Annotated in this window: 44 protein-coding genes and 1 tRNA gene (1 of these 45 running past the window's edge); 33 read left to right on the forward strand and 12 right to left on the reverse strand. The window is 54.3% G+C overall.

The window, feature by feature from the left end; genetic code table 11:
* Window positions 1-32 precede the first annotated feature (32 nt).
* Window positions 33-11,459: a beta strand repeat-containing protein gene (locus G506_RS0109295; protein ID WP_205619494.1), complete on the forward strand. Its 11,427-nt coding sequence runs from the start codon at window positions 33-35 to the stop codon at window positions 11,457-11,459.
* Between the two features lie 139 nt (window positions 11,460-11,598).
* On the forward strand, window positions 11,599-12,096 hold the full coding sequence (locus tag G506_RS0109300) for an META domain-containing protein (protein ID WP_156904859.1): 498 nt from the start codon (window positions 11,599-11,601) through the stop codon (window positions 12,094-12,096).
* A 104-nt stretch (window positions 12,097-12,200) separates the two neighbouring features.
* Here G506_RS0109300 and G506_RS0109305 read toward each other — a convergent pair whose 3' ends face one another.
* Window positions 12,201-12,734, reverse strand: coding sequence for a DUF2062 domain-containing protein (locus G506_RS0109305; RefSeq protein ID WP_028116630.1), 534 nt, complete (start codon window positions 12,732-12,734; stop codon window positions 12,201-12,203).
* A 17-nt stretch (window positions 12,735-12,751) separates the two neighbouring features.
* Here G506_RS0109305 and G506_RS0109310 point away from each other — a divergent pair, with 17 nt between their 5' ends.
* From G506_RS0109310 to G506_RS0109335, 6 genes are all read left to right on the forward strand, one after another.
* Window positions 12,752-14,995 (forward strand): DNA internalization-related competence protein ComEC/Rec2, encoded by a 2,244-nt coding sequence (locus G506_RS0109310; protein ID WP_028116631.1) that lies wholly within the window; start codon window positions 12,752-12,754, stop codon window positions 14,993-14,995.
* A gap of 72 nt (window positions 14,996-15,067) precedes the next feature.
* Window positions 15,068-16,816 carry a lipid A export permease/ATP-binding protein MsbA gene (gene msbA / locus G506_RS0109315; RefSeq protein WP_028116632.1) on the forward strand — a complete coding sequence of 583 codons (1,749 nt, stop codon included), beginning with the start codon at window positions 15,068-15,070 and terminating at the stop codon, window positions 16,814-16,816.
* 2 nt (window positions 16,817-16,818) lie between these two features.
* A complete protein-coding gene (gene lpxK / locus G506_RS0109320; protein ID WP_028116633.1) occupies window positions 16,819-17,805 on the forward strand; it encodes a tetraacyldisaccharide 4'-kinase in 987 nt (328 codons plus the stop codon).
* Window positions 17,795-17,977 (forward strand): Trm112 family protein, encoded by a 183-nt coding sequence (locus G506_RS0109325; protein WP_028116634.1) that lies wholly within the window; start codon window positions 17,795-17,797, stop codon window positions 17,975-17,977. Before lpxK ends, G506_RS0109325 begins: the two co-directional genes overlap by 11 nt.
* Window positions 17,974-18,717: a 3-deoxy-manno-octulosonate cytidylyltransferase gene (kdsB, locus tag G506_RS0109330; protein WP_028116635.1), complete on the forward strand. Its 744-nt coding sequence runs from the start codon at window positions 17,974-17,976 to the stop codon at window positions 18,715-18,717. The genes G506_RS0109325 and kdsB overlap by 4 nt, the downstream gene beginning before the upstream one ends.
* 316 nt (window positions 18,718-19,033) lie before the next feature.
* Window positions 19,034-19,927, forward strand: a complete 894-nt coding sequence (locus tag G506_RS0109335) for a LysR family transcriptional regulator (RefSeq protein ID WP_028116636.1) — start codon at window positions 19,034-19,036, stop codon at window positions 19,925-19,927.
* Here the strand turns inward: G506_RS0109335 and G506_RS0109340 are convergent.
* Window positions 19,921-20,418 (reverse strand): nuclear transport factor 2 family protein, encoded by a 498-nt coding sequence (locus G506_RS0109340; protein ID WP_028116637.1) that lies wholly within the window; start codon window positions 20,416-20,418, stop codon window positions 19,921-19,923. The genes G506_RS0109335 and G506_RS0109340 overlap by 7 nt on opposite strands.
* A gap of 516 nt (window positions 20,419-20,934) precedes the next feature.
* Between G506_RS0109340 and G506_RS0109345 the strand changes: the two genes are divergently transcribed.
* Window positions 20,935-22,461 carry a DUF3360 family protein gene (locus G506_RS0109345; protein ID WP_028116638.1) on the forward strand — a complete coding sequence of 509 codons (1,527 nt, stop codon included), beginning with the start codon at window positions 20,935-20,937 and terminating at the stop codon, window positions 22,459-22,461.
* 73 nt (window positions 22,462-22,534) lie between these two features.
* Here G506_RS0109345 and focA read toward each other — a convergent pair whose 3' ends face one another.
* Window positions 22,535-23,986, reverse strand: a complete 1,452-nt coding sequence (focA, locus tag G506_RS0109350; protein ID WP_028116639.1) for a formate transporter FocA — start codon at window positions 23,984-23,986, stop codon at window positions 22,535-22,537.
* A 128-nt stretch (window positions 23,987-24,114) separates the two neighbouring features.
* Here focA and G506_RS0109355 point away from each other — a divergent pair, with 128 nt between their 5' ends.
* On the forward strand, window positions 24,115-25,086 hold the full coding sequence (locus G506_RS0109355) for a LysR substrate-binding domain-containing protein (RefSeq protein ID WP_084631285.1): 972 nt from the start codon (window positions 24,115-24,117) through the stop codon (window positions 25,084-25,086).
* A gap of 86 nt (window positions 25,087-25,172) precedes the next feature.
* Here G506_RS0109355 and G506_RS0109360 read toward each other — a convergent pair whose 3' ends face one another.
* The gene (locus G506_RS0109360) at window positions 25,173-25,799 is read right to left on the reverse strand and encodes a CBS domain-containing protein (protein ID WP_169628092.1); all 627 of its coding nucleotides are present in this window, start codon (window positions 25,797-25,799) and stop codon (window positions 25,173-25,175) included.
* A gap of 122 nt (window positions 25,800-25,921) precedes the next feature.
* Between G506_RS0109360 and G506_RS0109365 the strand changes: the two genes are divergently transcribed.
* Window positions 25,922-26,830 carry a LysR substrate-binding domain-containing protein gene (locus G506_RS0109365; protein ID WP_028116642.1) on the forward strand — a complete coding sequence of 303 codons (909 nt, stop codon included), beginning with the start codon at window positions 25,922-25,924 and terminating at the stop codon, window positions 26,828-26,830.
* A gap of 289 nt (window positions 26,831-27,119) precedes the next feature.
* Here the strand turns inward: G506_RS0109365 and punC are convergent, their stop codons facing one another.
* A complete protein-coding gene (punC, locus tag G506_RS19355) occupies window positions 27,120-28,286 on the reverse strand; it encodes a purine nucleoside transporter PunC (protein ID WP_051202028.1) in 1,167 nt (388 codons plus the stop codon).
* 161 nt (window positions 28,287-28,447) lie between these two features.
* On the opposite strand from punC, the gene punR reads away from it, so the two are divergent.
* The 7 genes from punR to G506_RS0109410 all read left to right on the forward strand — a co-directional run bounded on the left by punR (window position 28,448) and on the right by G506_RS0109410 (window position 35,528).
* Window positions 28,448-29,380: a DNA-binding transcriptional activator PunR gene (punR, locus tag G506_RS19360; protein ID WP_051202029.1), complete on the forward strand. Its 933-nt coding sequence runs from the start codon at window positions 28,448-28,450 to the stop codon at window positions 29,378-29,380.
* A 316-nt stretch (window positions 29,381-29,696) separates the two neighbouring features.
* Window positions 29,697-30,116: a D-ribose pyranase gene (gene rbsD, locus G506_RS0109385; RefSeq protein WP_028116643.1), complete on the forward strand. Its 420-nt coding sequence runs from the start codon at window positions 29,697-29,699 to the stop codon at window positions 30,114-30,116.
* Window positions 30,116-31,609, forward strand: a complete 1,494-nt coding sequence (gene rbsA / locus G506_RS0109390; protein ID WP_205619495.1) for a ribose ABC transporter ATP-binding protein RbsA — start codon at window positions 30,116-30,118, stop codon at window positions 31,607-31,609. Before rbsD ends, rbsA begins: the two co-directional genes overlap by 1 nt.
* A 41-nt stretch (window positions 31,610-31,650) precedes the next feature.
* Entirely contained in the window at window positions 31,651-32,619 is a 969-nt protein-coding gene (gene rbsC, locus G506_RS0109395) for a ribose ABC transporter permease (RefSeq protein ID WP_028116645.1), read from the forward strand.
* A gap of 10 nt (window positions 32,620-32,629) precedes the next feature.
* Window positions 32,630-33,514: a ribose ABC transporter substrate-binding protein RbsB gene (rbsB, locus tag G506_RS0109400; protein ID WP_028116646.1), complete on the forward strand. Its 885-nt coding sequence runs from the start codon at window positions 32,630-32,632 to the stop codon at window positions 33,512-33,514.
* A 46-nt stretch (window positions 33,515-33,560) separates the two neighbouring features.
* On the forward strand, window positions 33,561-34,478 hold the full coding sequence (gene rbsK, locus G506_RS0109405) for a ribokinase (RefSeq protein WP_028116647.1): 918 nt from the start codon (window positions 33,561-33,563) through the stop codon (window positions 34,476-34,478).
* Window positions 34,479-34,520: 42 nt separating this feature from the next.
* Window positions 34,521-35,528 carry a substrate-binding domain-containing protein gene (locus G506_RS0109410; RefSeq protein ID WP_028116648.1) on the forward strand — a complete coding sequence of 336 codons (1,008 nt, stop codon included), beginning with the start codon at window positions 34,521-34,523 and terminating at the stop codon, window positions 35,526-35,528.
* 75 nt (window positions 35,529-35,603) lie between these two features.
* Here G506_RS0109410 and G506_RS19365 read toward each other — a convergent pair whose 3' ends face one another.
* Complete coding sequence (locus G506_RS19365) at window positions 35,604-36,248, reverse strand: hypothetical protein (RefSeq protein WP_051202030.1); 645 nt, start codon at window positions 36,246-36,248, stop codon at window positions 35,604-35,606.
* Between the two features lie 151 nt (window positions 36,249-36,399).
* On the reverse strand, window positions 36,400-38,064 hold the full coding sequence (locus G506_RS0109420) for an enoyl-CoA hydratase-related protein (RefSeq protein WP_028116649.1): 1,665 nt from the start codon (window positions 38,062-38,064) through the stop codon (window positions 36,400-36,402).
* A gap of 278 nt (window positions 38,065-38,342) precedes the next feature.
* Between G506_RS0109420 and efpL the strand changes: the two genes are divergently transcribed.
* Window positions 38,343-38,909, forward strand: coding sequence for an elongation factor P-like protein EfpL (efpL, locus tag G506_RS0109430; RefSeq protein WP_028116651.1), 567 nt, complete (start codon window positions 38,343-38,345; stop codon window positions 38,907-38,909).
* Window positions 38,910-39,146: 237 nt separating this feature from the next.
* Here efpL and G506_RS0109435 read toward each other — a convergent pair whose 3' ends face one another.
* Window positions 39,147-40,013, reverse strand: coding sequence for a helix-turn-helix transcriptional regulator (locus G506_RS0109435; protein WP_051202031.1), 867 nt, complete (start codon window positions 40,011-40,013; stop codon window positions 39,147-39,149).
* 111 nt (window positions 40,014-40,124) lie between these two features.
* Between G506_RS0109435 and G506_RS0109440 the strand changes: the two genes are divergently transcribed.
* Genes G506_RS0109440 through G506_RS19375 form a run of 6 tightly spaced genes read left to right on the forward strand, consistent with a single transcriptional unit; the run spans window position 40,125 to window position 44,348 of the window.
* Window positions 40,125-41,150 carry a hypothetical protein gene (locus tag G506_RS0109440; RefSeq protein ID WP_028116653.1) on the forward strand — a complete coding sequence of 342 codons (1,026 nt, stop codon included), beginning with the start codon at window positions 40,125-40,127 and terminating at the stop codon, window positions 41,148-41,150.
* A 9-nt stretch (window positions 41,151-41,159) separates the two neighbouring features.
* A complete protein-coding gene (locus tag G506_RS19370) occupies window positions 41,160-42,497 on the forward strand; it encodes an ADP-ribosylglycohydrolase family protein (RefSeq protein WP_084631289.1) in 1,338 nt (445 codons plus the stop codon).
* Window positions 42,497-43,000: a hypothetical protein gene (locus G506_RS0109450; protein WP_028116654.1), complete on the forward strand. Its 504-nt coding sequence runs from the start codon at window positions 42,497-42,499 to the stop codon at window positions 42,998-43,000. Before G506_RS19370 ends, G506_RS0109450 begins: the two co-directional genes overlap by 1 nt.
* 2 nt (window positions 43,001-43,002) lie before the next feature.
* Window positions 43,003-43,611 carry a hypothetical protein gene (locus G506_RS0109455; protein ID WP_028116655.1) on the forward strand — a complete coding sequence of 203 codons (609 nt, stop codon included), beginning with the start codon at window positions 43,003-43,005 and terminating at the stop codon, window positions 43,609-43,611.
* 39 nt (window positions 43,612-43,650) lie between these two features.
* Entirely contained in the window at window positions 43,651-43,869 is a 219-nt protein-coding gene (locus tag G506_RS21315) for an SDR family NAD(P)-dependent oxidoreductase (protein WP_205619496.1), read from the forward strand.
* Complete coding sequence (locus G506_RS19375; RefSeq protein ID WP_276197526.1) at window positions 43,809-44,348, forward strand: SDR family NAD(P)-dependent oxidoreductase; 540 nt, start codon at window positions 43,809-43,811, stop codon at window positions 44,346-44,348. Before G506_RS21315 ends, G506_RS19375 begins: the two co-directional genes overlap by 61 nt.
* A gap of 58 nt (window positions 44,349-44,406) precedes the next feature.
* Here the strand turns inward: G506_RS19375 and G506_RS0109465 are convergent, their stop codons facing one another.
* Entirely contained in the window at window positions 44,407-47,208 is a 2,802-nt protein-coding gene (locus tag G506_RS0109465; protein WP_028116656.1) for a M16 family metallopeptidase, read from the reverse strand.
* Between the two features lie 240 nt (window positions 47,209-47,448).
* On the opposite strand from G506_RS0109465, the gene G506_RS0109470 reads away from it, so the two are divergent.
* From G506_RS0109470 to dmeF, 7 genes are all read left to right on the forward strand, one after another.
* Window positions 47,449-49,908 (forward strand): TonB-dependent receptor plug domain-containing protein, encoded by a 2,460-nt coding sequence (locus tag G506_RS0109470; protein ID WP_169628093.1) that lies wholly within the window; start codon window positions 47,449-47,451, stop codon window positions 49,906-49,908.
* Between the two features lie 188 nt (window positions 49,909-50,096).
* Window positions 50,097-51,137, forward strand: a complete 1,041-nt coding sequence (locus G506_RS19380; protein WP_051202032.1) for a putative transporter — start codon at window positions 50,097-50,099, stop codon at window positions 51,135-51,137.
* A gap of 6 nt (window positions 51,138-51,143) precedes the next feature.
* Window positions 51,144-51,788: a MotA/TolQ/ExbB proton channel family protein gene (locus G506_RS19385; RefSeq protein WP_051202033.1), complete on the forward strand. Its 645-nt coding sequence runs from the start codon at window positions 51,144-51,146 to the stop codon at window positions 51,786-51,788.
* Entirely contained in the window at window positions 51,785-52,210 is a 426-nt protein-coding gene (locus tag G506_RS0109485; protein WP_028116658.1) for an ExbD/TolR family protein, read from the forward strand. Before G506_RS19385 ends, G506_RS0109485 begins: the two co-directional genes overlap by 4 nt.
* Window position 52,211: 1 nt before the next feature.
* A complete protein-coding gene (locus G506_RS20440; protein ID WP_051202034.1) occupies window positions 52,212-53,006 on the forward strand; it encodes an energy transducer TonB family protein in 795 nt (264 codons plus the stop codon).
* A gap of 131 nt (window positions 53,007-53,137) precedes the next feature.
* The gene (locus G506_RS0109495) at window positions 53,138-53,656 is read left to right on the forward strand and encodes a GNAT family N-acetyltransferase (protein ID WP_028116659.1); all 519 of its coding nucleotides are present in this window, start codon (window positions 53,138-53,140) and stop codon (window positions 53,654-53,656) included.
* A 140-nt stretch (window positions 53,657-53,796) separates the two neighbouring features.
* Entirely contained in the window at window positions 53,797-54,750 is a 954-nt protein-coding gene (gene dmeF, locus G506_RS0109500) for a CDF family Co(II)/Ni(II) efflux transporter DmeF (RefSeq protein WP_028116660.1), read from the forward strand.
* A gap of 114 nt (window positions 54,751-54,864) precedes the next feature.
* On the opposite strand, the gene G506_RS0109505 is transcribed toward dmeF, so the two are convergent.
* The 3 genes from G506_RS0109505 to G506_RS0109515 form a co-directional block, all read right to left on the reverse strand.
* The gene (locus tag G506_RS0109505) at window positions 54,865-55,803 is read right to left on the reverse strand and encodes a nuclease-related domain-containing protein (protein ID WP_028116661.1); all 939 of its coding nucleotides are present in this window, start codon (window positions 55,801-55,803) and stop codon (window positions 54,865-54,867) included.
* A 21-nt stretch (window positions 55,804-55,824) separates the two neighbouring features.
* Window positions 55,825-55,900 (reverse strand) — tRNA-Arg (locus G506_RS0109510).
* A gap of 78 nt (window positions 55,901-55,978) precedes the next feature.
* A complete protein-coding gene (locus tag G506_RS0109515; protein WP_028116662.1) occupies window positions 55,979-57,112 on the reverse strand; it encodes a flagellar assembly protein T N-terminal domain-containing protein in 1,134 nt (377 codons plus the stop codon).
* Between the two features lie 179 nt (window positions 57,113-57,291).
* Here G506_RS0109515 and G506_RS0109520 point away from each other — a divergent pair, with 179 nt between their 5' ends.
* A protein-coding gene (locus G506_RS0109520; RefSeq protein WP_028116663.1) for a FlgO family outer membrane protein crosses the window boundary here: on the forward strand, window positions 57,292-57,671 show its 5' portion. It continues 238 nt past the right edge of the window; the window shows 380 of its 618 coding nt (coding positions 1-380); its start codon is at window positions 57,292-57,294; the stop codon falls past the right edge of the window.

The following is a 57,671-nucleotide window of genomic DNA, read 5'->3' on the forward strand; positions in this document are numbered from 1 at the left end:
ACGGCGTGCAGCTGGCGCAACAACCGCAGGTATTGGGTGGAGAGTTTGACGGCTACATCGAGGTTGCTGTTGATAACGGCACTCTGTATGTCAAACCGACCGGTGAGTACATCTTCGTTGCCGATGACAACCTCGACCACGGCGATCCGGAGAGTAACATCGTTTTTGATGTGCCCTTTACCGTCGAGGATTTTGACGGCGATCCTGCTGATGCCAACCTCAATCTGACCATCGTTGATGGCGCTGCACCAACCGCCGCGACCGTCAGCGTGGATGTCTCGGACGATGGCAGTAGCGACCAGGTTAATCTAGTGGTGGAGCGCGGCTCCGATCAGTTAGATCCCGCCAGTTTTGGTTTTGATACCGATGCCATCACCAGCGCGATTGCGGCGTTGAATCTGACCTCCACTGGCGTTGCGGTCGATGGCAGTAACTTGTCGGTGACCAATGGGGTTCTGACCGTATTTGATGCCAATAACAATCCGGTTCTAAGCGTCACTTTGGGCAGCCCCACGGACAACAACGGTGATTTGAGTTTCCCCGTTACCGTTAACCCCCTGGCACCACTCGACCATCTTGGCGCAGGCAACGATGCCAGCCTTAGCCTGCCAATCTTCATCAAGGGTAAAGACAGCGATAACGATCCGGTTTCCGGCCAAGTGACGGTCAATGTCGCCGACACCACCCCAACCGCCGCTGGCGTCAGTAATCAAGTCACCGAAGCGGAGGGCGGCGCGCAAGTGAGTGGCAACTTGCTCGATAACACCCAGTTCGGCGCCGATGGCGCTGCGGCGACTGGTGGTGTCACCGTGGTTAACGGTGTGGATCTATCGACTCAAACCGCCATTAGTGGCGGCGCGTTTGATGGCTATATCGAGGTTGCTGTTGATAACGGCACTCTGTATGTCAAACCAACCGGCGAGTACATCTTCGTTGCCGATGACAACCTCGACCACGGCGATCCGGAGAGTAACATCGTTTTTGATGTGCCCTTTACCGTTGAAGACTTTGATGGCGACCCTTCAGATGCCAACCTCAATCTGATCATCGTTGATGGCGCCGCGGCAACCGCTGCCACCGTCAGCGTGGATGTCTCGGACGATGGCAGTAGCGACCAAGTTAATCTAGTGGTGGAGCGCGGCTCCGATCAGTTAGATCCCGCCAGCTTTGGTTTTGATACCGATACCATCAGCAGTGCGATTGCGGCGCTCAATCTGACCTCCGGCGGGGTTGCAGTCGATGGCAGTAACTTCACTTTGCAGGGCAGCACCCTGACCATTCTTGATGGTCACGATAACCCAGTGCTGGAGGTGATACTCGGCTTGCCAACCGAAACCAATGGCGATTTGAGCTTCCCGGTTACCGTTAATCCACTGGCACCGCTCGACCATCTTGGCGCAGGCAACGATGCCAGCCTTAGCTTGCCAATCTTCATTAAGGGCAAAGACAGCGATAACGATCCGGTATCGGGGCAAGTGACCGTCAATGTTGCCGATACCAGCCCAACCGCCGCTGGCGTTAGCAATCAAGTCACTGAAGTGGAGGGTGGTGCACAGGTTGCGGGCAACTTGCTTGATAACACCCAGTTCGGCGCCGATGGCGCTGCGGCGGCTGGTGGTGTCAGCGTGGTTAACGGTGTGGATCTATCGACTCAAACCGCCATTAGTGGCGGTGCGTTTGATGGTTATATCGAGGTTGCTGTTGATAACGGCACTCTGTACGTCAAACCAACCGGCGAGTACATCTTCGTTGCCGATGACAACCTCGACCATGGCGCTGGCACGGTTCAAGATCCGGAAGCCGACATCGTCTTTGATGTGCCGTTCACCGTTGAAGACTTTGATGGCGATCCCTCTAATGCCAACCTCAATCTGACCATCGTTGATGGCGCTGCACCAACCGCTGCTACCGTCAGCGTGGATGTCTCGGACGATGGCAGTGATGATCAAGTTAACTTAGTCGTCGAGCGTGGCTCCGATCAGTTAGATCCCGCCAGCTTTGGCTTTGATACCGATGCCATCAGCAGTGCGATTGCGGCGCTCAATCTCACCTCCGCTGGGGTGGCTGTCGATGGCAGTAACTTCACTTTGCAGGGCAGCACCCTGACCATTCTTGATGGTAACGATAACCCAGTGCTGGAGGTGATACTCGGCTTGCCAACCGAAACTAATGGCGATTTGAGCTTCCCGGTCACAGTAAACCCGCTGGCACCGCTCGACCATCTCGGTTCAGGCAACAATGCCAGCCTTAGTCTGCCAATCTTCATCAAGGGCCAAGACAGCGACAACGATCCGGTTAGCGGCCAAGTAACGGTCAATGTCGCCGACACCACCCCAACCGCCGCTGGCGTCAGCAATCAAGTCACTGAAGCGGAAGGTGGCGCACAGGTTGCGGGCAACTTGCTTGATAACACCCAGTTCGGTGCCGATGGCGCTGCGGCGGCTGGTGGTGTCACCGTGGTTAATGGTGTGGATCTATCGACTCAAACCGCCATTAGTGGCGGTGCGTTTGATGGTTACATCGAGGTCGACGTTGATAACGGCACTCTGTATGTCAAACCGACCGGTGAGTACATCTTCGTTGCTGATGACAACCTTGATCACGGCGATCCGGAGAGTAACATCGTCTTTGATGTGCCCTTTACCGTTGAGGATTTTGATGGTGATCCCTCTAATGCCAACCTTAATCTGACCATTATCGATGGTGCCGCACCAACCGCCGCTGCCGTTGGCTTAAGTGTCGATGAGGATGGCAACCTCACTGATAGTGGCAGTGTCCGCTTTCAGCGCGGTTCCGATCAACTGGATCTCAGCACGATTGGTTTTGACTTGGCGGCCACCATTGCGGCGTTGGAAAACGCCGACTTGGATGCCATCAGTGGTGCCGTGGATGCCGATGCGACCACCATTAATGGTGGCGTGATGACCTTGTTTGATGTCAACGGCAATGCGTTGATGACCATCAGTTTGGGGCTTGCCAATAGCGATGTTAATGGCGATGTCACCGTACCTATTTCAGTGCAATTGCTGGCCGGCTTTGATCATGACGATAGCGCGCTAGATCTGCCGGTGGTGGTTGGCATTGGTGATAGCGACAACGACAGCACCACTGCTGCGGTGACCATTACCGTTGTTGATGGCGAACCCAATTTGCCTGCGTTGACCTTGGCGACCGTCACCGAGGGGCAAATTGGCACTGAGGTTAACGTGTTCGAAAACGCCGATTTTGCCCTTGATGGGGGGCGCGTTACCTCGGTCAATGGCGTGGCGCTTGATGCCAGCAACTTTATTACCGATATCAGCGATGCCAACTTTGGCTATCACGCCATTGATAGCCAGTACGGCACGGTGTTTATCAAAAGTGACGGCAGCTATCGGTTTGAGGCTGACAGCGACATCGATCATGGCGTTGTAGAGTTGTTAAGTGAACAGATCACCATCAGCGCTCGCGATGGTGATGATGACCCCGTGACAGTGAATCTAAACCAAGGCATTGCTGATGGCGCCGTTCCCACCAGCGCCGGTGTTGACGGTTCAGTGGTGGTGGCCGAGTCCACCGGGCTTAGTCAAATTACTCAGCAACTGCAGTTTGAGCGTGGCAGCGATCCGATCACCTCAGTCAAGTTGGATGCAGTTGCCACTGCCAGTGCCATTAGCCAATTGTTCGGTGCTGATCTGCCCACCAGTAAAGGATCGGCGTTGGATCTTAATAACCTAAGCCTTAACCCCGCGGGCACCCAGCTAGTCATCAGTAACGAGCTAGGTGAACCGGTGCTACAACTTGATATCAGTGCCATCAGTAGCGACAACGATGGCAACTGGTCACTGATCCTTGCTGCCACCTCACTTCAAGGACTGGACCACCTTGATGTCCAGAGCATTGCGCTGCCGATAGTGGTAACCGCTAACGATCAAGATAACGATGGTGTTAGTCAAACCACCAGCGTGGTAGTTACCGACGCCGAGCCACTGCCGCAAGATGACAGCGGTACCATGGTTGAGGGCACCGTTGGCAGCGGTAATCTGCTAACCAACGACAATGTCGGCACCGATGGTGCCAGCGTCAGTGCGGTGCGCATCGATGGCAGCTTACTGACTGTGCCGCAAACAGGCGTTGTGGAAATTGCGGTTAGTAGTGTCCCAATCGTGATTCAAACCCGCGCTGGCGAGCTCACCATCAACCCCAATGGCAGTTGGAGCTTAGACGCGCCAGCCAATCAATCGCATCCCAATGATGCGCCTGTGGTGATCCCATTTGAGTATCGACTTACCGATGGCGATGAGGACGTCAGCGGTTGGGTCGACGTGACCTTGTCAGTAACCGATGGCGCAGTGCGACCAGGCGGCGAAACCATCAATCAATCAGTTACCGAAGGGGATCTCGCCAATAACAGTGGTGCCAGCACCTACCCGAAATCGGTATCCAGTACCGTGGCGCTCAATGATGTCGGCAGTGACCAGCTCAATCTCAGCAGTTTTGGCTTGGCGATTGATACAACCACGTTGGCGCTAGAGTTAATCTCTGAATTGAAAACCGATGGCACGGGCTTATCGTCGGTGATCAGTGGCAGTTCCATCACCTTGCGTAATCAGGCCACTGGCGAGCTGGTGTTGACCCTTGATTACAGCATTAGCATGGTTAACGGCCAACCGACGGTGCAGGCGGATACCACCCTGTATGCACCGCTGGATCACATTAAAGCCAACGACAGTACCGCTGGGGTGGTCAGCATTGGCGGCGGTAATATCGTAATCCAAGTGCCGTTGCAGGTTCAGGACAGCGATGGCGATCCACTGCAAAACCCGGTAACCGTTACCACCACCATCAAAGATGGCAGTAAGCCGGGGATCTCGATGGTGACTAAGCCGATGCTGAATGAGGACTTGCTGGCATCACAAGCCAGCATCAGCGCTGATGGCGTGGTTAAGATTAAGGTCAACAGCGATGAGATCGATGGCAGCACTTTGATGTTTAAAGGCAGCGGCCACACCGCACTGACCAGTAATGGTGAGGCCATCGTTTACAGTGTCGACCCGACCGACAGCAGTGGCAGAACCTTGCTGGGTAAGGTTGGTAATCAGTTGGTGTTAAAAGTTGAACTGAATAGCACCCCAAGCGCGGCGACAGACAGCGACGTTAGTTACACCGTTACCCAGTATGCACCGATTGACCAAGACGTTAGCAAAACCGCCACCTTTAAAATTAAGGTGACCGACGTTGATGGCGATACCAAGTCTGGTGGCATCACCGTTGACTTTATCGATGGCGATAACGCCAGCTTTAGCCTCAGCGGCAATGTGCATCAACTGACCGAACACAATCTTGGCGATCCGGCTCAGCAGATCAACAGCACCACCGCTGGGCAACTGAATAACCTTGGTAGCATCACCTTAGTGACCGATTCCGATCCGGTCAGCAACGTCTATTTTGATTTTACTGATGAACAGGTGTTGGCTGGGGTTACCCATGCCCAGCAACCGATTCAACTGTTTTTGGTGAACGGCACGTGGCAGGCGTGGAGCATGGACGGCGCTAACCAAGATACCTTGGTGTTTACCCTTGAATCGCCACTGGCGCTCGACAGTAATTTTGAGGTTGCCGCCAATACGACCGTGCAGGTGCCTTATCAAATTACCTGGCACAGCTTTGTTGATCAGCCGACCGATACCAATTCGCTGACCATCAATTTGCCGGTAGTGGCCGAAGATGCTGACGGCGACACCACCAGTGCCAATGTCAGCTTAACGATATTGGACGGTAACGATCCCACCATTGATGGCATTGATGTCGCCGCCGGTGCGCTTGCCGAGGTCAATCGCGGCAGTGTCGCTAATACCGCTGGCACGCTGATTATTAACCGTGGTTCAGATCAGGCGGAATTTTCAGTAGACACCGTCGCCTTGCAAGCCAGCATGGATAACTTTACCAGTGACGGGCGGCCGTTGACGGTGGCGTTGGTGAATGGTGAATACCATGTCACCCGCCCGGATGGCAGTGGTGGCAGTGAAATTGTGATGGTGATAACCGTTGCTGATATCGGTTCATATTCGGTGCAACTGCGCGACAATCTAGAACATATCCAGCCGGGCAATGACAGCTCACTAAGTTTTGGTTTGCCGATCATTTTGGCCGATTCAGACGGCGACAGTGCCACCATCACGCCGCAGATCACCATTATTGATAGTGACATTAGCGCCAGCAACGATCTGCTGTATAGCAACGGTAGCGTCGGCGAGGGCGAAACCGTAGCAGCCGATGCGGGCAATGGCTTATTGAGCAACGATCAACTTGGTGCCGACGCCGATCGCGCCAACATCACTACCGTACGTTATCAAAATAGCGAGTACCCGCTGGTTAATGGCGCCGTGACCATCAGTACCGATCTTGGCAGTGTCACCGTTAACAGCGACGGCAGTTGGAGCTTCACAGCCGCGGCGGGACTGGATCACAGCAGTGCTGCAACTTTGGTTGATTCGTTCGACTATCGGGTGCTTGATGGCGATAACGACAGCGATTGGGCAACTGCCAGCTTCAGTGTCGCCGATGATGCCCCGGTGCTGACCGCCGTTGGCGGACAAGGGCTTGAAGATGCTGCCAATATCCCGTTAATGGTCGAAGTAAACCTTGGCGATGTCGATCAAAACGAAGTGATCAGTAACTTGTTGATTGATGCTCCGGCGGCCGCCGCTGGTGAGCTGTATCTTAACGGCTCCGCCTTAGCGATCAACGCTGATAACCAGGTGCAGATCCCCGTTGCCGCCACCGTGATTACCGTCAGCAATGGTCAGACCATCGTTAGCGTCGCCGGGCTCACCTTTGTGCCGACGGCCGATTACGCTGACAACAGCGGCGGTGCACTTCAGCTGGGGGTCAGTGTCGATGTCAGCTCCAGCGTTGATGGCAGCACCACCTTGACCGATACGCTGGATATTTCAGTATTGGCACAGGCTGATCAGATCACTTGGCTGGATCGCGATCTGACCATAAAAGAGGATCCAGCAGGTTTTGGGGAGCGGCTGTTTATGAGTGCCAGCAACCCCGATGGCATCTACGCCATCACCAATGACGCCGATGGCTCGGAAACCTTGAGTTATCGAATCGATAGCATCCCCGCTGGTGTCACCTTGTACCTTAATGGCAACCCGATTGCCGTTGGCACCGAGCTAACCCAAGCGCAGGCCGAACGGGTTCGGGTTAAACCGGACGAGCACGATGCCGGTCAGTTCACCATCGGTATCACCGCCATCGCCACCGAGCAGGGCAGCGATGACCAAGTGGATTTGCGCAGTCGGGAACTGCCAGCGGACATCACCCTAAATGTACAGCCGGTCGTCGATACCCCAACGCTGGAATTTGCCGTTGCCGGTGCTGGCGTTCGCAATCGTCGCATCAAAATCAATGAAGATGAGTTTGTCAGTTTCGGCCGCTATCTAAAATTTGCCAGCCCCGATGAGAATGAGGTGACCTACCTAAGGGTCGAAGAGGTAGCCACTGACGGCAGCAATGGGGTGATATTTTACAACGACCAAGGTCAATGGGTGTCGCTCACCGAGCTTCAACAAAATGGCGATCCATTGCCAGATGGCATCAGCTGGGATGGCACTGGTTTTATCATTCGCGAAGATGTGTTGGCGGATGTGGCCTATCGCCCCGCCGAGGATCGCAGTTCGGCCAACTTTGACGATGTACGCTTGCAATTTACCGCTATTAGCCAAGAGATCACCCAAGATGGTCTAGCGCCAGAACCGGCGGAATTTGAAGCCACCAGTGCCGAGACGCTGTTCCTCAATTTCAATATCCGTGGCGTCGTAGATGCGCCGATGCTGGATGAGGTCAACGGCTTTAGTAATGAACGTAACAACCAAGGTGAGCCAACCGGCCGGATCCTCTACGATGGCAATGAAGATCAAGCGCTGACGGTTAATCTGGCGCTGATGTCCACGGACGATGACGGTTCAGAGGTACTTAACTACCTGTTGCGGCATCTGCCACCTGGCTTTGTGATCGCCGATAGCAGCGGTAATCCGCCAACACTGGCCGGGTTTGAAGAGGTCGAAATTAATGGTCAGATGCAGACCATTCCGATCTATCAGATCTCCGCCGATGAGATGGCCAATGGCACCTATCAGATCACCCCGCCAAGCGATTACGCCGGTGAGGTTGAGCTGTTGATTGCGGCCACTATCACCGAGCTTGATGGTGCCAGTGCCGATTACCAGAAACCACTGATTTGGACGCTCAAGCCGGTGGTCGACAGTGTTGATAGCAATGGCTCCGCCAGTGGCGTTGAGGTCGAGGTGGATGACGTTGGCGATTACCGCTCTGGCGGTGCCAGCATTCGTCGTGGCAACTGGCTGAAAGACATCGATGGCAGTGAACGGATTGAAGATGTTGCGATTACCGCTCCGGCTGGATTTGCCATCCTCTATCAAGGCCAGTTTTATCAGTCGATTGGCTCGTTGCAACAGTTAACTGGCGGTGACAGCGCCAGCGTTAATGCGCTGCTAGACAGTGGCGATCTGATCTTGGTGCCAGCAACCGAGGAGAACGGCAACTGGACGATTGATGCCGATGCACCGCCACCGGTGTCTGGCACCAACGTTAGTTTGGCGGTTACCGTGGCCGATCAGCAAAATGGCCTAGAAACCATCGCTAGCACCCCGATTAACGTCACCGTGGCGGTCAGTTGGCGCGGCGAAGTGGATGGCGATAGCTTGTTTGAAGATGGCCAAGGCGACGAGGCCACCGGTCTGGTTGGTCCAGATCAAACCGTGGTTAGCGACGGCGGGGTGTTGCGCCTTGGCGATCTGATTGGATTTGTCAGTACCGATGTTGATGGCTCCGAGCAGGTCGACAGCTACCGCATCGAATTGCCGCAAGGCAGCCAATGGTCGTTGCGCGATAGCAATGGCACACCGATAGGAACCAACATTGGCAATGGGGTGTGGCTGCTTAATCAAGACAGCCTCGCTGGGGTGCTGTTACAAGGCCATGACGATGGTGATTTCAGCATCAGAGTGGTGGCACTGATAAGCGATCTGGGGGACGTTGAAGCCCGCCAAGTTGACTTTACTGTGAGCCTTAGCAATACCGTGCCGGTGAACAACGGCGGTGATGGTGGTGATAATGGCGGCGGTGATAACGGTGATGGCAATAACGACGGCGACGGGATAGTTGGCGGCGTTAATGGCGAACTGTTTACCGATATCGTCACTGGCTCTGAAGATGGTCGAGACCGCGATGGCAACCCCGATGCGGCCAGTTGGCAAGGGCTGACCGATGCCAGCGTTTACGGTGACGATAACGATTCCGTCAGTTTCCGCGTTGATGTTAGCGATCTGCCCAGTGGTGCTCGCCTTAACGGTAACGTCACCGAAGTTTGGGATAACGATGGCAACGTAGTGGCATACATCATCCAAGAGGCCGACCTCGACAGCGTCAGTCTGGCTCTGGCGAATAACGATTCTGGCAGCTTCACCATACCATTGACGGTGATCATTACTGATCCCGCCAGTGGTGATACCTACCTGGATGATGACGGCAACTTGCCGACCACCGAATTAACCGTTGAGATTGCGGCGGTCGCTGATGGCGTAAATATCGCGCTAAACGGCGAGGGCATCGAAACCGCCGACAGTGACGATAATGAGCGATTCCCATTGGGGTTATCACTGACGCCTCGTGATGGCGATGGCTCAGAAACCGTCACTTCGGTGCTGTTAACTCCACAAACCGGAGTGACCTTGTTTGGCGACGGCTTACAGTTGACCGCCGATGGTTATCAGCTGACCCGCCAAAATGGGGAAACCGATGCCCAGTGGCAAGGGCGTATCGACAGTATTGAGTTCTACAGCGAGCCGGGGCTAACCCATCAGTTGGCCATTGGCGTTGAGGTCACCAGCGTCGATAGCAACAACCTTGGCAGCGATCAGCGGGTGCAAAGCCAACCGTTGTCGGTGTTTGTGGCACCGATTAATAATCGGGTTGATCTAAATGCCAATGATGTCAGTGGCGATGAGGACAACCCCTTTAGCATTGCTGGCATCAGTGCTGTGCTCAATGATGCCGATGAGACCATGTCGCTGCTACTTGAAGGGGTGCCAGAGGGCAGCTTCCTGTCGATCAATGGCGAGCCTTTACCCTACAACGGTGATGGCGTGTGGCAGATCCCCGTCGAGTTGCTAAATCCCGATGGCAGCCTGCCAAGCATCGATTATCTGCCACCGGCCGATACCTCTGGCGAATACCAATTGACGCTGCGTGCCATCAGTAGTGATGACGAGGTCGCCGAATTCGCCGAAGACACCTTGAACTTTATGCTCAATATCAACCCGGTTGCCGATGACATTGCACTAGAAGTGGCCAGCGAAATCAGCGGCAGTGAAGGGCAAACCGTGGCCGTCGATTTCGATCTGGACACCAGCGACAACTTCAGCGATGCGGTTGATCAGGCCGAAGCGGTGCTGCTGCAATTTAGCTTGGATCCCAGCTCCGACAGTACGCTTGCGGGTGGCGATGGTAAACCGCCGGCGATCATCGTGGCCGGAACCGAGTATCCGCTGACCTTGGTTAATGGCATCTGGCAAGTAGAAGTTGAAGTGGCTGGCGCGGTTGACAACCAACTGCTGCAAAGCATTTCGTTTAACAGTGGCGATGGCTTTGGTGAGGGCAATCTAAATATCAGCGCCAGCGCCATTGATCGCAGTGGCAGTTTGCCACAAAGCACCGGGACTGCAGTCACCACCAGCATTCCGCTGGCTATTTTACCGACCCCGGATCTGCCGCAACTGTCGGCGCCGACCTCGGTAACCGGTGGCGCCGCGATTGCGCTGGCTATCACCGCAGCGGTGGTCAATCCCGCGGTCGAAGAGCTTAGTGTGGTGATCAGCGGCATCAGTTCGGGTCAGTTGCAAGATGGCGATGGCAATCCGGTTGGCACACTGCAAGCCAATGGCGATCTGTTGTTGATGCCAACCGAGCTCGATGGATTGCAATGGGTTGGTGCCAGTGATGGCGACTATCCACTGTCTGTTAGCGCCGTGTCGAGCATTGGCGATGCGGCGGTAAGCAGTAGCACGACTATCGACGTCAGTGTTGACAACAGCGCCGATGACGATGCGTTTGATGCGGGTTTGATGTTGGCTGATGACGATGATGAAGCGGCCGATAGCGAGGCGGCGCCAGCACCGGCCGCAGAGCCTGAGCCGCTCGATTTAGGTGATATTTTGCAAAATCCCGAGCAGCAACAAGCACTGGATGATCTTCTGCAAAATGCGCAGTTTGCTATTTCGCCAGAGGATGATGACGGCAACGTCGATATCGTCGTTAATCTTGATGGGGACGACGCGCTGATCCTTAATAACGTCGATCTTGATCAGTGGCAAGTTGGTGCCGACGATCCTGATGGCTTCTTAGATAAGTTTATCGAGGAGTATCGCCAGCAACTGCAGCAAGACTAAGCTTATCGACGCGGAAGCTACTTGCCGCATCCAGCACATTAAGGCTGTCGTCGTGACCGGCGGCAGTCTCAACTGCCAGTTGGCGAAGCGTGGTAAGCGTTTTATTATCTTGGGCAACTCAACACGGTTGGATGAACAGATGAAACAAACACGAGTAGTAGCGGCGCTGTTGATGGCAGCGGTAATCAGCGGCTGTCAGCAGACTCCGGATGTGGCCAGCACTGAGGAAGCAAAGCAAGTGCAACAACCTGTAATGATGGCGGCGACTGCTGCCATGCTTAAAGATACCAATTGGCAATTGGTGCAGTTTAATGGCAATGACATCGACGCCAACATGCCAGTATCGATGGGATTTAGCGCCAGCGATAATCCGAAATTCGATCTGCGAGTTGGCGGGGTGGCAGCCTGTAATAATTACGGCACCTCGGTCAAACTGGATAGCGCCAAGCGCAACTTCAGCATTGATGCCAATGGCTTTATGGTGACCATGAAGATGTGCGCCGAGCCAGAGCTGGCGCAGATGGAAGCAAACTTTATGCTGTCGCTGCGCAACAATCAGTCGCTGCAGTTAACCGCTGCCGAGCAGCTACTGATGGTGGATAACATCGGCAACCGCTACCTGTTTAGCAAGCTGTAACTGCGGCGCTAACAACAAAAAACGGCAACCCTGAGGTTGCCGTTTTTTTATAGATGTTCGATTCAGTGTTTTTGCATCAGTGCTCTTGTATCAGCGCTCTTGTATTAGTATTTGGGCATCCGTTCGGCGCGTAGGCGCTTGCGCTTTTTCCAATGGAACAGCACGCCGTAGCGCCACAGGCTGTTGATTACTAAATACGTTAGAATCGCACTAATCACGCCCATCACCCCGCAACCGACCAACATCGGGAAGCCAACGGAATGCAAACTTTCGCTTAGCCAAGTCCAACTGAGCTCAAAGTGGAACTCAGTCCGTTGCCAACCTAGTAGCTTGGTGCCCAGCAGGTAAGCGCCGTAAAACATCACTGGCATGGTGACCGGATTGGATACCCAGACGGTGGCAACGGTCAGTGGTAAGTTGACGCCGCAGACGATGGCGACCACCGCAGCCAGTACCATCTGAAATGGGATCGGGATCCAACAGACCAAAATGCCCATCGCTAATGCCCCAGCGGCGGAGCGGCGGTTCAGGTGCCAGATGTTGGCTTGTTGCATCCAAGGCCCAAGCATCTTCAGATACTTGTGCTGCCGCAGCATCTCCGGATCCGGCATGATCCGTTTAAAGGTTCTTCTTGGCATTGCGAAAACGCTAACCCATGGTCAATCGATTATTACTAGGGTGGGTGCTGATACTGGCCACAGTGGTGATCTGGCCGGCGTTGCTGCCACTCCCATTACTTGCCGCCGGTTCCATGGTGGCGGTATTACTGAAACGTCATCCGTTGCTGCTTGGTTTGCTTTTAGGCGGGCTGTTTGGCCAGCTCATGGCCCACCGTTTACATGGCGAGTTACGCTGGTTATCGCAGGGGCCGCAGCAATTACAAGCAACCTTGGTTTCGGTTCAATCCGGCGCCGCACTATACCAGCGCAGTCGGTGGTTGGTCGAGTCTGCAAATGGCGAAGATGCGCCGTTGCTCGCCGCTAAGCAGGTGGAATTGGGCTGGTATCGGCCACCGCCATTGCAGATAGGAAAATCCTATCTGCTTGAGGTAGTTATCAAACCTGACCGGAGCCGGTTAAATCGCATTGGGTTTAACTTAACGCGGCATCGTTTAGCAAAAAACATAACTGCTTACGGTTCTGTTCGCGGTGGCCAATTGATTGCTGAAAATTTATTCACCTCGGCGTTATCGCAAGCCGATTTACGCCAACGTTTAGCTGCGTTGACAGCTGATTTGCCCCGGGCGGACATGATCCGCGCGCTCAGTCTTGGCGACACCAGTCTGGTTACGCCGCAGCGTTGGCAACAACTACGCCAAGCGGGGCTGATTCACCTGTTGGCGATATCGGGGTTGCATCTGTCGATCGTCGCGGGGCTTACTCTTAGTCTAGCGACGTGGGCACAGCGGCGCTGGTTACCCAGCGCTACAGGTCGTTATCAACCGTTGCTGTGGGGGCTGACCGCGGCGGCCGTTGCGGCTTATGGGGCGGCAGCGGGATTCGCTGTGCCGACGTTGCGGGCGACGGTGACGGTGCTGTTGGCGATGTGGCTGTTGTGGCGCGCCGCTTCAGGGCAACCGTGGGAATTGTTGCTGCGGGTGGCGGCAGTGCTATTGCTGTTGCAACCGATGGCGTCGTTAGCGGCCGGATTTTGGCTTAGTTTCGGTGCGGTGATCACCATCATTACCCTAGCGTGGGTGTGGCCTCAGCCACGCGCTTGGCTGCAAAAGTTGCTGTGGTTGCTGCTACTGCAAATGGCGTTGACGCTGACAGTAAACCTGCTGCAAGGGTTGTGGTTTGACCAATTCAGTATCCATGGGCTGTGGGCCAATCTGCTGCTGTTGCCCTATTTTTCGCTGGTGGCATTGCCGCTGTGTTTGCTGTGCGTAGTGGCCGTATTGGCGGGGGCGCCGTCGGCGCTGTTGCAGTTGGCCGATTGGGCGCTGCTGCCGATTGCGTGGGTGGCGCAGCGTGCTGGCAGTTGGGCTTGGGGCCATGGCCAGTTGAGCAGCGCCGCCAGTTGGTCGTTGCTGTTACTGCTGTTGGCGGTGCTGATGGTTTGCTGTGGCCAGCGTCGACTTAGCCGACGATGGCGAATCCGAGCAACAGCATTGGTGCCAGCAGCGGTAGTGGCGATCACAGCAGGGCTGCTGTGGCTTAAACCGAAACCGTTGTGGCAACTGGATATGATCGATGTCGGTCAAGGCAGTGCGCTGCTGTTAAGCCATCAACATCGGCATCTGCTGGTGGATACCGGGGCGGCCTTTGCCAGTGGCTACAGTTTTGCCGCCAGTACCTTGGTGCCACTGCTTGAGTCCCGCGATATTACCCAGCTTGAGCTGTTGTTGATAACCCATGGCGATAATGATCACGCCGGCGGCGTGCGCGCTATCAGACAGGCACTGCCGGTGCGACGGCATATCGGTTTTGGCGGGGAGTCGTGCATGCAGGGGCCAACCCAGTTTGGTGAGTTATCACTGTCATGGCAGCAAGCGCCGCTGGCGGGCAACGATGGTTCTTGTGTGCTGTTAATTAGCTCGAGCCAGCATAAGGTGCTGCTGCCCGGGGATATCGAACGTGCCGGTGAACAAGCGTGGCTGGCATCGACACTGGCAGGGCCAGTTGCGGTGATGTTAGCGCCGCACCACGGTTCGGCTACCTCCAGTAGTGACGCCTTTGTCAGTCGAACTGCGCCTGAGTGGTTGTTGGTAAGTGCCGGGCGCAACAATCGCTGGCACTTTCCTAAAGCGGAAGTGGTTGCTCGCTATCGGGCTGTTGGCTCACAAATTGTCAGCAGTGGCGACAGCGGTCAGGTGCAGTTGCGGTTGTTTGCTGATGGTCAGATCCAAGTCGTGCGGCAGCGGCAAGATCGCGCACCTTGGTGGTATAACCAGCAATAGGTCGCGCTAGGTTTGGTCAAATCTTTCAAGCCGCAGTAGAATGATCCACTTTGTACCCAAACAAGGGCTGACATGAGTTCAGACCAATCTGGCCAGTTTCGCGCCACCTTTGCCCGCCTGTGGCCATACATTAGCAAATACAAAGCCGGCTTTGCCGCCGCCATCTTTGGTATGGCGCTGTACGGTGTGGTCGATGCTTCGATGATTTACATGGTTAAGCCGTTGATCGACAGCGGTTTGGCTGAAAGCAATTCCAGCACCCTGCGGATGGCGCCATTGGTGATCATTGGCCTGTTCGTGATCCGCGGCTTTGCTAACTTCATGTCAACTTACTGTTTGGCTTGGGTCAGTCAGAATGTCATTCACACCATGCGCCAGCAGGTATTCAATAAATACCTGAAGTTGCCCATTCCGTTCTTTGATGATGCCTCCACTGGCGATCTGATCTCTAAGGTCACCTACGATGCTGAGCAAGTCTCACGGGCGTCATCGACGGCGTTGATCACCATGGTGCGCTCTGGTTTTACCGTACTCGGCCTGCTGTTCATCATGTTTTATGAAAGCTGGCAGCTGTCCGCCATCTTCTTTGTGGTTGGGCCAATTATCGCGCTGGTGATCAATTTGGTGTCGAAGCGTTTTCGATTGATCTCGAAAAACATCCAAGGGGCGATGGGTGGGGTGACCTCTACCACTGAGCAGATGCTCAAAGGTCACAAAAATGTGCTCGCCTTTGGTGGCCAACAGATTGAAAGCGATCGCTTTACCAAAGCCAGTAACATCAACCGTCAGCAAAACATGAAACTGTCGGCGGCCACCGCCATCAGCCAACCGATCATCCAGATCTTAGGTGCCTGTGCGCTGGGCGTGGTGCTGTTTATCGCCAGCTTCCCAGCGGTGTTGGACACCCTAACCCCAGGGTCATTCGTGGTGGTTGTCGGTGCGATGATGGGCCTATTGGCGCCGGTGAAGCAGTTAACCCGCGTCAACGCTGATCTGCAGCGCGGCGTGGCGGCAGCCGACAGCATCTTTGCGGTGCTGGATCAAACCGAAGCTGCTGACACGGGCTCGAAAACCTTGGAACACTGCCGTGGTGAGATTGCCATTACCGATCTGACGTTCAGCTACCCGCGTTCCGAAGGGCCGGTGTTAAAGCAGATCAACCTTAACATCCCGGCAGGCAAAACCGTGGCATTGGTGGGACGCTCTGGCTCTGGTAAATCAACGCTGTCCAACCTATTGCCGCGCTTTTATGAAATTGGCAGCGGCAGCATCACCATTGATGGCATGGATATCCGCGAGTTAACCATGGCCAATCTGCGCCAGCAGATGGCGCTGGTGTCACAGCAAGTGACCCTGTTTAACGACACCATCGCCAACAACATCGCCTACGCCTGTGGTGACAATGTCAGCCGTGAGCAGATCATCGCCGCGGCCGAAGCCGCGTATGTGATGCCGTTCGTCAACCAACTGCCGCAGGGCTTAGATACCCTAGTGGGTGAAGATGGGGTGATGCTTTCCGGTGGTCAACGCCAGCGCATCGCCATTGCTCGCGCTATTTTGCGTGACGCGCCAATTCTGATTTTGGATGAAGCCACCTCGGCACTGGATACCGAATCAGAGCGGGCGATCCAACGGGCACTGGATACCTTAGCCGCAGGTCGCACCTCAATTGTGGTAGCGCACCGTCTGTCGACCATCGAAAACGCCGATGAGATTGTGGTGTTGGATGGCGGCGAGATCATCGAACGCGGCACTCACCAACAGTTGCTGGATAAGCAAGGGGCCTATGCCCAACTGCACGCGCTGCAGTTTGGGGACTGATAGTGCAATCCTGGCTAGAAAAAGCATGGCAGCAGGGGCACCCATTGCTATGGCTGCTACTGCCGCTACAGTGGCTGTTTATCGCCATCAGCGGCTTGCGGCGCTGGCTGTTTGCCAGCGGCATTAAGCCATCGATTACGCTGCCGGTACCGGTGGTGGTAGTCGGCAACATCAGCGTTGGCGGCAATGGCAAAACCCCGGTGGTGCTGTATCTGGTGGAACTGCTCCGACAGCAGGGCTATCGCCCCGGGATCATCAGTCGCGGCTACGGTGGCGACAACAGCGCCCATCCGATGTTGGTTAACGGCGACAGCGATGCTCGTCTGTGTGGTGATGAGCCGAAGTTGTTGGCCCAGCGTAGCGGCGTGCCATTGGCGGTCGGCAGTGATCGCATCGCCGCAGCGGAACTGCTGCTGGCGACCGACATGGTCGATATCATCGTCAGCGACGACGGCATGCAGCACTATCGTCTTGGTCGCACGCTCGAAGTGGCGGTGATTGATGGTCAGCGCCGCTTTGGCAACGGCCATCGACTGCCGATGGGGCCACTGCGTGAGCCGGTTTCTCGGCTACAGCAGTGCGACTTGCTGATCTGCAATGGCGGTGAACCGCAAGCGGATGAGTTTCTGATGACCTTAGAACCGGCCCCGTGGCAGCGGGTTGACGGCAGCGGTGCTGCTGCGCCCCAAGGCGAGTTAGTGGCGATGGCCGGCATTGGCCATCCACCGCGATTTTTTGCCACGATTAGCGAGCTTGGTCTTAATCCCGTCGCCAGCCACGGTTTTGCTGATCATCAGCCGTATAGCCTTGATATGTTGGCGCCATTAGCCAAGCCACAGCAGGCACTGCTGATGACGGAAAAGGATGCGGTTAAGTGTCGCGACTTCGCCCTAGCTAACTGGTATTACCTACCGGTCAGTGCTAATTTGGGCGCCAGATTTGATAGCCGTTTTATCACTTTGTTGAAGGAAAAACTCCATGGCGTTTGATCACAAACTGTTGGAAATCATCGCGTGCCCAGTGTGTAAGGGTAAGCTGGAATACGATCGCGACGGTCAGCGCCTGATCTGCCGCGCCGATCGACTGGTGTACAGCATCGATGAGGGCATTCCAGTGCTACTGGAAGATCGCGCTACGCCACTGGAGAGCGAGTCTGCATGAGTTTTGTGGTGGTGATCCCGGCGCGTTATGCCTCGACGCGACTGCCGGGCAAACCGCTGGCGGACATCGCTGGCAAACCGATGGTGGTGCATGTTGCCGAGCGGGCACTGCAATCCGGTGCTGATCGGGTGGTTGTGGCTACCGATGACCAGCGTGTTATGGATGCCCTCGATGGTCTTTGCGACGTGGTGATGACCTCGCCAGATCATCAATCCGGCACCGAGCGTTTGGCCGAAGTGGTGCAACTGCTGCAGTTGAGCGATGACACCATTGTGGTTAACGTTCAAGGGGATGAGCCGCTTATTCCTGCCGCCAACATTCGCCAAGTGGCGGATAACCTTAATGGCAGCCAGGCGCGGATGTCGACGCTGGCGGTTGCCATTGACGACAGCGAAGAGATGCACAATCCCAATGCGGTTAAAGTGGTTTGCGATGGCAATGGCTACGCCCTCTATTTTTCCCGCGCCGCCATTCCATGGGATCGTGACGGCTTTGCCAATGACCTTGGCGTTAGCGCAGGCGCGCTGCGTCACGTCGGGATCTACGGTTATCGCGCCGGTTTTATCCGTGATTATGTCAGTTGGCCAGTCAGCCCATTGGAGCAGATTGAAGCACTGGAACAACTGCGAGTGCTCTATCAAGGCGAGAAGATCCACGTTGCGGTCGCCAATGAAGCACCGCCAGCGGGGGTAGATACCCCAGAAGATCTGGCACGGGTTCGAGCCGTACTCGCTGGCTAACACATCCTGCTTAAATTAGGACGTGTTGACATTTGCCGTATATTTTTGCGCCCTTGATTGGCAACAAATTGAACTTGGCCGGTTCGTTTTGCTGTTCTGTGGTCCCTGAGGGACGCCTTGCAGGGTCGGGCTAGCAGCTGTCACTCTTCGTCACACGATTTCGACGTAGAGCCACTATGCCTTCAATCGCAATCCTCGATTGACAGCCGCTATCCTCGACCAAATTCTGAACACCAAACGTCAACACGCCCTAGTCTTAAAGCGCACATATTGGCCAGTCCAGTATGTGCGTTTTTGTTTTTGGAAGAGACCATTGATGACCGATGCCAAATTATTGCAGGCGTTTGTAGATGTGGTGGAACAAGGCAGTTTTGCCGCCGCGGCGCAGTTGCGTGACACCGATGCATCACACCTTACTCGGCAAATTAAGCGACTGGAAACTGGACTTAATGTGCGCTTGCTGCACCGTTCTACCCGCGCGCTATCACTGACCGAGCAAGGGCGACAGATCTACGCCAAGGCGCAGCAAATCGGCGATCTATTGGCCGATGTGCAAGCCATTGCCAATACCAGCACCAGTGAGCCCAGCGGCCGCTTAAAAGTGACCAGTGGCCTTTATCTTGGGCGCAAGTTTCTGCTACCGGCGGTGGAAACTCTGTGCCAGCGGTTTCCTGAGGTAACGGTTGATGTTCATTTGGCGGATGAGCAGGTGGATCTGATTAAAGACCGCTACGATTTGGCGCTGCGAGTATGGCAAGCCAAAGACACCGATTTAGTGGCCAAGCATCTGTTAGATATTCGCTTTATGTTGGTAGCGACGCCTGAGTTTGTTGGTCGTTATGGACTGCCGCAAACATTGGCGCAACTGCAACCATTGCCGGCGGTTGCCTATCATCGCCGGGGACACCACAACAAAAATGTCAATTACCGAACCGACAGCGGTGAACTGGCCAGCTTTGCCTTAAACGCCAATCTGTCGATTAATGACGATTGTGAGGTGGAGCGGATCATGATGGCGGGCAGCCATTACTGTTTGGCCACCAACTATATGGTGGCCGATAGAGTCAGTCGCGGTGAATTGGTTCAGTTGTTGCCAGAACTGCAATTGCCACTGCAAGCGACGGTGTCGTTTGTCTATCCCAACCGTGGTCTGTCGGCGGCGGCTAACTGGCTTATCGCCGCAGTTAACCAACAACTGCAGAATTATTGACGCTGTTCTAACCAATATTGGTTGACGGCAGCAGGGGCGTAGCTGCGAAGCACCTCAACCAAACGGTTGGCTTCAGCAAAGTGAGTGGCATCTTGTCCCTGTGGCCAAAAGGCGTTGATGATTTCGGTATCAAGAAAGTCCAAAAATTGATGCACCAGCCCATCTTTGAGTTTGAACCATGCGACGCCGCGGTTCATGTAAGCCCCGCCATGTTGGGTGGTTGCGGTGGTATACCAGTGCGCCGCCACCATATCGCCGTCAAACATTGCCCATTTAGTGTGAAACCGTAAGCTGCCATTTAGGTTAGCTTGCATAGCAGCCAGCAGCGCCAGGATTGCTGACTTACCGCGCACCACATTAGGGTGATAAGTGCCGGGAAATTCAAACTGACAATCGGGGTGTAACATCTCGGCGATGGTGTCGAAATCGCTGCGGGAAAAAGCATCGTAAAAGTCGATAATCCCTTGTTTGTTAGTAATAAAAGTAGGCATTAGGCTCTCCAATAATTAGCGCCTAAGGGTAGCCTGGCGATCCCTTGGCGACGATGACAAATTCGGCAATGCGCTATGGCGAGTTAGCACCATAACGGGCCAATATTGCGGCGCTGACAGGGTATTCGAATGGCGCTTACAACGACTGAGAATGCGCTGTTTTTTAATTCGTCATTTCAGTTAACTCGGCTGTTGCTAATCGCAACTTGCTAGAATTTACTGTGGAGTTGATTGCATTTATGGCTAATTTTGCAACGAGATGGTGGTTGTTGCGCGATTGTTGCGTGATGTGGTTCGCAGAGGCAGAATACGGGTTTTTTATGGCTCGATAACAAGATCTAATTCACACTCTCTGAACTAATGCGATTCAACGGCGCAATTTCAACGAGCATCAATTGTTAAAGACTTTACAATGACCGCGATTTTGGGGAACAACGGTTAGAAAACCATCGTTTGCTAATCTTGTTGGATCCCCGCACTTACCCCTAGTCGTTTTATTACGGAGTCGTTGTTGCCATGACTGAGCAAACAACCAATCAGGAGAAGTCGTACCGCGAGCTGCATCGTCCAGCCAGCGAGTTCGCCTCCCGCTCTGATTACCTAGATCATGAACTGCAGATCATGAAGCCGCGTCGTTATGCCCTGAACCTACCAGGTCGTGACTTTAACTTTGAGTGGGAAGATCTTGTTCCTGCCATCGCTGGTACCATCGGTATTATCTCGATGTACTCGGCGGTGATGATGTCGTGGGCTGAAGGCTTGAGCCAAGCCTGGGATCACATCGAGTTAGGCCGTGAATTCGCGATTGAAGTTGCCCGAGTAGAGATGCTGCTACCGGCGCTGTTCTTCTGTATTTTGGCGTCCGGTTTTATCAACCCTCGTGCTAACTTGGCAGGTAACCATGGTCCGCTGATCCCGCTGATTGGTACCATCGCGCTGGCTGGGGCACACCCACTGGCACTGGCCATTTTGCTGGGTGTTTTTGGCTTGTTGTTGTCCTACTTCAAGGGCGGCTCGCGACTGGTAAACCTGACCAGTAACGGGGTTGCCGGCGGTTTGTTGGTGTTCCTCGGTTTTACCGGTTCGGTCAGCATGATCGGCAACATCCAAACTTGGGCTAACGGTCTGGTGCCTGAAGGCGGTCAAGCTGGTGACATGGGTTACGTTGGCCTAGTGGTGCTGGCGGCGGTGATCGTGCTGTATGCGGTACTGGCAAAAATGGGCAAACGTTGGCTGGCAATCCCAGCGTGTGCACTAACTGGCTTGGTGTTGGCACTGGCACTTGGTGCTGGCTTCGACCTGAAGTTTGAGACCGAAATGGGTCTGCCGAACTTAAACCCAGTTTACTGGTGGGGCTCTACTGAACAGGGCTGGATGTTGGGTCTGCCAAACGCGCAGCACTTTATCGCTTCTTTGCCATTTGCGATTTTGGCGGTAGCGATGTGGTCGCCAGACTTCTTGGGTCACCGTATTTTCCAAGAGCTGAACTACCCGAAAGGCACTGAAAAAGTACTGATGGACGTGGATGACACCATGACCATGTGTTCTATTCGTCAAATGGTAGGTACGGCACTGGGTGGCGGTAACATCACCTCCTCTTGGGGTACTTACATGATCCCGGCAGCGATCGCTAAGCGTCCTATTCCTGCTGGTGCCATCGTACTAGGCTCACTGGTAATGTTGGTGGCAATCCTTGGTTTCCCAATGGATGCGGCGGTTTGGCCTCCGGTAATGCGAGTAGCGCTGCTGGTTGGCGTATCTTTGCCACTGCTGGAAGCGGGCGTACAGATGATCCGTGATGAAAAAGACGCGCAAGCGGCCGGTATCTGTGTGTTTGCGGCAGCGGTAACCAACCCAGTATTGGCGTGGGCACTGACCATGCTGCTGGATAACAACGGTTTGATTGGCGACAAAAATCGTCCAAACCAGCTGTCCAAACTGGATCGCATCGTGATCCCAGGTTCTGTTCTGCTGATCTGTTTCGCGGCCATGTTGGCGGTGGGCATGCTCGAAGAACAGTGGGGCATTCCAGCACTGCTGTAATACGTTTAGCCGCAAGGCTTCACGGACTGACACAAAAGGGGCGTCCAATTGGACGCCCTTTTTGTATCTGCGATCAGGCGCTTTTAACCAGATCTAAGGTTTTCGCTTGTTCTGGATTGGTCCACGCAAACAGATGCGAAGCGATCTGGTTTTTGGAGATGGTGCCCACCACACGATTGTTGATCATCACCGGCAGCATTTGCGGTCGTGCGATCCGTTGTTGCTTGGCTCGTTCAGCCAGCGAGGCGGTGGTCATGCTGGTGGCAATACCGCTGCTGGTTACCGGGAACAGCTCTTTCTCATCGACGCTTAGGTATTGCGCCAGCTTCAACACGCTGTCGCTGGCATTCAGGCGCTGGACGTCGGTTTGCATCACTTGAGCGACGGTCAGGTGGTCGTCGTTGTCGAAGTTACGGCACCACATCTCAACCAGCACATCGTGGTGGGATAGGTAACCGAGCAGTTGTTGCTGTTGGTCAACCACCGGAGCACCAGTAACGCCGGCATTTTGTAGAGCATGCATGGCATCGTTCAGACTCAGAGAAGGGGATAGCAGCAGCGGTTCGCGATTCATCACCTCGCTCACCAGACGATCATCGATACGCACAGACGCCTCCTGTTGCACAGACTCTTTGGACACGACAGCAACTTTGGCTGCTGGCGCAAAAGTACGGTAGATGGTGTGGTAACCCAGACCGACCACCACGCCACCACCCACGATGTTACCTAAGGTCACCGGGATCAGGTTGGCGAATAGGAAGTTGCTCCAAGTTAGGTCGGCAAAGGCGGCTGGATCGGCACCGACCATCGCCCAAAAGCTTGGCTCGGCGGTGCTGGCAATGGCGATCCCCAGCGGCACCATAAATAGGTTAGCGATGCAGTGTTCAAAGCCAGAGCTGACAAACAGCGCCACTGGCATCACCATCAAGAACGCTTTGGCGCCGTTGGATTTGGCACTGAAGGTCAGCCATACCGCCAAACACACCATCAGGTTACACAGAATGCCCAGGGCGAAGGCTTGCAGCGGCTCATGGTGCAGCTTGTGTTGGGCGATCTTTAACGCGTTCAGACCCCAAGCGCCGTTGCCGTTGATGTAAAGCTGCGCCGCCATCACCAACGCCACCAGCAAAATGGCACCAATAAAGTTACCAAGATAAACCTTGCCCCAAACGCCGAGCATTTTGCCCAGTGGGGTTTCGCCACGAACATAACTGATCAGCGACAGCACGGTACTGGTAAACAGTTCGGCACCGGCCACCACCACCAGAATCAGGCCTAAGCTGAAAACGACGCCGCCGATTAATTTATTGACACCCCAACCAATGTCGCCGTTGCCGGTGGTCACGGTGATGTAAAACACAAACGCCAGACCGATAAACAGACCACCCATCGCTGCCGACAGAATGGTCATGGCAGTGGGTTTGCTGGTTTTACCAACGGCGAAGGTCTCGGCCACCGCCATCATTTGCGGCGGGGTGAGATGGGTTTGATTTGGCTCCGATTTTACCGAAGTGACGGTGGACATGCAGTCCCTCCCAATGACAAGCTTGCGGCGCCATAACGAATTGGTACCCGCGTGAATGGGGCGGAGGATACGCTCGTCGCATCGTTGAAAAAAATGGATAATACTGAGCCCCAGTATCGAGGTTTTTGATGGTTAAATTGATCCCCATAACGGCGCCGAAAAAAGAAGCGGAAGATGAGCCACAAACCGGTAAGTTTTCCCTAAAGCAGTTGGCGGTGTTTGACGCGGTTGCCACCCACGGCACCGTAAGTGCCGCTGCCGACGCATTGGCGTTGACCCAGTCGGCGACCTCAATGGCGTTGGCACACCTCGAGCGCAGTCTCGGTAGTCCCCTGTTTGAACGACAAAGTAAACGGATGCTGTTGACCGCCAAAGGCCACTGGTTGCGGCCTAAGGTCAAAGAGGTGTTGCAGGACATCAAGCTGATTGAGGCCGGATTTGCTGAACAGCAGATCTTAAGCGGCGAGATCAAAGTGGCGGTCAGTCAAACTCCAGCGGAACACCTGTTTCCTGCGGTTATCAGAAATCTTGATGCCGACTATCCAGCACTGCGGATCGACATGACGGTAAAAAACACCGACATGGTGATCGAAGGCATTCGTAACTACGAATATGACCTTGGGGTGATCGAAAGCCACTGTCTGGATGACAGCATCGCCCAGCAAGTGTGGTGTCATGACACCTTAACCATCGTCGCCAGTAAAGATCATCCTTACGCTAAGTTTCAGCGGGTCAGCTTTGCCCAGTTAGAGCAAGCGCAATGGGTATTGCGCGAACGAGGCTCGGGCATTCGTACCATGTTTGAGACGGCGATTTTCGATCACATCGATAAACTTCATGTTTGGCGCGAGTACGAACACGTTGGGGTGATCAAAGATCTGGTGCAGCACAATCAATATCTCACCTGTTTACCTTGGTTTGATGTGCGCTATGAGGTAGAACGGGGCGATCTGGTGCAGTTAGCGGTGCCGGCGCTGAATATGAAACGGTCGCTGAACTTTATCTGGCGCGCCGACGCCATCGATAATCCGCTGCGCGAATGCATCAAATCCGAAGCGATTAAGTTAACCCGAGTGATTGAGCCGGAGCTATCGCACTAGCCCAAAATAAAAAAACGCCACCCCTCGCAAGGGGCAGCGTTTGACGCTGCTTTCGCAGACTGACTCGGTAACGGCGGTCTGGGCGGTTACGCTACTTGTTGACCGCTGGTTTTGTGTTGGTGGCAGAGCCCCAGCAGGCTGTTGGCGACCATAGCGCGGCTAACCATGCCGATAAGCTTGTGGTCTTTAACCACTGGGAATTGCTTTGGCTTGGCCACTTTCATGGTGCGGGCTCGCTGTTCAATCGGGTTTGGCGACATGGTGGTTAAAAAGCCGCTGTCGGAGACTGCGTACAGTTGCTCGTGATCGATGCACATCCGTTCAGCCAGTTGCAGCACGCTGTCGCTGGCGTGGGCGGTTTCTACCTCGGTACGCATCAGCATCTCGACGCTAACCTCTTGGTGGTGTTTGGCGTAGTTGATGCTCCAGAAGTGCACCAGCAGATCGTGGCTGGAGAAGATCCCCACCAAACGCATCTGCTGATCGACCACTGGAGCGCATTCGATGTTGTGCTGTGCAAACAGCTGCAAGGCGGTCGCAACGGTGGTGGTAGTGCTTAATACCAGTGGATTGCGGTCCATGATGTCGCTGACTAATTTCTTTTCCAGTTTCATAGTTGGCTCCAGACCAAGACGGAAAATGCAGTGGACAAACTGGCGCCAGAACAACTTAGTAATGCTGTGTGGGGTCAGCCGTGATTTGTTGTTAATCACGATACGGAATCTCAGCAGACAGAGATAATTGATAATTTTGAACTGCGGCATCAACTTGCTTGATGCCGTGAAAACCGGCTCCAACGCCGTGGTGTTGGGGCCCAGATTTGGCACGAGAAACCATGCGATTTTCATTGAAACAGTTGGCGGTGTTTGAAGCGATTGCTCGCAGTGGCAGCGTAAGCCAAGCGGCAGAACAGTTGGACTTAAGCCAATCTGCCACTTCGATGGCGCTGCAACAGTTGGAGCGGATGCTCGGCCACCCGCTGTTTGAACGTCAAAATAAGCGGATGGCGCTGACGGTGTGGGGCAACTGGTTGCGACCCAAAGCGAAGAAGATCCTGTTGGATGTGCGGCGGATTGAATCGGGCTTTGCCGAGCAGCAGATCATCAGTGGCGATATCGCCGTGGCGGTGTCACAGACCGCCGCTGAACACCTGTTTCCACAGGTGCTGCGGGAGCTTGATCAAGACTTTCCGGCGGTCAAAGTGGCCATGAGTGTGCGCAACAGCGAACAGGTGATCGAGGGCATTCGTAACTACCAATACGACCTTGGGATCATTGAGGGGCGCTGCGATGACAACCAGATCCAGCAAGAGATCTGGTGTCATGACCATCTGGCGATCGTGGCCAGTGCCAATCACCCCTACGCGCGTTCGGCGGCGGTCTCTTTTGCCCAGCTAGAACGAGCCCAGTGGGTGCTGCGAGAGCAGGGCTCCGGCATTCGCGCCATCTTTGAAAGCGCCTTGCATGGTCACATTGATGATCTCAACGTCTGGCGTGAATATGAGCACGTGCGGGTGATTAAAAAGCTGGTTGCCGAAGGGTTGTACCTGTCCTGTCTGCCGTTCTTAGATATCCGTGAATCGATCGCCCGTGGCGAATTGGTTGAATTGAACGTGCCGGCGCTGAATATGAAGCGGCCATTGACCTTTATCTGGCGTCGTGACGCTTTGGAAAATCCGTTGCGTGATTGCATTAAGTTGCAAGCCCGGCGAGTGGTGCGGTCGATTGAACCGAAGGTGAGTTAGCTTGGTGTTGCGGATGAACTAGACCCGGTTTTTATCGTTGATAGCCCATATCAGTTTTGTTGATGGCTAACTTGTTGATCAAAAAGGCGCCATTGTGGCGCTTTTTTGATGCTGTGGTAACTATCTGGTCGATCTACCGCTTGGTGAAGGGCGTTTCGCAGCTGACCTCTAATAAGCCTTACTACGGCTAAACCCAAGTAATAACGCTCAGCGATAACCCTCAGCGATAAATCCAAGCCATAAAAAACGGGCAGAGAATTTTCTCTGCCCGTTTTTTTATGCGACATGCTTATTTGGCTTTTCCGAAATGGGATAACGCGTAGCCGCTGAGCAGCAGTGCCGCGGCGATGGCGATGGCGATGCCGGTGATCTGCAGTGGGATCTCGGCAAAGCTGGCCACCAGGGCGCTGGCGCCAAAGCTGATGCTGATCTGCAAGGTGTTTTGCAAACCGGCAGCGGTGGCGGCGCAATGTGGCATATGGCTTAAGCTGCGGTTAACCACAATCGGGTACAGCGCGCCATTGACCGCCGCTGAAACACAGAATGGGATCAGCAATGGCCAGATGGTGGTTTGTGGGGTCAGTGCCACCACCAGCAATACCGCCGCAACTAGAGCGAACGTGGCCAGCAGTGCTTTGAGCAACCCGGCATCACCATGACGAGCTACCCAGCGTTTACCCAGCAGACCACCCACCATAAAGGCGATGGTTTGTGGCACAAACGACAGGCCGATATCGGCGGCATCGTAGCCCATCAGGTGCATGATCTCTGGCAGACCCGTCAGGTAGGCGAAGAACGCCGCTGAAGCAGAAGCGAAGATCAGCACGTGGCCCATGTAATAGCGGGAGCTAAGCAGTTGCTTAATGTCACCCATCACTGGTTGTGGTTTTACGGTTTTATCCGCTTTTGGCAGGGTAACGCTGTAGGCCACCAGCGCAATTGCCAGCACGGTTAAGAACAAAAAGATGCTGCGCCAGCCGTAGGCATCCGCCAACACCACGCCCAGTTGTGGCGCTAGGGCAGGGGACAGCGCCACCAGTGGCATGACGGTGGCAAAAATTTGTTGGCTTTGACTTGGGGTGTAACGGTCGATCACCAGCGCTTGCCAGATCACCGTTGGCGCACACACACCAATCGCTTGGATAAAGCGCAGCAGTTGCAGTTGCCATACTTCCGTACAGAAGCTGATGGCCGCCGAGGCCAAACCAAACAGGGTAAGACCGGCGATCAAGGCGCTACGACGACCGATGCGATCGCTTAAAATGCCCCACAGCAGCTGGCCACCGGCCAAACCGGCCAGAAATACCGACAGTGACAGGGCGATCCCTTCGGCGGAAGTCGCCAGTGCCATTTCCATCTGTTTAAAGGCCGGCAGATACATGTCGGTGGCAACAAAACCCAGCATCGACAGCAGCGACAGATAGCCAAGTTCAATTTTGGTGATGAATTTGCTCATAGATGCCAATTAATTTGATAAATGCAGCAACCCCAACAGCTAAAGTAAGAGCTGCTGAGTAATTTAAGGTTGCGCATTCTAGTGGCTGACGTTGTTGGCGTTAAACGCTATATTTTGCCGTTACCTAACAAAATTTTTGAAAGCAAAACCCCGAGTCGCCGATGTTTGATAAAGCCACCTTACAGATGCTCGATACCGTCGCCCGTGCTGGCAGTTTTAGTGCCGCCGCCAAGCAGTTACATAAAGTGCCTTCGGCGATCAGTTACAGCGTCCGTCAGGTCGAGCAGCAACTGGGGGCGGAACTGTTTCAGCGGCTGCCGAAAAAAGTGGTGCTGACCCCCGCCGGCGAACATTTTGTTAATCAAGCGCGGCTGTGGTTGCGGGAGATGGCGGAGGTGCAGCGGCAAACTCAGCGGGTGGCTAAAGGTTGGCAGGCACAGTTGAGAGTGGCGCTGGATAGCATCGTTAAACCGGCGCCGGTGACTGAGCTTATCGCCGATTTCTATCAGCAGTTTGACGATGCCGAACTGCTGATCCATTTCGAAGTGTTTAATGGTGTGTGGGACGCGTTAGCCGATGGTCGCGCGGATTTGGCGATTGGTGCCACCGCAGCGATCCCGGTTGGCGGTGATTTTGGCTTTCGACCGATGGGATCGCTGTCGTGGGTATTGGTGTGCGCGCCGCAGCATCCAGCGGCGACGCTGGACAGTATCTCACCGCAAGCGCTGCAGAACATCGACACCATCTGTTTGGAAGATACCTCCCGCAGCCTGCCTAAACGAGACAACTGGCTGCAAGGGCCAAAGCGGCGGATTATGGTGCCGGATTGGAGCAACGCCATCAGCTGTTTGCAACAGGGGTTGGGGATCGGCAATGTGCCGCAACATTTAGCGCAGCCACTGCTGGCCTCTGGGCAATTGGTGGCATTAACGTCCGAGCCAAGCAAACCGGACAGTGCCTGTGGTATTGCCTGGCGCCGCAGCAGCGAAGGGCCGCTGCTCAGTTGGTTATTGGATTACTTGGGTGAAGCACCGCAAACCCAGCAGCGTTGGCTGGCGCCTGAGCCCATGCCGGCAACACTACATCTGCCTTAATTTGCGAGCCGGCAACCCCAGTTCTGGTGGTTTTGCTGATAATTTCTCCTCGTTTGTCGATAAGTCGTCGCTTTTGTCGGCAACAAGGTTGTCACGCGGTTTCACAGCCTTATCCCCAAAACCTGTGCGGTTGTTATCACCAGTGCGTGCAAGGGTGTGAATTCGTGATCTGGATCTCACCCGTTGGCTAGCGATCGATCGCCAACGCCAGTATCATTCGCGCAAACCTTTGCGCAAACGTTTGCGCCCAAGCTTTAGTGAGTTTGGAGAACCGCTGGGGAGATTGCCCAGCACACTCTGATTGGAATGAGAACAGATGAGAAAAGCCGCCCTGCTAAACAGTGATATCGCCCGTGTACTGGCCCTGTCTGGTCACACTGATGAGATCACCATTGGTGACTGTGGCTTGCCGATCCCTGCTTCTTGCGAGCGCATCGATTTGGCGCTGATCCGCGGCGTACCGACTTTCTTGGATACTCTGAAAGTGGTGGCGGGCGATCTGCAAATCGAAGCTGTGGTACTGGCGCAAGAGATCGCCGAACACAGCAGTGAATTCCATCAGCAGCTGTTGCAGCTGCTTGAGCAACTGGGCGATGCCCAAGGCCAAGCGATCGCCATCAGCTACGTTAGCCATGAACAATTCAAAGTGCGTACTGCCAACAGCCGCGCGGTGATCCGCACCGGCGAGTGCACCCCATACGCCAACATTATTCTGTCCGCAGGAGTGGCGTTTTAATGTCCACCGAACTGAAGCCACTGCTAAGCCTGAACGGGATTGAGAAATCCTTCCCAGGCGTGAAAGCATTGAATGGCGCCCAGCTAAACGTTTACCCAGGCCAAGTGATGGCACTGATGGGTGAAAACGGCGCCGGCAAATCCACCATGATGAAGGTGATGACCGGCATCTATCAGCCAGAAGCGGGTGAAATTCGCTTAAATGGCGAGGTGGTGAAATTCTCCGGTCCGCGCCAATCCCAAGCGGCGGGCTTAAGCATCATCCATCAGGAACTGAACCTGATTGATGAGCTATCGATTGCGGAAAACATCTTCTTAGGCCGTGAGCCAAAGCGTTTTGGTCTGATTGACTGGAACAAGATGTACGCCGAGGCTGATGCCTTGCTGGAGCGTCTGCATGTCAATTGCGGCAGCCGCACCAAGATGGGCGAACTGTCTTTGGGTCAACAGCAGATGGTGGAGATCGCCAAGGCGCTGTCGTTTAAGTCCAACATCATTGTGATGGATGAACCAACCGACGCCCTGACCGATCGCGAAACCGAGGCGCTGTTTGCGGTAATTCGTGAACTGCGCGAGCAAAACGTTGGCATCGTCTACATCTCCCACCGCCTGCAAGAGATCTTCGACATCTGCGATCGCGTTACCGTGATGCGCGATGGCCAGTTTATTGCTGAACAAGCGGTCAGTGATCTGACCGAGTGCAAACTGATTGAACTGATGGTCGGTCGTAAACTGTCGGATCTGTACCCACGGGTGGATCACCCGCGTGGCGCGGTATCACTGGCGGTTAGCAACCTTTGTGGTAACGGCGTTAACAACATCAGCTTTGAACTGCACGAAGGCGAAATCCTCGGCTTTAACGGCCTGATGGGCGCCGGCCGTTCTGAACTGATGCGGCTGCTGTTTGGTGATGGCAAGCGTGAAGCTGGCGAAGTGCTGCTGTATGGCCAAGCGGTGCATCCGCGTAGCCCGAGCCAAGGCATTAGCGCTGGGATCTCCTACATCAGTGAAGATCGCAAAGGCGATGGTCTGATGCTGGAGATGTCGGTCAAAGAGAACATGAGCATCAGCTCACTGGAATCGCTGTCTCGTGCTGGCTTTATCCAAGCGGGTGCCGAGCAGGAACAAGCCCAGTACTTTGCTGAAGCCTTCAACGTTAAGACCCCAAGCCTAGACCATCCAATCGGCAAACTCTCTGGTGGTAATCAGCAGAAGGCGGCGATCGCCAAAGGACTGATGGCCAAGCCAAAGGTACTGATCTTGGATGAGCCAACCCGCGGCGTCGATGTTGGCGCTAAGAAAGAGATCTACCAGCTGATCAACCAATTTAAGCAACAGGGGATGAGCATCATTCTGGTTTCCTCTGATATGCCTGAGGTGATGGGCATGAGCGACCGCATCTTGGTGATGAATCACGGTCAAATCAGTGGCGAGTTCGATGCTAAGACCGCCACTCAAGAGCAACTGCTGGCTGCGGCCATCGGCAATCACTAAGAATTCGCGCGTTGCGCAAGCGTTTATTTCGAGATTCAAACATGACCACTTCTGCAAACTCCCCAGCCATGGCCAAGGCGCTAGAGTCGCTAAAACAGCAAAAAGCGCTTCTGGCGCTGGTTGCGCTGATCTTTGTGGTATCGATGCTGAACGACCAGTTCTTCACCGTCGATAACTTTATGAACATCCTGCGTCAAACTTCGGTTAACGCGATTATCGCGGTTGGCATGACCTTGGTGATCCTAACCGCCGGTATCGACTTGTCGGTGGGCGCGGTATTGGCACTGGCTGGCGCCTTGGCGGCGTCGTTGGTAGCGGCACAAATGCCACTGTTGCTGGCACTGCCTGCGGCAATCATGGCTGGCGCGGCACTGGGGGCGATGAACGGTGCACTGATCTCCAAAGGTAAAGTGCAGGCGTTTATCGCCACCTTGGTTACCATGACCGCCATCCGTGGCCTGACCATGGTGTACACCGAAGGTCGTCCGATCTCCACCGGCTTTACCGAGGTTGCCGAGCAATTTGCGCTGATCGGTGGCGGTTACCTGTTTGGTCTGCCAGTGCCGGTATGGCTGATGTTTGCCGCCTTTGTTGGCGCATGGCTGCTGCTGCACCACACCCGTCTGGGCCGTTACATCTACGCCATCGGCGGCAACGAATCCGCCGCGCGTCTGTCTGGCATCAACGTTGATCGGGTTAAAATCGCGGTCTACGGCATCGCAGGCGCGATGTCAGCATTGGCGGGTCTGATTGTGACAGCGCGTCTATCTTCAGCGCAGCCAACCGCCGGTACCTCTTACGAGCTGGATGCGATTGCGGCAGTGGTAGTTGGTGGCGCCAGTCTGGCCGGTGGCCGTGGCTTTATCTGGGGCACCCTGGTGGGCGCACTGATCATCGGTGTACTGAACAACGCCTTGAACCTGCTGGACGTATCCTCTTACTACCAGATGATCGCCAAAGCGGCGGTAATTCTGCTGGCGGTGCTGGCGGATCGTAAGTCCCACGCTTAAGGAGACTTGGATGAAGGTTTTCTCTCGCTCACTTGCGGTACTGGCATTGGCGGCATCAATGGTGCTGCCGGTGGCCGCCGACGATAAACCGGTGATCGCGCTGGTGGTTTCGACTCTGAACAACCCATTTTTCGTATCGATGAAAGATGGCGCGGAAGCCAAAGCCGATGAGCTGGGTTTGGATCTGATCGTATTGGACTCGCAAAACGATCCGGCCCGTGAACTGGCCAACGTCGAAGATATGGTGATCCGCCAAGTTAAGGTGCTGCTGCTAAACCCAGCGGACTCCGATGCGGCCTCCAATGCCGCCGGTTTGGTTAACCGTAAAGGCATTCCGCTGATGACCCTTGACCGCGGCGTTGCCCGCGGCACCGTTACCAGTCACATCGCTTCCGATAACGTCGCCGGTGGCAAACTGGCCGGTGACTTTATCGCTAAGCAGCTAGGCGCTGGTGCCAAGGTGGGGCAGCTGGAGGGGGTACCCGGTACTTCCGCGGCCCGTGATCGTGGCCAAGGCTTTAGCGAAGCGGTTACTGCCCACAACTTTGAGCTGGCCTCATCCCAGCCGGCGGATTTTGACCGCGCTAAGGGCTTGAACGTGGCCGAGAACATGCTGTCTTCCAAAGGCGATATCCAAGCGCTTTTTGCCCAGAACGATGAGATGGCCTTGGGCGCGATTAGCGCTGCCAAAGCCAGTGGCAAGCAGCCACTGATCGTCGGCTTTGATGGTACCGACGAAGGCATTGCCGCGGTACGTCGTGGTGAGCTGGCAGCCACGGTTGCCCAGCAGCCAGAGCTGATTGGTGCCAAAGCGGTGGAAGCGGCAATGCGCGCCATCAAAGGCGAAGCGGTGGAACCATTCCAACCGGTACCGCTGCAAATCATTACCAAATAAATCATTTTTTAAGGGCTGCAGTTGCGGCCCTTGTTGCGAGACTATCATGGCTAAATTAACCGTACTGGGCAGCATTAACGTTGACCACCTGATGCAAGTAACCTACGCCCCGAAAGCGGGTGAAACCCTGACTGCCAACAACTACCAAGTGGTTGCCGGTGGCAAGGGCGCTAACCAAGCGGTGGCCGCCGCTAAGCTGGGCGCCGATGTGGCGATGATCGGTTGTGTTGGCAGCGATGCCATCGGCGCGCAGATGGTGGCCGAGTTCGCCGAAACCGGCATGGATACCGCAGGGATCAGCGCGGTAGCCGGTGAATCCACTGGTCTGGCGATGATCTACGTGGAACAGTCTGGCGAGAACCGCATTGGCATTTGGCCAGGTGCCAACGCCGCTCTGAACAACGAGGTGGTGGATGCCCAGCGCGGCCAGATTGAAGCGTCTGAGCTGCTGTTGATGCAACTGGAGACTCCGGTTGAATCTTTAGTGTACGCCGCTGAGATCGCTAAAGCCGCCGGCACCAAAGTGGTACTGAATCCAGCACCAGCCAAGGCACTACCAGAAGCGCTGCTGCGTAACGTCGATATCATCACTCCAAACGAAACCGAAGCGCAGTTGCTGACCGGTATCGCGATTGATACCTTGGAAGATGCGGAACGCGCGGCTAACCAGCTGCATCAACAGTTTGGCATTGAACTGGTGCTGATCACTTTGGGTAAACGCGGCGTGTGGTTGTCTCAGTCTGGCCAAGGCCAGCGCATCGAAGGTTTTGTGGTAAACGCCATCGATACTACCGCGGCCGGTGACACCTTCAACGGTGGTTTTGTTACCGCCATGCTGGAAGGCAAATCACTGGTTGAGGCGGTACGTTTTGGTCAAGCGGCGGCGGCCCTGTCGGTAACTCGTCTGGGGGCGCAATCCTCGATCCCAACTCGCGCAGAAGCCCAAGCGTTGCTGCACGGCTAACCGTATAATCGGCGCGCTTACAACAATAATAAGGGATTCAACGTGGCCACCATTCGTGACGTTGCCAAACTGGCTGGGGTTTCCACCACCACCGTATCGCACGTGCTTAATCAGACTCGCTTTGTTTCTGAGACTGCACGGTTAGCGGTAGAGCAGGCGGTCAAACAGCTTAATTACGTGCCGAATGTGGTCGCCCGTAGTCTCAAAGGTGGCAGCAGCCGAGTGCTGGGGATGTTGGTCACTGACTCCAACAACCCGTTTTACGCCGATCTGATCCAATGGGTTGATAAAGTGGCTTACAGCCACGGCTATAACCTGATCCTGTGTAATACCCAAGGTAATGTCGAGCGCGCCTGCGATTACATCGAGATGCTGACCCAGCGCCGAGTCGATGGTGTGTTGGTGATGAGTGCCGACGCCCGCCAAGTGCCGTTGTCGGCCTTTGCTAAATTGCCAATGGTGATGATGGACGCCGGCCCGTCGGCGGTCGGCTTCGATCGCATTTTGGATGATTCAGAACTGGGTGGCTATCTAGCGACTAAGTATTTGCTGGATCGCGGTCACCGTCAGATTGGGATCCTCACCGGGCCGTTGGCTAAGTACAACAGTCAACATCGTTTGGCGGGCTATCACCGGGCACTGGCCGAAGCGGGCGTAACCGCTAACGATAAGGCGTGGGTGCATTCCGGTAACTTCAGCTACGAAGGCGGCTTTGAGGCGATGCAGAGCCTGTTGGCGCAGACGCACGGTAGCAACGAGGCGGTTACCGCGGTATTTGCTAACAACGATCTGATGGCGATGGGCGCGGCGCGCGTCGCCGCCGATTACGGTTTGCGGATCCCACAGGATCTGTCGTTGATGGGTTACGACGATATCCCGGGGGCACAGTACTTTAACCCACCATTGACCACCATTGCTCAGCCGATGCAGGCGTTGGCGGAGCAAGCGATTGCGATGCTGCTGGCGCGAATGGCCAAGCCAGATTGTGACGGTCAACGGTTATTGTTGCCGCCGAGTTTGGTTGAGCGTGATTCGGTTCGGCAGTTGTAACTGCTGAAATAATAAAAAAGGCTGAAGTGATTTCTCACTTCAGCCTTTTTTATTTGGCTTTTTATTTAGGCTCGATTAATCGCGAATAAATTTAATTTGCAGTACCGAATAAGCAATCATTGTGTAACTTAATAGTTCTAAGCCCTCTTCGGAGGTGCGTTTAACCGCGCGCATATATTCTACGCCCATCACCTCGGTCCAGAAGTCGCCCATACCCCATAGGCGTGAAAATACCAGCAGCATTGCCATCGATAGCATCAGTAGGGCGCCCGCTTTGCTGCCGAGTATGTCGGCAAGTTGTTTCAGCACCAGGCCCTTCGGGCGTGCACTTAACAGGATCCCTAAGCCTGTTACCACTAGCGCGGGATAGATCCAAGAACCATGCAGCAGCTTATCAAATAAGAAATCCAATTCGCGGATGGCACACACCATAAAAAAGGCGGTCATTAAGGTCGCGGCTTGGCGAATGTTGCGGTCGCTTTTAGCGATATACAGTAAACGGGCGCAAATCAGTGCCAATAGACTGAGTTGGCCAAGCTCAGTAATTGAGGTTTCGGTTGAACTGAAACCGAGCATTGCATCAATCCGAACGATAGCGGTGACAAAAGCAAACAGCAGTGCCAGTAACCAAAATGGCGCAGTGGCTTTTAGCAGTAGTTTTAATGAGTTTGATTCAGCAGTATCGCAACTTGCAATGGTAGTGAAGGAATGCTCTTTCATTGTTGTTTTTATGTTAAATATCACGGAAAAACAACGGCTTGCCGTGAAAAAAAAGTGAATGCGCGAATTATCTGTCAAAATCGCTTAAAAAAAATAGAGCCAGTTAATATTCCATTAAGCTGGCTCTAAAGTTTATTGATTGTAAGTTGCTTTACGCTAGCCGGAAGGGATCCAACTGCGCTGGTAGTGGCTGTGGCTCGAACAACTGCTGTCGGCGCAGTTGGTGATAGGGACTGGCGTCGGCAAAGTTACGGCGCAGTTGCACTAACTCTTCGGCGCGGTATTTGGCCAACGGCTTAAGCTCTTCCTCTTTACGCCGATTACGCCACTTATTATGCAGTTGCAGCACTAAGTTTTGCTGGCGCACGCCAGTGGCGTATTGATGCAGCGCTTGAAGGTAGCCAGCGTCATCTTCGCTGCTGAGCACCTCATCAATTAAGCCGAGGTTTTTGGCGGCGGTGGCGCAGATCGGCAAACCGTTGTCGGTTAATTGCTCTGCCATTTTGGTGCCGACGCGCTTTGGTAGGGTAAAGGTCCAATAGTCAGCGCCAAACAGCCCTAGATTGCCGTAATGCGGGTTTAAGATAACACTGTCACGGGCGATCACTTTGTCACAGGCTAACGCCATCATCATCCCGGACGCGCTAGCGTTGCGACCTAGGGCTGCGATGGTGATCTTGTCTTCGCAGGTGAGGATCGCTTCGCTAATGTCATTGAGGGCGTTGGCGTTGCGCCAAGATTCGCTGGCGGGTTCGCGGTCCGCTTCAATTTGGCCCAAATCGATTCCGTGTCCCCAGTGATCATCACCGCCCATCAGCACAATCACCTTGAGCGGTTGCTCGCAGGCGTGGTGGAAAGCGGCCAGCAGTCGCTGTGCCTGATCCGAATTCATCACCCCATCGGCAAAGTTAAAGTGCAGATAGCCAATGTCATCGCGACACTCAAAGCGAATATCGCTGTAGTCACGACTGTCCAGTGGCAGTGGTTCGTTGACTTTAAATTCAAACACTCGGCGTAATTTGCTAGCGATTGCGGTGGTAGCGCTGACTGCAGTAAAGCGCTGATCGATGGTGCGTACTGGTTTGACTTTGTCAAACCACAGGGCGCCGTCGATGGTGCTAACGCAGACCGCGCCGCTGCGTTGGCCCAGCAGTTGCTGCGGTTTCGGGTGGCGCAATTTGTATTCTGGGTAAGCCCGATACAGATGAACGCTGTGGCCCGCCAACAGATCGATGATGCCTTCATCGCCGGCGGCATTGAGTTTGTCGATGATGGTTTGGCTGCCATCGGCATCCCAATCGATCTTCAGTGCTTGGGCGCTGATTGGCGATGCCATATGGCTGCTGCCGATATCTGCCAATAACGGCAGCGGTTCGCCACTGGCCAGTAGCGTCAACAGCTGCTGGCACAGTTGCCCATAGGCTTGATTCAGCTGTTGCAGCTTAATGCTTTGCTGACTGCGAGGGGCTAACGCGAAGCGGTGCTCGGCCAACAATTTATCGCCATCGGCGCGATGTTGGATCAGGCTCACGCCAAATTCTGTTGATTTGGTTAGGAGCGCTTGGCTGAGTGCGTGCTGGCCAAGATTGTGATCGATCCCTGATAGTAGCGAAAAACAGTGGGGATGTTGGCGAAGGGTAGCGCTGATTGCCAGCTGCGGATCGCAGTTGATGATCAGTTCCGGTTTATATTCTTCAAACCGACGGGGCGGAAAATGATCGCTCGACTCAATCGCCAACTGGTGTTGACGTCTGAGTTGATCAAACAGTCGTTGTGATAGCTCATCAAAGGTTGCTACCAGCAGCAAAATGCGCATGCAAAACCGCCTCGAATATCAATTGGCAAAACCTTTACATTATTTACTGTAACAGCAACTTAAGCTAAGTGGTGGGTCACAGTTATTGGCATTGTCTCGGCAACTGTTGGCAAATTGCTCAGTAACCTGCGGCAATTGCAGCGGCAAGATAGCACTGGCAGCACTACAGTTGCTGAGGTAATTGGCAGCAAATTTTACCGCCGTGATGCATTTAGCTTGTATCCGCCAAAAGACATGGTAATTTGCGCTGTTATTTTTCATTAAGTGGAACGATCACCATGCCAAAGGCCAGTGAAATCAAAAAGAACGCCGCCATTGAACTGAATGGTAAAGTACTGTTTGTAAAAGATATTAACAAGCTGACCCCAAGTGGTCGTGCCGGCGCTAGCTTGTACCGCATGCGTTGCTACGATGTGGCAACCGGCCTGAAGGTCGATGAAAGCTTCAAAGCGGACGAGATGATCAACCTAGCAGACGTACGTCGTGCTGACGTGATGTTCTCCTACGTTGATGGCAACGAGTACGTGTTCATGAACAATGAAGACTACACCCCGTACAGCTTCAACAAAGAAGCGATCGAGGAAGAGCTGCTGTACATCAACGAAAGCACCCAAGGCATCAAGGTAATCACCGTAAACGACGCGCCAGTTGCTATTGAACTGCCAACCACCGTGGAACTGGAGATCGTTGAAACCGATCCATCCATCAAAGGTGCTTCTGCGACCTCTCGTACCAAACCTGCCAAACTGACCACCGGTCTGGTTGTTCAGGTGCCAGAATACATGGCGACCGGCGAAGTGATCCGCATCAATACCGAAGAAGGCAAGTTCCAAGGCCGCGCGTAATCGCCGTCTGTTAAAACTGCCCAAGGCGACCGCAAGGTCGCCTTTTTTGTTGGATAGTGATTAGTTTTTAGTGATTAGTAGTTAGCCAGAGCTTGTGGTTGGCGCTAGGTTGGTACCAATCTGCTCAACTACCAACTACCAACTACCAACTACCAACTACCAACTACCAACTACCAACTACCAACTACCAACTACCAACTACCAACTACCAACTACCAACTCCCAACTCCCAACTACTTACTGCTTTTCCTTCACCACCACCTGCTGATAGAAGTCATCCATATTCGGATTGTAGGGGTGGGCCACGTCCATCCGTTTTAGGTAATAGATCAACAGCGCTTTGGGGACCTTGATGGTCAGCGACAGGCTATCGAGATCCATGCCGTTGTCTTTGGCAATCACCTGTTGCTGGCGTTCGGTCAGTTTGGGGTTGGGGATCAAGGTGCACTCGACCTCGGTCTGCCAATCGGTATCGTCGCTTTTGCCTTTGCCGTCACGGCTGCTGTCGATGCTGGCGGGGCCGCGGAAACGGCTAATCACAAAGTCCCTAAACTGTTGGTTTTTCTCACACCAAGCGCGAACGTGCCAACGAAAGCCGTTAAATACCAGGGTGTGTGGGTGCAGCAGTCGGCAGGGGTCATCTTCCAGACTCTCGGAACTGAGCGAATCGTAATGCACCTCAACCGCGTGGCCGTGGCGAGCGGCTTGCACCAAGGTGCGCACCACTTGCGGATCGACGTAGCGTGACGGCACATCCAATACCTCGGTGCCCCCCAACTGCAAACTCAAAAACGACAATACCCCGCCCAGATCGTCGTGGCGATCCAACAGTTGCAGATATTCATGAGCTTGGCCACTGCAAAAGTGCGGGCAGAACTGCGCCGTCGGTTTGTATCCCTTCAGCTGGCGGTCGTACACCAGTTGCCCGTGGGCAAAATGGTTGAGGTAATAATTGATGTCTTTTGAGGCCTGCTGGCGGCCGATGCCAAACGCCTGACACAGATGATTGGTGGTTAGGCGGCCTTCCCATAGGGCGATGATTTCAATCAGCCGAAAGCGCAGCTGCAAGTCCAGCTTAATGTCGAGGTTGTCCAAAATGTGCACCTGCTTGATTTGTTTACATGTGTATGTAGCCAGTGATGACGTGACCATTAAGGCTACATATTATTTCGGCGTCAACCATTTTCACTGTTCGCCATCAGCAGGAGGCTCGCCATGACCAGCAACAAACGTTTCTCTAAAAACCATAAGCAGTTGATTAAACAGATTGAACAGCTGTTAGGGGCGAGCCGACCGTTCTTTGTGGATATGACCAGTGGCAATCACTTGTCGTTTTTAATCGAGGGGGTGGACAAGCCGCTGTTCACCAGCGGTACCCCGTCGGATCGCAAGGCTTACACCAATTTTATCGCCGAAGTGAAACGCGCCATTACCCCGATGGAAGCGGCCGAGCTGACCGAGGAGGAGCAACAAGAGCAGCAGTTGATCTGCACCAACAAGATGATGGAGCAGTGCATTGCTAATTGCGGCCGCTTGTTCCGCCAGCGTAAGGCTGTACTGGCCGAGCAAGAGCAGCAGCGCTTTGACGAGCATGGGGATGTCGATTTATTGGCACAGCAACGCGCCGATCTGGTGAAAGAGCAGATCGGCCACGATCTGAAGCAACGTCATCAAACCAGCTACATCAAGCCAAAGATGATGCGGGTGTTGAATAAACAGGTGCGTCACCACTTGGACTTCCTGCTACCAAGCCTTGCTGCCTACCACTCGGAGCAGAAGCAGGCCCAACAGGAGTTAGTCGTGAACGAGTCGCAGACCGAAATGGCCAAGCAAACCGCAGTAGACGCGGTAAGCGAACGAGCGCCATTGGCCTTGGTAGCAAATGGTGGCCACAGCGTCGTGGCACCCAGTGAAGTTAAGCCGGTGCTTGAACTCAAGGCGTCTGAGTTGACTGCAGAAAAGGTCGTGAAAGCGCCGTCAACCAGCAAGGCACCGGGACCGAAAACCGTTACCGGTAAAGCGCTTCAGAGTCAGCAACTGCAACAGTTGGCCAGCTTATCGTCGAACAACCGCATCAACCTGTTTCGTCAGCTAACCAAGGCCACCATGGCGCAGATGATCGACGACCTGCAAGTGGCGATGGCGCGCAATGAAGCGCAAGCGATTGAGGAGATCCTCGCCAAAGTGACCGAGTTGGATCTGCCTCGCGAGCAGTTAATTGCCCGTTTGCAAAACGGTTAAGGAGACAGCATGAAAAAATCAATTAACCACGCTCGCGGCTGTTTGCTGGGGCTAGCCATTGGCGATGCCGTTGGCACCACCTTAGAGTTCACCCCGAAACAGGCGGTACAGCCAATTGTCGACATGGTTGGCGGCGGCCCATTTGATCTGCAACCGGGGCAGTGGACCGACGACACCAGCATGATGCTGTGTTTGGCTGACAGTTTGTTAGCCCAAGGACTGCACGATCCGCGTGACCAGATGGATCGTTACTTGCGTTGGTACCACGACGGGGAAAACTCCTGTACCGGCCATTGTTTTGATATTGGCAACACCGTGCGCAGTGCACTGAAGTGCTATCAACAACATCGCGATGGTACCCCTTATGTTGGCGCTTGTGATGAGTTCAGTGCCGGCAACGGCAGTTTGATGCGGATCGCACCAATTGCGTTGGCCTATTGGCAACAACCGGTTGCGAAGGCGATGGCGATGGCTGCCGACAGCAGTCGTACCACTCATGGTGAAGCGCGCGCCGTCGACGCCTGCCAGCTGATGACCTACCTACTGCATCAATTGTTGAATCAACCGGTGGATGCCGGCACGCAACCGAACAGTTGGTTACGGCAGCATTTGGCCCAATTCGCAAGCCAGTGGCAGCTGCATGATGAGATCCAGCAGCTGTGCAGCGGCGAATTTATTGGTAAAGCGGAAACGCAGATCCACGGCAGTGGCTTTGTGGTGCGAAGCCTAGAAGCGGCGCTGTGGTGTTTTGCCCACGCCCGTGACTTTGCCGATGGCACGCTGTTGGCCGCCAATTTGGGAGAAGACGCTGATACCACCGCCGCCATCTACGGTATGCTGGCTGGCGCCTTCTGGGGCGAAGCGGCATTGCCGGTGATGTGGCTGCGTAAGCTGGCGTGGCGCGGCAAGATCGGTAACAAAGCCGAGGCACTGTTGACGGTGATGCCGGTGTCATTACCGACTGCACAGGCCGCACAGATTGCGTTGGTGGAACAGACGCTGCAGCAACTGGGATTTGAAGCAGAGCACGGTCGCTGGCGGAACGCGGAATACGATTTCTGGGCGCAACTTAATCACAGCGAATTAGGGTTCTATTTTGCTGGGATTGAATGGCCGCACCCACATCAACCGGAACCGCTGGATAAAGCCATCAAGGTTTTTCCGCTCGCCTCGCTGCCGGACGACGCGAAACGGCTGAAACTGAAACTGCGGCGTTTTGTAAAGCGCCTTGGCAGTGATTACGTCTACAAGCCTTGTGAGGGTTGTGGTAATTCGATCCATCGCGATCACTCGACCTACGGCATGTGCGATAACTGCGCGGTGATTCATTTAGGGATCATTCATTGATGCGTTCTCAAACTATCGAGGCGGCAACGGCCATCACAGCGTCACGCCTGCACCACAAACAGCAAATCCAGCAGGTGCTGAGTAAATACGGTTTTATGCCAGTGTCGTTGGCGCAATTGCAGGATAGCTATCACCGGTTACCGTGGCAGTCGTTTGAATCGGATCATCAAGGTGTCAGTGAACATTACCTGCATGACCGTAAGGCCTACTGGGTTGAGTTTAATGACAGCGGCGTTGGCTTTTACTATCAGGGTTATTTGCGGCTCGGAACATATCGTTATCTGCCGGTGCAGAAATGCATTAAACGTTTTGACTACGAGCAACTGCCCAGTGATGCCACTAAGCTGCGGATTAAGATCCAACGGTTTTTGATGCGCACCGCCGATCACTACGTTTATCACCACTGCCGCGGTTGCGGCTGTGAAATTCATCGCGATGTTCACGGTGGTCACATCTGTGATAGCTGCGTCATCGAAATTTGCGACATCAAGTCTAGAAAGTAACGATGATTGGATTACCTCAGCACCCACTGAGCGCGCAACAGATGCAACGGCTGGTGAGTATCGTTCGAGCTGGTTATTGCGCCAATCTGCGTGCCCAAAGTCGCTTTTGGGATAGGCGTCCGGCGGCGATCATTGCCGAATATCAACAGATTGAAGCGCTGCTGCAATCCTTTGCTGATGGCCAGTTAGTGCCAGCTCAGCGGCCGCTGCTGGGTTCGATTTTGGATGTGGTGCAAGGCCATACCGAGTTAGTGAACCGCAATTTGGAAGATGAACTCCAGCTGCAGCTGCGGCAAAATTTGCAGTCGTATGGCGAGCGGTTGGAGGGCTTACTCAAGGAGCAGCCGCTGCGATTACCGCCGCTGTCACTGACGCTGGTTCAACCTTACCAACCGTTGGATGAAGCGATGCAGGTTCGCGCTTATCGAGGGATTGCCCAAATGTGGGGCGATTGCAGCGCTGAGGGCTGGATTGAAGGCTATCAAGCGATCAGCTTGCAACTGTTTGGCTGTGCTGATTACGCCGAACTTATCCGCGAACAGTTGGCTGCAGAGCGGGGCAGCGAAGCACAACGTCGGTTAATCAACCAAGCTCAACAGAATTTGCAGTAGACTGAGCGACACTGAGTTCATCGTTATTGGGAGACAATGATGTCGCAATCACAACCGCTGGTGTTGATCTCTGGCGCTAATCGAGGCCTTGGTAAGGAAACCGCTAAACAACTGGCCGAGCTGGGTTATCGGGTGTTGTTAAGTGCCCGGTCGTTAGTTGCTGCCGAGCAAGCGGTGAGTGAGTTGGGGCTAAGCAAATTGTCCCGGTGCAGCTGGATATTACCGACAGCGACAGCATTGCGGCGCTGCTGGATTTGATCACTGAGCGCTATGGCCGGTTGGATGTGCTGATTAATAACGCGGCGATTTTGTATGACCGTTGGCAAACGATTGTTGATGCCGATTTAGCGCAGCTGCAGCAAGCGATGGACACCAATCTGTATGGCGCATTGCGGTTAACTCAGGCCTGTTTACCGCTGCTGCGTCAGGCACCACATGCGCGGATCGTTAATGTCAGCAGCGGCGCTGGCGCCCTGCGCAGTATGAACGGCAGCACGCCGGTTTACAGCTTGTCGAAAATTGCCCTCAATGGCCTGACCTTGATGTTGGCCAATCAGCTTAAGGGTGATGGCATTTTAGTCAATGCCGTCTGCCCCGGTTGGGTTGCCACCGACATGGGCGGTGATGGCGGCCGGCCCATTGCGGAGGGGGCTAAAGGGATCGTTTGGGCGGCCAGTTTACCCGCCGATGGCCCAAGCGGCGGCTTTTTCCGCGATGGCCAAGCAATTGAGTGGTAATAAACAACGCCGCAGTGATAAGTCACTGCGGCGTTGTTTTTTTGGCGTAAATAAATGGTTATTTCGCTAATGGCATACCGATAACCGCGACACGGTGTGGTTGCGGTAACACCTGCTTGGCCAGCCGTTGCAGTTGCTCCGGTTGCACCAGTTGCTCCATCTTGCCGGTGTGCAGCAGGTAGCGCGCATCCCCGTAGCGCTGTTCACTTAATACCAAACGGCGCAGCCAGGTATTGGCGTCTAATACTCGGCCGCTTTCGGCAAAGGCGATGTCGCTGCGGGTGCGGTCGAAATTCACCTCGGCCAGCGTGCTTGGCAAATCCGCTAGCACTTGCTCAGCCGCCGCTAATAGCTCTTCGGCGCGTTCAGGGGCACAGCTGAAGCTTAACTCGGAGTTGACGCGGTTCAACTGCGGCTCGAAGAACAGCTCAAACTTAACGCTATAAACCCCTGAGAGTTCCAGTCGCAGTTTCTGTTTCAGCGCCGCTTGGGCAATGGGGTTTAGGGTCGACAGCAAAAACGCCTGCTCTGGTGACCACGGCATTGGGGTGAAGCCCCAAGCGGTGACGTTGGCTTTGTGATTGTTGTGTACCTCAACGCTGCTGGTAAAACGTCCCGGCTGCTGTAACAGTGGCGCGGCGGTCAGGGTTCGCTGACGCGGGATCCCCGCTAAGTGCGCGCTCAGCAGCGCAGGTAGTTGCTCGGCATCCATCTTGCCGACGATAAAGAACTGGGTTGGTTCCGCCAATAGCTTCTTGGTGCTGGCGGTCAGCATGGGTAAGGTCAGATCGGTTAAGGCTTGCTGGCTGAGCTTGCCCTGTTTGGCGGCGCCGCCAAAGCGTTGCAGTGACGCCTGTTGCTGATAGGGCTTATTTTCGGTTTGTGCCAGTTCCGCTAGCCAGTCTTGTTTTACCTGATTAAACGCTTCGGTGCTGATCTGTCCCTGTTGCTGCTGGGCTTGGTAAAGCTGCAGCAGTTGCGGCAGTTCAGCCTCGGTTGCGACCGCGCCCATGTCGAGCTCAAACGGTTGCAGTTTCCAACTCCAGTGCGGCTGCTGTTGCAGGGCTTGCCACTGCTGTTGGTTCCAGCCTTGCAGGCCACTTTGTTCCCATAACTGCACCCCCATCTGCGCTTGCCAGCTTGGCATGCCATCGTTGTGGTAGCCGCTGCTAGACAGCGCTTTGATGTACAGCTTGTTGTCACGGGTAGCATGGTTTAGCCACAGCACACTGTCGCCGTTGCTCAGTTGATAGCGGTGTAAGCTGGCGTTATCACCGGTGGCTAAGGTGAGGGTTTCGACGTCGCTGCTGATTACGCTGCCGTGCAGTTTGCTGATTGGTAGCGATGGCAGTACCACCTTTTGCTCAACCTTCGGTTTGGCTGGCCGATAGCCGATACTGGCGCTAAGGCTGCTGGCATCAATCTGGGCTTGATCACGGCGCACCTCTGCCTCGGTTGGCAGTGCGGCGGTTTTATCGCCAGGCACTTGGTAGTAGAGGAATTGATCCTCGGCGCTGATTAACTGGCGCATACGGGCATTAAGATCATCAATGGTCAGTTGTTCCAACCACATTAGCGTCCGTTCGCTGCGAATTTGCGGATCCTCCAACACCCCATCCAACACGACGGCTTCGGTGATCTTATCTTCCCACTTGGCAAAATCGCGATGCTTGGCGGCTTCGACGTTACGCACCGCAATCTGCTTGGCTTTGGCCAGCAGTTCGGCAAATTCGGTTGGATCTAAGCCATCGCGGTGCAGACGGGCCAGTTCGTCGTGAATGGCCGCAAGACCGGCATCGTGATCGTCGGTACGTGCGGCGATGGCGGCAACGATCCGGTTGTTGGTTGGCTCTTTGATGGTAATGCTGATGCTGTCAACGCCCTCAGGTAGTAAGGCACGGTTGCGGATCACTTGGTTACGCACCAACTTGCGCAGAAAGTAGTTTTGCAGATAGGCGTATTGGCCAGCTTCGCTGTTGCGCTCTGGCATTTCGCTGCGAAAGCCGTAAGCCACTTGGCTGCTGGTGCCTTGAGGATCTTGCACTAAACCAATGTGCAGCTGGTCGGCCAGTGGCAGTGGCACATAATCACGATTTGGGGCCGGCTTGGCCGCCAATTTGCCAAAGGTTTGCTCGATCTGCTCGGCGATGCTGTTGCTGTCGACTTCACCGGAAACCACCAAGGTCATGTTGGCGGGCACATAGAAGCGCTGGTAGAAGTCGCGCAGGGCAGCGATATCGGTAGTGCGGATGTTGTGCTCGGTGCCGATGGTTGGGCGGTCGACATAACGTGAACCGTTGCGGATCACCGCTTTTTTCTGATCGTTAACCCGGCTGGCTACGTCTTCGCCGCGGCGCCACTCCTCCAAAATCACTCCTCGTTCGCGCTGCCAATCTGCTGCCGTCATTTTGGCGCCACCGGCCATATCGGCTAGCAGTGCCAGCGCGCCAGCACTGTCCAGTGAATCATTAGGGCGGGTGCGAACCATGTATTGGGTTTCGGTTTGGCGGGTCATAGCATTGACTTGCAAACCGGTCTTCCAGCCCAGTTCCGCCAAGTAGTTATGGATGGTTTCTGGGTGGGCCTTCGTTTGTTGAAACACCATGTGCTCAACCATATGAGCGACACCGCTTGGGGTGGCTTCATCAACCGAACCGGCGTGCACCACTAAGCGCAAGTTAAACGGATCGCTTGGCTTATTGCTGTCGTGCACCAGGTAGTTCAAACCGTTGTCGAGCTGGCCGCGGATCAGGCTGGGATCCCACTGATATTGCGCCAATGCCGGTGTGGATAAGCTGCTGCCAAGCAGAATGGAGGAGCACAGCAGAGCCAGCCGTGACAGGGAAGGGGAGCGCAACATCGATACCTCTAACTGCGATCATTACCGCAATTAGGTGCGGCACTTTAAATAATGGATCAAATGGTATTGATAGTTATTTTCATTTGCAATAAATTGTCGCTACACAAGCAAACGGCGATTGCGGCAGTGGGAACTGGCGCACAATTTGTCGATAAATAGTAGAAAAAAGCTGCCAACTGCAGCGAATGGGCGGACAGCTTGCCAAGTGTGATTTGCCGCCATGCAATCTGAGTGATGTTGATGAAGTACTCTCCAATCTATGCGGCAGTCAGTGCGCTGCTCGCTGCGCCGCTGCTGGCGCAACAAGCCCCAGTTGATCTAGGTAACCTTGAAGTGGTTGAGCGCGTCAGCGCCGATACCAGCGCAACCGTTGACGCCGCTTATGAGAGTTATGATCCGGTCGATACTGGCCTGAGCGTGATTAATCAAACCACCATCAGTAACAGCGCCAGCGGAGGTATCGATACCACTGAACTGCTGAAGGTCAATCCGTTTGTGCAGATGGACGTTAACCGCGATGCCGTTAGCGCCGCCAGCATTCAGACGATCCGACCATCCGATTTTTCGATCTCCGGCGGTAACTACTACGACAACAACATCATGATCGACGGCGTTGGCGCCAATTCGGTACTGGATGTCGCTGCAAGCAAAAAGGTGGCCGAAAAATTGGCTAACCCGAACGCGACTATGGGGGTTAATGACATTGTTGGTACCACCAGCCAAACCGTCTATGTCGATCCGGCCTTGGTCGGCAGTGTTGAGATTTTAGATTCCAACGTATCGGCAGAGCACGGTGGTTTTACCGGTGGGGTGGTCAACTATAACCTGCGCGAGCCAAGCAAAGAGTTTGGGGTGAACTTCCGCGCCGGTTTTCAAAACGACAGCATGATCGATTACATCGTAAGCGATGAAGATCAAGAGGATACCGAAGATACTCCGCCACCGTCGTTTATGAAGTACAACACTTCGCTGTCGCTGGACTTGCCTCTGACCGAAAAACTGTCGGTACTGGCCTCTTACAGCCGCTCTGAAAGCAGCGTCGATTATCAGCGTAAGGCCTCAGTGAATGGTGGTGAGGCTTTTGATAACGGTGATCTGTCGGAAAACTTCTTGGTCAAAGGGGTGTATGAGCTTAACGATAACCTGACGGCGGAAGCGCAGGTGGTTTACAGCCCGTACGAGAGTGCGTTCCACAGCAATAACTCGATTAATGCGCAGTACCACAGCAAAACCGATGGCCTGAGCAGTTACCTCAAACTCAATGGTTATCACGGCGATCTTGACTGGCAAACCAAGGTGTCTTACTCGCTGTCAGATGGCAGTCGCGAAGCGCCAAGTGATCTGATTAACTGGCCTAGTGCACTGGTGGATTGGTGCAGTTCTGGGACCTGTTTTGAAGGCGGCTACGGCGATCTTAGCCAGCAGCAGCAAACCCTTGGTTGGTCGTTTATTGGTTCCTATCCGGTACTGGATGGCGATCTGCGTTTTGGGGTCGAAGTTGAAACTATCTCCGCCGAAAAATCGCGCCCAGAGCAGGCAACCTCGACCTCATTTGCCAAGTGCGATGCCTCGCTTAATCCAGATTGCGTTGATGGTTATCTAGCCAGTACTCACATTGTCTATGACGCTTACGATGCCGATGCGTCGGTTAACAGCGAAGCGTTATGGTTGGAGTATCAGCGCCAGTTTGGGACGCTGGATGTGCGTATCGGCGCCCGCGCCGAGCACGATGACTACCTGGATAACTACGACATTGCGCCGCGCTTTACTGCGTCATGGCAGTTTTATGACCAGATGTTCCTAACCATTGGTGCGAACCGCTATTACGCCGGTAACAATTTAAGTTACGCCATTGCTGAACAGATGGGCGGCTACACCCGCTATTCGCGCAAAAAAGTTGGCGGTGTATACGGTGACTGGACCGCCACCGTGGTTAATCCGGATCAATATGGTCGCAGCGAACTTGCCACCCCATACAGCGACGAGTTGACCGCCGCCATTACCATTCCAACCGCACTGGAGGGTAATTTCCGCCTAAAGGGCACCATCCGTGATGGTCGGGATGGCTTCGCCAGTGACGAGATTGACAGCAACAACGACGGCAAAGCCGACACTACGGTATTTACCAACGATGGCCGTAATGAGTACTACGGTATTTCCGCCGAGTGGACCGGCAACTATCAAGGTCATCAGTTCAACGCCAACATTACCTGGTCAGAGAGTAAATCCAACGGCGAATACGACACCTCGTTACAGGACAGCCCGACGAAGGAGTACTGGTATAACGGTCAAGCCTTAACCGAAGATGAGAAAACCTACGAGCAAGGTCGGCAAAACTTTGGTTCACCGCTGCGGGCGTCGGTGTCCTGGTCTAAGGCGTGGCTGGATGATCGTTTGACGACCTATTTGGCGGCAAACTATCGCGGCGCTTATGAAGAACTGGATGAACTTGATGATGCGCCGCTGTATGAACACGAGCAGTATGGCCCGCTAGAGCAGTTAGGGGTGGTGGAACGTAAAGCATTTACCTCGTTTGATTTCAATAGCAGCATTCAGGTAGTGCGAACCGACAAACATCAAGCGACTATCGACATTAAGATCAACAACCTGCTGAACGATCTACCGCACACCGATACCAAGAGCTACAACCCCTACCAACAGGGCCGCAGTTACTGGGTGTACTTCAACTACAACTATTAACGCAGGTTAGTTCAGCGGCGCCGAATGGCGCCGCTGATCGTTTTGCTGATTCAGCCTGTGGCATGGTTCACGCTTTTGTAATTCGATCTGAAAGTGTCATTGTTAATGCAAATTACTCTCAATATCATCACTTCATCTTTACTGCCCCTTGGCAGTTCCTCGTTTTCTTAGCCTAAGCAGTACGTTTTATGTTTCGCAGTTTCTTTCTTGATCGCCGCTGGCAGCTTTGGTCGGTGCTGGGTACCGCACTGATCCTGTTTACCACCTGGTACATGGTGCAGGTCGATGTGCAGCTGACCCAATGGTTCGGTGAGTTTTACGATCTTATCCAGAACGCCATCGCCAACCCCGGCACCATCACCGAGGTCGAGTTTATGCTGCACCTACTGACCTTCTTTAAGGTGGTAGCGGTGTACGTGGTGGTGATGGTCGGTCTCGACTTCTTTGTCCGCCACTACGTGTTTAACTGGCGTACTGCGATGCACGAATACTACTGCCAGCATTGGGACAAACTGCATCACATCGAAGGTGCCGCCCAACGGGTGCAAGAAGACACCATGCTGTTTGCTAAAAACATGGAACTGCTGGGAGTGCAGGCGCTGCGTTCACTGATGACCCTGATCGCCTTTAGCCCAGTGTTGTGGGAGCTGTCGAAGAACATCAATCAAGTGCCGTTTATCGGTCACGTGCCACACGCCTTGGTGTTTCTGGCGATCTTCTCGGCGGTGTTTGGCACCGTGCTGCTGGCGGTGGTTGGCATCAAGCTGCCGGGGCTGGAATTTAATAACCAGAAAGCCGAAGCGGCGCTGCGTAAAGAGCTGGTGCTGGGTGAAGACAGTGACGAGCACGCCAAGCCACCAACCTTGCAGCAACTGTTTAAAAACGTGCGCGCCAACTACGTGGTGATGTACCGCCACTACCTCTATTTCGATCTAACCAAGCACAGCTACCTGCAGGTGACCAACTTGCTGCCCTACATCGTGATGTCCCCGGCGATCGTCAGCGGCGCCATCACCCTGGGCGTGATGAAGCAGATCACCCGTTCGTTCGAGCGAGTTGAAGGTTCACTGCAATATCTGGTGTTTAGCTGGCCACGGATTGTTGAACTGATCTCGATCTACAAGCGTCTGCGTGCTTTTGAAGATCAGATCAAACCAAACCAAGATGATCCCCAGTTGGCGCCATCAGCAGTGCGCCAACCGGAGCCACAACTGACCGCAGCGGAGTAATTAGCCATGCAACAGTTTTTAGCTACCGTTTTTGATAGCAATGACGTTTGGGCGATTGGTACTGCGGTACCGTTGGTTATCTGTTCCATCGCCGCATTGGCACTGATCGCCGAGCGCTTGGTGTACCTATTGTCTCGCCGTGGTTTGCCACTGAAGCGGCACAACAAGGTGTTGGAACAGATCCACCATCAAGAGTTGGAAGCAGCGCTGACCGAGCTAGAGCAAGCCAAACCCTATTACCTGCCAGCGGTTAAGTGTCTAGAGGAACACGCCAACGAACCGAAAGAGGTGCGCGAGGAAGCGGTGGCGATCACCATGCACGGCATCAGTCATGGCATGCGCCGACGGATGTCTGGCTTGTTAACTGTGGCATCGTTGGCGCCAATGCTGGGGCTACTGGGCACCATTATTGGCTTGATGCGCTCCTTTAAAGATATTGGTGCCCATGATGGCCCAGTAGAACCGTCGATTGTTGCCGATGGTTTGTGGCAGGCGTTAACCACCACCGCCGCCGGTCTGGTGATTGCGGTGATCTGTGTGCTGACCCACGCGCTGTTGTCGTCACGGGTACGCCATGCGCTGGCGGAAGCCGGTGATCTGCTTAACCGCCTGAATCAAAGCATCGAACGTCAGCAGCGGAGTAAGCCATGATCCCGATGGAAGATAACCACGGCCTTGAGGCGGCAGCACCGGATCCGATGACGCCGATGATCGACGTTATCTTCAGTCTGATCGCCTTTATGATGCTGATGATCAACGCGCCGCTGCTGAGCATGGAAGTGAAACTACCAGAGGTGGAAAAGCAGCAAAGCAGCGGTTTTGTGCAGCAGCAGTTTGTCACCATCACCATCTTGAACGACAGCGACAGCTACAAGTTTGATGACGGCGAGCCGATCGGCATCAGCCAATTGCGCCAGCAACTACAAACGGCTCAAGCTGAGGGTGAGTTAATGGTGATGCTGGAAACCGACCAAACTACCGACGTGCAGCGGATGATGGAGACTTTAGGTCTGCTTAATGAGCTAAAGATCGACAACGTTCAAGTGGCGCTCAATCAGGCCGGTGGCAACTAACATGCGGGTCAGTTTTCGCGGCTTTGTGGTCGGTTCGCTGGCGCTGCATCTGCTGGCGGCTGCGGCGTGGGTCAGTGGTGCTTGGATGGCGCCACAGCCGATCAGCAGCAAACCCAGTCAAGAGCGCAGCAGCATCGGTATTCAAACCGCATTGGCGGGGGCGATACAGCCGCAGATTGTGACCCCAACGCCACAGCCTGAGCCTCAACCAGAACCTAAACCGGAGCCTAAGCCAGAACCTAAGCCAGAACCTAAGCCAGAACCTAAACCGAAGCCTAAACCAGAACCCAAGCCAGAACCTAAGCCCGAGCCTAAACCAGAACCGAAACCAGAACCTAAAGCGGAGCCTGAGCCGGAACTGGAGATTAAGCCGGAGCCTGAACTGCAACAGTTGACCCCAGAGCTGGTGCAGCTGCAAACCATCGGCGATCAAGGGGTCGATGGCAGCATCGTCAGCGAGCACAAGCAAGCGGAAGTGGGTTTGCAGCAACAAGGTGCTGGGGCGGCGGCGCAACAGGTACATGATGCCCATGTGCGTGAGCATCTGATCAGCTTTAAGCGCTATCCCAAGCGGTTAAAGATGAAAAAAGAGCGCGGCGAAGCGTTGGTTGGTTTCAGCCTCGATCCGCAAGGAAATGTGGTCAGCAAGCGCTTGCTAGAAAGCGCCGGTAAAAGCGATTTTGATCGGGAAGTGATGCGAATGCTAAAGCGGGCAGAGCCGTTCCCGGCGGCGCCAGCCCGTGCCGATTGGTCGGTTCGTGAATACCAGATCCGGATTCAGTTTGAAGCCAAGTAACGCAATTGGTTTTACCTTAAAACACCGCAGCAACATTGCTGCGGTTTGTTTCTCTGTTGGGAAAACGATTGACCCGTCTATCGCTTTACAGCTTATGCTCTGGCCATTATTCATCGAGGACAGCGATCACCATGATCATTCGCAACGAACAAGCTACCGACATTAGCGCCATTGAGACGCTTACCTACCAAGCATTTTTGGATCATCCCCACCATGAACCGGGCGCTAAGCCGACTGAACATCTGATCGTTAATCGTCTGCGTGACGCTGGCGCGTTGACACTGTCTTTGGTGGCTGAAGATGATGGCCGAGTGCTGGGGCATGTGGCGTTATCGCCGGTGCAAATCGCCGCGGCAGACAGCAATTGGCTTGGCCTTGGACTTGGACCAATCTCGGTGTTGCCAGAGCAACAAGGCAACGGCATTGGCCGCGCTTTGATGGAAGCGGCGTTGGCCCAAGCCAAAGCGATGGACTTCGATGGCATCGTCCTGCTCGGTGAACCCGAGCTGTATCAGCGCTTTGGCTTTAAGGCTGAATCACAGCTGACGCTGGAAGGGGTACCGGCGGAGTACTTCCTGGCACAGCGATTGAGCGACAAACCGCTGCCTGCTGGTGCAGTCAGCTACCATGCAGGCTTTTATGGTCAGTAGGCGTCTGCTGGCAAGTGCTGCTGCGGCAGTCGCGATTGCAACTTCGATGACTTTTACCGGTGTAATTGCTGACCAATTCAATAAAATCACAGCACTAGACTGATTTACTATTGGCCAACTAATTCGCAGTGACAATCACTATGCATACCGATTCTCTCAAACGCTGGCAGCATCAACACAACTTCGGTCTAGCGCCAAAGAAAAACGAACGCCGCACCTTTTATGCCGTCGTTATTACCGCGGCGATGATGCTGATTGAGATCATTGCCGGTTACTGGACCGGTTCGATGGCGCTGCTGGCGGACGGTTGGCATATGGCCACTCATGTCGCCGCTTTTGGTCTAACCCTGTTTGCTTATAACTTCGCCCGTAAAGCCGCCAATGATCCGCGTTATAGCTTTGGCTCCGGTAAAGTGAATATCTTGGCGGGCTTTACCAGTGCGGTAGCGCTGGTGTTGGTGGCGCTGCTGATGGCGATTGAGTCGGTGTGGCGTTTTATCGAGCCGGTTGCCATCGATTACAACAATGCGTTAGTCGTTGCGATAGTCGGCTTAGTGATTAACTTGGTGTGTGCGTTGCTGCTGCACCAGGGCGATGATCACCACCATCATCATGGGCACGACCACAGTCATGATCATCACCAACACGAGCATCACCACCACGGCCATGACCACAACCTGTATGCCGCTTATCTGCACGTGATTGCCGATGCGCTAACCTCGTTCACCGCAATTTTTGCGCTGCTGGCGGCTCGCTATTTTGATCTGCCGGGATTAGACCCGCTGATGGGCATTATCGGTTCGCTGATTATTACCCGTTGGGGCTGGGGATTGATTAAAGATACTTACCCAACCCTGCTGGATCGCAGCCCCAGCGGGACATTGCCACAACAGGTAAAAGCGGCAATTGAGCAGGGCAGCGATGACCGTGTTGTCGATCTGCATATCTGGCGGCTATCGGGTCATCATAATGCCGCAATCATCAGCGTGGTCAGCCATCAGCCACAGTCACCGGATCACTACAAATCGTTGCTCGCTAATTTACCGCAATTGGCGCACGTAACCGTGGAAGTAAATCGCTGCCAGCAGCAGTGATGATTAGCGAGCAAAAGTACCAGCGGCAGCTAATAGATTAGCGGGGAGCACGTTGATGGCGTTGTCGAAATACAGCAGCTTCAGATCATATTATTTGGTTGCGCTGGATGGTTCTTAATCTGGCTGGATAAAAACCAGGGTGAGTGATTGGCAGTCGTTGCACTGGCGAAAATAGCTGGCGCCTTGTTTTTGTACTGTGGTGTTGCTGCTAGCGCAGTTGCCACAGTTGCCCCGCATAGCGGTGTTGCTCTGGCATGCGCTGCAACGAACGTAGTAGCCGTATTTTCCCCAACATCCGCTCAGGGTTGTGGTGCTGTTGCAACGTTTGCACGCCAACTCCGCTGCCTGTGACGAAGCGGCGGAGTCGTTAATTGGCTCTATCAGTGGCGCTGGCAGTTGCTTGGAAGCTGCTGATGGACGGTGCTGTGCCAACAGAAAGTCGCCAATGGAGGTCAACTCATCTTGATTAAACAGCGGGTCAGAATTGATCAGCGTTTTTAGTTTGAGTGGCTTGGTTAGTGGCCTGAGCTGTTCTACCAAGAATTCAGTTTTGACGATGCGCTCACTGATCTCTTTAGGCATCCCCGTTCTGCTGATCATCGCATTGCTGGAAACCGCACAAAAATAATCATAGCGGCGGGCACCAAAGCCTTGCTGAAGCATATTGAACAGGAATTTAGGCAAGATCTTGGCAGCGTTATCGCAGAGCAACTTCTTTAAATTTTGCTGCTGTAACTTTACTTGTTGAATCGGGGAGGCGATCCCCTGCCATTGGCCGCGATAGCTTCTCGCCCATTCCCCCTGTTTATTTACTCTGACTTGGCCGTTAATGCTTTTCGACTCGATTAGAATAAAGCCGCGCGGGTAAACAATTAAGTGATCAATTTGGCTGATCTCGCCTTGGTGGGCAAAGCGCAGATCATGCAAGACCAACACCTTGGGATCATCGGCGTATTCGCGGCGCAGGTAAAAGGCAACATCGTGCTCTTGTTGCGCACCTGCCTGCTGCTGCCTAGAGATGGTGGGGCGATCGTCTCGTTCCTTGAGGATCATGGCATCATTCCAGAAGCGGGGTGGCCTCCCCAAGTGGACTCGAACCACTATCGGTCGCTTAGGAGGCGACTGCTCTATCCTGTTGAGCTATGGGGAGAGGAGCACACATTCTAACTTTGGTCTGTTGCTTTGCAACAGCGGTGTTGCGGTAACTGCTTGCAATTCCAGCAAAACCTTAGCGCCATAGGAGCCAATCGCCGATCTGCAGACCTTGCGGGGCGGCATCACTGGCAAGAGTGGCAACCGCCTGTTGATGCTGCAGCTTGGTTACCGTGGCGGTTAGGTGGCCTTGATTTGGCCAGTTGAGCGATTGCGGTTGGCTGGCCAGCACGGTGCCGACGGTTAGCCCGGCGGCCTGACCGATATCGAGGGTAAGCGCGTTGCCGTTGATGGCAAGGATCCGTGATTTCAGCGGCCGGCATTGCAGCGCCGCATCAAGATCACGGCTCAGGTCAAACAGCAGTCGCTGCAGTTCATGGCCAAAGCCGCTATCCCAAAAGCGTTCGGTGGCGGTATCGGCGATATCTTGCCGCTTAAACGGCCACTCGCCCTCGCTGCGATAACGCTGTTGCCACACCTGGCTGTTATCGAACGCATCAAATAGAGTGGCGGTTAGGGCGATGGTGCGCTGACCGTCGCGTTCAAACAGCCCCAAGGCCTTAGGTGGTAGCTCGGCGGCGACGTCGTCAATCATCAGCGCCAATACGTATTGGCCCGCTTGCTGCTGGCCAAGGGCACTGATCCACTGCTTATCTGGCTGCTCTAACTCGAGATTGAGCTGCGGCAAAGAGGTCGCGAAGGCATAGTGGCCTTCACCAGAGAGGGTGTTGGCCAATACTCGAGCCACTGCCTCATCCAGTTGATACAGCCCACCGATGACCAACTGTTGTCGATAGCGTACTTGCGGGCGGGGGATCAGCACCTTGGCTTTGCCGTTGTGGCATTGATTGGCCGCCGTCGGTTGCAGCGCTTGCGGCGCCAGTTCTAGGGCGATGGTGACGGTCAGCACTTGATCGTCGATGGTTTCGCTCAGCAATTGCAGCTGATTTACTTGCGCCTGCCAGTCGATGCTGGGCGGCTGTAATACTCCGGCTTGGCTGCGCTGTTGTAGCTGCAGTTGGCCGCCAGCGTTGAGGATGGCGCTTTGAACGGCGCTGTCTATCGCCTGTTGTCGTGCCTCTTCGATGCGATCGTTAAAGATCTTGGCGCTGGCGCTGTATTCCAACATCGATGCGTGGCTACTGGCGCTAAGTAGCAGCAACGGTAGCAGTGAGCGCAAACGGAACAAGCGACGGTTGAGTAAATCCATAACGGGGCGGCAAATTGGCTGAAGATACTGTTGATTAGCAAACCCCATGCCTAAAAGCACCGCGATAGGGTGGGTAACATCAATAAAAAATGGATATAAAACCGAAGTTTAATTGCTGCTAAAGCGACAGACGCCAGGGCCGATAACCAGTGATTATGACGGGCTGTTTGAGAATCAAGATGAAAGCAGGATGGCGCTGCGGGTTATTGGGATTACTGCTACTGGGCGGCTGTCAAACCACCTATCAGGGCTCAAGCCCATTGATTGCTGGCAATCATTTGCCACCACAGGGGCAGTTGAATCTGCTCTCCGATCAATTGGCGGCGCAGTTGCGGTTTCAGTTTGATAAGCAGTTGCCATCGCTTCCGTTGGCGGTGACTACGCCGGTGCCGGTAACCGATTTTGAGCACAGTGGCCACTTTGCTCAAGTGCTAGAGCAGGCGCTAATCAGCAGTTTGCCGAAGCGTGGCTTTACCGTTATTGAACTTAACAGCAGCGAAACCGTGCGCGTTAGCGGCGATGGCAATCTGTTGCTAAGCCGTCGTGCTGAGCAATTGCC

Origin of the sequence: Ferrimonas senticii DSM 18821, assembly GCF_000422665.1 — a bacterium.
Classification (GTDB): Bacteria; Pseudomonadota; Gammaproteobacteria; order Enterobacterales; family Shewanellaceae; genus Ferrimonas; species Ferrimonas senticii.

What these genes read in the sequence shown, in the direction of transcription:
- rbsD (WP_028116643.1), top strand. Translation starts at nt 29,697, where the DNA reads ATGAGAAAAGCCGCCCTGCTAAACAGTGATATCGCCCGTGTACTGGCC.
- rbsA (WP_205619495.1), top strand. Translation starts at nt 30,116, where the DNA reads ATGTCCACCGAACTGAAGCCACTGCTAAGCCTGAACGGGATTGAGAAA.
- G506_RS0109440 (WP_028116653.1), top strand. Translation starts at nt 40,125, where the DNA reads ATGACCAGCAACAAACGTTTCTCTAAAAACCATAAGCAGTTGATTAAA.
- rbsC (WP_028116645.1), top strand. Translation starts at nt 31,651, where the DNA reads ATGACCACTTCTGCAAACTCCCCAGCCATGGCCAAGGCGCTAGAGTCG.
- G506_RS0109485 (WP_028116658.1), top strand. Translation starts at nt 51,785, where the DNA reads ATGATCCCGATGGAAGATAACCACGGCCTTGAGGCGGCAGCACCGGAT.
- G506_RS0109355 (WP_084631285.1), top strand. Translation starts at nt 24,115, where the DNA reads ATGGTTAAATTGATCCCCATAACGGCGCCGAAAAAAGAAGCGGAAGAT.
- G506_RS0109505 (WP_028116661.1), bottom strand. Translation starts at nt 55,803, where the DNA reads ATGATCCTCAAGGAACGAGACGATCGCCCCACCATCTCTAGGCAGCAG.
- G506_RS0109310 (WP_028116631.1), top strand. Translation starts at nt 12,752, where the DNA reads ATGGTCAATCGATTATTACTAGGGTGGGTGCTGATACTGGCCACAGTG.
- G506_RS21315 (WP_205619496.1), top strand. Translation starts at nt 43,651, where the DNA reads ATGTCGCAATCACAACCGCTGGTGTTGATCTCTGGCGCTAATCGAGGC.
- G506_RS0109340 (WP_028116637.1), bottom strand. Translation starts at nt 20,418, where the DNA reads ATGCCTACTTTTATTACTAACAAACAAGGGATTATCGACTTTTACGAT.
- msbA (WP_028116632.1), top strand. Translation starts at nt 15,068, where the DNA reads ATGAGTTCAGACCAATCTGGCCAGTTTCGCGCCACCTTTGCCCGCCTG.
- G506_RS0109335 (WP_028116636.1), top strand. Translation starts at nt 19,034, where the DNA reads ATGACCGATGCCAAATTATTGCAGGCGTTTGTAGATGTGGTGGAACAA.
- G506_RS19385 (WP_051202033.1), top strand. Translation starts at nt 51,144, where the DNA reads ATGCAACAGTTTTTAGCTACCGTTTTTGATAGCAATGACGTTTGGGCG.
- G506_RS0109300 (WP_156904859.1), top strand. Translation starts at nt 11,599, where the DNA reads ATGAAACAAACACGAGTAGTAGCGGCGCTGTTGATGGCAGCGGTAATC.
- G506_RS19370 (WP_084631289.1), top strand. Translation starts at nt 41,160, where the DNA reads ATGAAAAAATCAATTAACCACGCTCGCGGCTGTTTGCTGGGGCTAGCC.
- punR (WP_051202029.1), top strand. Translation starts at nt 28,448, where the DNA reads ATGTTTGATAAAGCCACCTTACAGATGCTCGATACCGTCGCCCGTGCT.
- G506_RS0109325 (WP_028116634.1), top strand. Translation starts at nt 17,795, where the DNA reads ATGGCGTTTGATCACAAACTGTTGGAAATCATCGCGTGCCCAGTGTGT.
- G506_RS0109305 (WP_028116630.1), bottom strand. Translation starts at nt 12,734, where the DNA reads ATGCCAAGAAGAACCTTTAAACGGATCATGCCGGATCCGGAGATGCTG.
- G506_RS0109465 (WP_028116656.1), bottom strand. Translation starts at nt 47,208, where the DNA reads ATGTTGCGCTCCCCTTCCCTGTCACGGCTGGCTCTGCTGTGCTCCTCC.
- punC (WP_051202028.1), bottom strand. Translation starts at nt 28,286, where the DNA reads ATGAGCAAATTCATCACCAAAATTGAACTTGGCTATCTGTCGCTGCTG.
- G506_RS0109420 (WP_028116649.1), bottom strand. Translation starts at nt 38,064, where the DNA reads ATGCGCATTTTGCTGCTGGTAGCAACCTTTGATGAGCTATCACAACGA.
- G506_RS19365 (WP_051202030.1), bottom strand. Translation starts at nt 36,248, where the DNA reads ATGAAAGAGCATTCCTTCACTACCATTGCAAGTTGCGATACTGCTGAA.
- G506_RS0109365 (WP_028116642.1), top strand. Translation starts at nt 25,922, where the DNA reads ATGCGATTTTCATTGAAACAGTTGGCGGTGTTTGAAGCGATTGCTCGC.
- rbsB (WP_028116646.1), top strand. Translation starts at nt 32,630, where the DNA reads ATGAAGGTTTTCTCTCGCTCACTTGCGGTACTGGCATTGGCGGCATCA.
- G506_RS0109470 (WP_169628093.1), top strand. Translation starts at nt 47,449, where the DNA reads ATGAAGTACTCTCCAATCTATGCGGCAGTCAGTGCGCTGCTCGCTGCG.
- kdsB (WP_028116635.1), top strand. Translation starts at nt 17,974, where the DNA reads ATGAGTTTTGTGGTGGTGATCCCGGCGCGTTATGCCTCGACGCGACTG.
- G506_RS0109515 (WP_028116662.1), bottom strand. Translation starts at nt 57,112, where the DNA reads ATGGATTTACTCAACCGTCGCTTGTTCCGTTTGCGCTCACTGCTACCG.
- G506_RS0109455 (WP_028116655.1), top strand. Translation starts at nt 43,003, where the DNA reads ATGATTGGATTACCTCAGCACCCACTGAGCGCGCAACAGATGCAACGG.
- rbsK (WP_028116647.1), top strand. Translation starts at nt 33,561, where the DNA reads ATGGCTAAATTAACCGTACTGGGCAGCATTAACGTTGACCACCTGATG.
- G506_RS19380 (WP_051202032.1), top strand. Translation starts at nt 50,097, where the DNA reads ATGTTTCGCAGTTTCTTTCTTGATCGCCGCTGGCAGCTTTGGTCGGTG.
- G506_RS0109345 (WP_028116638.1), top strand. Translation starts at nt 20,935, where the DNA reads ATGACTGAGCAAACAACCAATCAGGAGAAGTCGTACCGCGAGCTGCAT.
- focA (WP_028116639.1), bottom strand. Translation starts at nt 23,986, where the DNA reads ATGTCCACCGTCACTTCGGTAAAATCGGAGCCAAATCAAACCCATCTC.
- G506_RS0109450 (WP_028116654.1), top strand. Translation starts at nt 42,497, where the DNA reads ATGCGTTCTCAAACTATCGAGGCGGCAACGGCCATCACAGCGTCACGC.
- efpL (WP_028116651.1), top strand. Translation starts at nt 38,343, where the DNA reads ATGCCAAAGGCCAGTGAAATCAAAAAGAACGCCGCCATTGAACTGAAT.
- G506_RS20440 (WP_051202034.1), top strand. Translation starts at nt 52,212, where the DNA reads ATGCGGGTCAGTTTTCGCGGCTTTGTGGTCGGTTCGCTGGCGCTGCAT.
- dmeF (WP_028116660.1), top strand. Translation starts at nt 53,797, where the DNA reads ATGCATACCGATTCTCTCAAACGCTGGCAGCATCAACACAACTTCGGT.
- G506_RS0109495 (WP_028116659.1), top strand. Translation starts at nt 53,138, where the DNA reads ATGATCATTCGCAACGAACAAGCTACCGACATTAGCGCCATTGAGACG.